This window comes from Bacterioplanoides pacificum (assembly GCF_042648445.1).
Taxonomy (GTDB): domain Bacteria; phylum Pseudomonadota; class Gammaproteobacteria; order Pseudomonadales; family Oceanobacteraceae; genus Bacterioplanoides; species Bacterioplanoides pacificum.
The window spans coordinates 115200-170473 of record NZ_JBHRYB010000025.1 but is presented as its reverse complement, the minus strand read 5'-3'; the positions used below and the strand labels follow the sequence as shown (position 1 = coordinate 170473).

Annotated in this window: 59 protein-coding genes and 1 riboswitch (2 of these 60 cut by a window edge); of the genes, 21 read left to right on the top strand and 38 right to left on the bottom strand. The window is 52.8% G+C overall.

What is annotated here, in order from left to right; translation table 11 throughout:
- On the top strand, positions 1-110 hold the 3' portion of the coding sequence (locus ACFOMG_RS17750; protein ID WP_376868689.1) for a Tex family protein. The gene continues 2269 nt to the left of window position 1, outside the view; only the last 110 of its 2379 coding nucleotides appear in the window; its start codon lies beyond the left edge, outside the window; its stop codon occupies positions 108-110.
- A gap of 168 nt (positions 111-278) precedes the next feature.
- Complete coding sequence (gene gshA / locus ACFOMG_RS17745) at positions 279-1871, top strand: glutamate--cysteine ligase (protein ID WP_376868686.1); 1593 nt, start codon at positions 279-281, stop codon at positions 1869-1871.
- A 32-nt stretch (positions 1872-1903) separates the two neighbouring features.
- Here gshA and ACFOMG_RS17740 read toward each other — a convergent pair whose 3' ends face one another.
- On the bottom strand, positions 1904-2320 hold the full coding sequence (locus ACFOMG_RS17740; protein WP_376868683.1) for a flagellar basal body-associated FliL family protein: 417 nt from the start codon (positions 2318-2320) through the stop codon (positions 1904-1906).
- A gap of 166 nt (positions 2321-2486) precedes the next feature.
- On the opposite strand from ACFOMG_RS17740, the gene ACFOMG_RS17735 reads away from it, so the two are divergent.
- The 3 genes from ACFOMG_RS17735 (at position 2487) to ACFOMG_RS17725 (ending at position 4777) form a co-directional block, all read left to right on the top strand.
- A complete protein-coding gene (locus ACFOMG_RS17735) occupies positions 2487-3041 on the top strand; it encodes a disulfide bond formation protein B (protein ID WP_376868680.1) in 555 nt (184 codons plus the stop codon).
- Positions 3042-3254: 213 nt separating this feature from the next.
- On the top strand, positions 3255-3734 hold the full coding sequence (rsd, locus tag ACFOMG_RS17730; RefSeq protein ID WP_376868677.1) for a sigma D regulator: 480 nt from the start codon (positions 3255-3257) through the stop codon (positions 3732-3734).
- Between the two features lie 86 nt (positions 3735-3820).
- Positions 3821-4777, top strand: a complete 957-nt coding sequence (locus tag ACFOMG_RS17725) for a WD40 repeat domain-containing protein (RefSeq protein ID WP_376868674.1) — start codon at positions 3821-3823, stop codon at positions 4775-4777.
- Positions 4778-4792: 15 nt separating this feature from the next.
- On the opposite strand, the gene ACFOMG_RS17720 is transcribed toward ACFOMG_RS17725, so the two are convergent.
- Positions 4793-5230: a DUF4124 domain-containing protein gene (locus tag ACFOMG_RS17720; protein ID WP_376868671.1), complete on the bottom strand. Its 438-nt coding sequence runs from the start codon at positions 5228-5230 to the stop codon at positions 4793-4795.
- A gap of 116 nt (positions 5231-5346) precedes the next feature.
- Between ACFOMG_RS17720 and ACFOMG_RS17715 the strand changes: the two genes are divergently transcribed.
- Together ACFOMG_RS17715 and ACFOMG_RS17710 are read left to right on the top strand one after the other, a co-directional pair.
- Entirely contained in the window at positions 5347-6099 is a 753-nt protein-coding gene (locus ACFOMG_RS17715; protein ID WP_376868670.1) for a nucleotide-binding protein, read from the top strand.
- A gap of 81 nt (positions 6100-6180) precedes the next feature.
- On the top strand, positions 6181-7317 hold the full coding sequence (locus ACFOMG_RS17710; protein ID WP_376868667.1) for a hypothetical protein: 1137 nt from the start codon (positions 6181-6183) through the stop codon (positions 7315-7317).
- 3 nt (positions 7318-7320) lie between these two features.
- Here the strand turns inward: ACFOMG_RS17710 and ACFOMG_RS17705 are convergent, their stop codons facing one another.
- Entirely contained in the window at positions 7321-7830 is a 510-nt protein-coding gene (locus ACFOMG_RS17705; RefSeq protein WP_376868665.1) for a TIGR02444 family protein, read from the bottom strand.
- Positions 7831-7870: 40 nt separating this feature from the next.
- On the opposite strand from ACFOMG_RS17705, the gene ACFOMG_RS17700 reads away from it, so the two are divergent.
- Together ACFOMG_RS17700 and ACFOMG_RS17695 are read left to right on the top strand one after the other, a co-directional pair.
- Entirely contained in the window at positions 7871-9778 is a 1908-nt protein-coding gene (locus tag ACFOMG_RS17700; RefSeq protein WP_376868662.1) for an ATP-binding cassette domain-containing protein, read from the top strand.
- Between the two features lie 4 nt (positions 9779-9782).
- Positions 9783-10199: a GNAT family N-acetyltransferase gene (locus ACFOMG_RS17695; protein ID WP_376868659.1), complete on the top strand. Its 417-nt coding sequence runs from the start codon at positions 9783-9785 to the stop codon at positions 10197-10199.
- Between the two features lie 289 nt (positions 10200-10488).
- Here the strand turns inward: ACFOMG_RS17695 and ACFOMG_RS17690 are convergent, their stop codons facing one another.
- The 3 genes from ACFOMG_RS17690 to ACFOMG_RS17680 all read right to left on the bottom strand — a co-directional run bounded on the left by ACFOMG_RS17690 (position 10489) and on the right by ACFOMG_RS17680 (position 14901).
- Positions 10489-14013: a hypothetical protein gene (locus ACFOMG_RS17690; RefSeq protein ID WP_376868656.1), complete on the bottom strand. Its 3525-nt coding sequence runs from the start codon at positions 14011-14013 to the stop codon at positions 10489-10491.
- A 122-nt stretch (positions 14014-14135) separates the two neighbouring features.
- The gene (locus ACFOMG_RS17685; protein ID WP_376868654.1) at positions 14136-14258 is read right to left on the bottom strand and encodes a hypothetical protein; all 123 of its coding nucleotides are present in this window, start codon (positions 14256-14258) and stop codon (positions 14136-14138) included.
- Complete coding sequence (locus ACFOMG_RS17680) at positions 14251-14901, bottom strand: biliverdin-producing heme oxygenase (protein WP_376868651.1); 651 nt, start codon at positions 14899-14901, stop codon at positions 14251-14253. The genes ACFOMG_RS17685 and ACFOMG_RS17680 overlap by 8 nt, the downstream gene beginning before the upstream one ends.
- 276 nt (positions 14902-15177) lie before the next feature.
- Between ACFOMG_RS17680 and ACFOMG_RS17675 the strand changes: the two genes are divergently transcribed.
- Positions 15178-15579: a YbaN family protein gene (locus ACFOMG_RS17675; RefSeq protein WP_376868649.1), complete on the top strand. Its 402-nt coding sequence runs from the start codon at positions 15178-15180 to the stop codon at positions 15577-15579.
- Here the strand turns inward: ACFOMG_RS17675 and ACFOMG_RS17670 are convergent.
- A complete protein-coding gene (locus ACFOMG_RS17670) occupies positions 15576-16898 on the bottom strand; it encodes a Na+/H+ antiporter NhaC family protein (RefSeq protein WP_376868646.1) in 1323 nt (440 codons plus the stop codon). The two genes, ACFOMG_RS17675 and ACFOMG_RS17670, sit on opposite strands and share 4 nt — an antisense overlap.
- Before the next feature lie 259 nt (positions 16899-17157).
- Between ACFOMG_RS17670 and ACFOMG_RS17665 the strand changes: the two genes are divergently transcribed.
- Positions 17158-17631 carry a Dps family protein gene (locus ACFOMG_RS17665; RefSeq protein ID WP_376868644.1) on the top strand — a complete coding sequence of 158 codons (474 nt, stop codon included), beginning with the start codon at positions 17158-17160 and terminating at the stop codon, positions 17629-17631.
- A 61-nt stretch (positions 17632-17692) separates the two neighbouring features.
- Here the strand turns inward: ACFOMG_RS17665 and ACFOMG_RS17660 are convergent, their stop codons facing one another.
- From ACFOMG_RS17660 to ACFOMG_RS17650, 3 genes are all read right to left on the bottom strand, one after another.
- Positions 17693-17986, bottom strand: coding sequence for a PA4642 family protein (locus ACFOMG_RS17660; RefSeq protein WP_376868641.1), 294 nt, complete (start codon positions 17984-17986; stop codon positions 17693-17695).
- A gap of 113 nt (positions 17987-18099) precedes the next feature.
- Positions 18100-18846, bottom strand: a complete 747-nt coding sequence (gene trmB, locus ACFOMG_RS17655) for a tRNA (guanosine(46)-N7)-methyltransferase TrmB (RefSeq protein ID WP_376868638.1) — start codon at positions 18844-18846, stop codon at positions 18100-18102.
- Positions 18847-18886: 40 nt separating this feature from the next.
- Positions 18887-19291: a DUF423 domain-containing protein gene (locus ACFOMG_RS17650; protein ID WP_376868636.1), complete on the bottom strand. Its 405-nt coding sequence runs from the start codon at positions 19289-19291 to the stop codon at positions 18887-18889.
- A 123-nt stretch (positions 19292-19414) separates the two neighbouring features.
- Between ACFOMG_RS17650 and ubiD the strand changes: the two genes are divergently transcribed.
- The 3 genes from ubiD to ACFOMG_RS17635 all read left to right on the top strand — a co-directional run bounded on the left by ubiD (position 19415) and on the right by ACFOMG_RS17635 (position 23465).
- Positions 19415-20878 (top strand): 4-hydroxy-3-polyprenylbenzoate decarboxylase, encoded by a 1464-nt coding sequence (gene ubiD / locus ACFOMG_RS17645; protein ID WP_376868633.1) that lies wholly within the window; start codon positions 19415-19417, stop codon positions 20876-20878.
- Entirely contained in the window at positions 20862-21926 is a 1065-nt protein-coding gene (locus ACFOMG_RS17640) for a 2Fe-2S iron-sulfur cluster-binding protein (RefSeq protein WP_376868630.1), read from the top strand. The genes ubiD and ACFOMG_RS17640 overlap by 17 nt, the downstream gene beginning before the upstream one ends.
- A 270-nt stretch (positions 21927-22196) precedes the next feature.
- A complete protein-coding gene (locus ACFOMG_RS17635; RefSeq protein WP_376868627.1) occupies positions 22197-23465 on the top strand; it encodes an ABC transporter substrate-binding protein in 1269 nt (422 codons plus the stop codon).
- A gap of 112 nt (positions 23466-23577) precedes the next feature.
- On the opposite strand, the gene ACFOMG_RS17630 is transcribed toward ACFOMG_RS17635, so the two are convergent.
- The 6 genes from ACFOMG_RS17630 to ACFOMG_RS17605 form a co-directional block, all read right to left on the bottom strand.
- Positions 23578-24759: a heme biosynthesis HemY N-terminal domain-containing protein gene (locus tag ACFOMG_RS17630; protein WP_376868625.1), complete on the bottom strand. Its 1182-nt coding sequence runs from the start codon at positions 24757-24759 to the stop codon at positions 23578-23580.
- Positions 24756-25895 carry a uroporphyrinogen-III C-methyltransferase gene (locus tag ACFOMG_RS17625; RefSeq protein ID WP_376868623.1) on the bottom strand — a complete coding sequence of 380 codons (1140 nt, stop codon included), beginning with the start codon at positions 25893-25895 and terminating at the stop codon, positions 24756-24758. The genes ACFOMG_RS17630 and ACFOMG_RS17625 overlap by 4 nt, the downstream gene beginning before the upstream one ends.
- A gap of 31 nt (positions 25896-25926) precedes the next feature.
- Entirely contained in the window at positions 25927-26685 is a 759-nt protein-coding gene (locus ACFOMG_RS17620) for a uroporphyrinogen-III synthase (protein WP_376868621.1), read from the bottom strand.
- A 4-nt stretch (positions 26686-26689) separates the two neighbouring features.
- Positions 26690-27652, bottom strand: a complete 963-nt coding sequence (gene hemC, locus ACFOMG_RS17615) for a hydroxymethylbilane synthase (RefSeq protein ID WP_376868619.1) — start codon at positions 27650-27652, stop codon at positions 26690-26692.
- Positions 27653-27802: 150 nt separating this feature from the next.
- Positions 27803-28444, bottom strand: a complete 642-nt coding sequence (locus ACFOMG_RS17610) for a hypothetical protein (protein WP_376868616.1) — start codon at positions 28442-28444, stop codon at positions 27803-27805.
- A 56-nt stretch (positions 28445-28500) separates the two neighbouring features.
- Positions 28501-29046 (bottom strand): outer membrane beta-barrel protein, encoded by a 546-nt coding sequence (locus ACFOMG_RS17605; protein WP_376868614.1) that lies wholly within the window; start codon positions 29044-29046, stop codon positions 28501-28503.
- Between the two features lie 260 nt (positions 29047-29306).
- Between ACFOMG_RS17605 and ACFOMG_RS17600 the strand changes: the two genes are divergently transcribed.
- Complete coding sequence (locus ACFOMG_RS17600; RefSeq protein ID WP_376868702.1) at positions 29307-29366, top strand: hypothetical protein; 60 nt, start codon at positions 29307-29309, stop codon at positions 29364-29366.
- Here ACFOMG_RS17600 and ACFOMG_RS17595 read toward each other — a convergent pair.
- From ACFOMG_RS17595 to ACFOMG_RS17560, 8 genes are all read right to left on the bottom strand, one after another.
- Positions 29341-30204: a lipase family protein gene (locus ACFOMG_RS17595; protein WP_376868611.1), complete on the bottom strand. Its 864-nt coding sequence runs from the start codon at positions 30202-30204 to the stop codon at positions 29341-29343. The two genes, ACFOMG_RS17600 and ACFOMG_RS17595, sit on opposite strands and share 26 nt — an antisense overlap.
- Positions 30204-32018, bottom strand: a complete 1815-nt coding sequence (glmS, locus tag ACFOMG_RS17590; protein WP_376868609.1) for a glutamine--fructose-6-phosphate transaminase (isomerizing) — start codon at positions 32016-32018, stop codon at positions 30204-30206. Before glmS ends, ACFOMG_RS17595 begins: the two co-directional genes overlap by 1 nt.
- Positions 32019-32034: 16 nt before the next feature.
- Positions 32035-32820 carry a DeoR/GlpR family DNA-binding transcription regulator gene (locus ACFOMG_RS17585; RefSeq protein ID WP_376868606.1) on the bottom strand — a complete coding sequence of 262 codons (786 nt, stop codon included), beginning with the start codon at positions 32818-32820 and terminating at the stop codon, positions 32035-32037.
- 136 nt (positions 32821-32956) lie between these two features.
- Positions 32957-34603: a GGDEF domain-containing protein gene (locus ACFOMG_RS17580; protein WP_376868604.1), complete on the bottom strand. Its 1647-nt coding sequence runs from the start codon at positions 34601-34603 to the stop codon at positions 32957-32959.
- Positions 34604-34680: 77 nt separating this feature from the next.
- Complete coding sequence (locus ACFOMG_RS17575) at positions 34681-35475, bottom strand: endonuclease/exonuclease/phosphatase family protein (RefSeq protein ID WP_376868601.1); 795 nt, start codon at positions 35473-35475, stop codon at positions 34681-34683.
- A 10-nt stretch (positions 35476-35485) separates the two neighbouring features.
- Entirely contained in the window at positions 35486-36130 is a 645-nt protein-coding gene (locus ACFOMG_RS17570) for a thiol:disulfide interchange protein DsbA/DsbL (RefSeq protein WP_376868599.1), read from the bottom strand.
- Positions 36131-36320: 190 nt separating this feature from the next.
- The gene (locus ACFOMG_RS17565; protein WP_376868597.1) at positions 36321-36920 is read right to left on the bottom strand and encodes a c-type cytochrome; all 600 of its coding nucleotides are present in this window, start codon (positions 36918-36920) and stop codon (positions 36321-36323) included.
- 30 nt (positions 36921-36950) lie between these two features.
- Positions 36951-37250, bottom strand: coding sequence for a c-type cytochrome (locus tag ACFOMG_RS17560; RefSeq protein ID WP_376868594.1), 300 nt, complete (start codon positions 37248-37250; stop codon positions 36951-36953).
- Positions 37251-37383: 133 nt separating this feature from the next.
- On the opposite strand from ACFOMG_RS17560, the gene yihA reads away from it, so the two are divergent.
- From yihA to ACFOMG_RS17545, 3 genes are all read left to right on the top strand, one after another.
- Positions 37384-38040 (top strand): ribosome biogenesis GTP-binding protein YihA/YsxC, encoded by a 657-nt coding sequence (gene yihA, locus ACFOMG_RS17555; protein WP_376868592.1) that lies wholly within the window; start codon positions 37384-37386, stop codon positions 38038-38040.
- A gap of 405 nt (positions 38041-38445) precedes the next feature.
- Positions 38446-40248 carry an acyl-CoA dehydrogenase gene (locus ACFOMG_RS17550; RefSeq protein WP_376868590.1) on the top strand — a complete coding sequence of 601 codons (1803 nt, stop codon included), beginning with the start codon at positions 38446-38448 and terminating at the stop codon, positions 40246-40248.
- Between the two features lie 11 nt (positions 40249-40259).
- Positions 40260-41048: a crotonase/enoyl-CoA hydratase family protein gene (locus ACFOMG_RS17545; RefSeq protein ID WP_376868588.1), complete on the top strand. Its 789-nt coding sequence runs from the start codon at positions 40260-40262 to the stop codon at positions 41046-41048.
- Positions 41049-41081: 33 nt separating this feature from the next.
- Here the strand turns inward: ACFOMG_RS17545 and moaE are convergent, their stop codons facing one another.
- From moaE to moaA, 6 genes are all read right to left on the bottom strand, one after another.
- Positions 41082-41546: a molybdopterin synthase catalytic subunit MoaE gene (gene moaE, locus ACFOMG_RS17540; protein WP_376868587.1), complete on the bottom strand. Its 465-nt coding sequence runs from the start codon at positions 41544-41546 to the stop codon at positions 41082-41084.
- Positions 41547-41549: 3 nt separating this feature from the next.
- On the bottom strand, positions 41550-41798 hold the full coding sequence (gene moaD / locus ACFOMG_RS17535) for a molybdopterin converting factor subunit 1 (RefSeq protein ID WP_376868586.1): 249 nt from the start codon (positions 41796-41798) through the stop codon (positions 41550-41552).
- A 16-nt stretch (positions 41799-41814) separates the two neighbouring features.
- On the bottom strand, positions 41815-42294 hold the full coding sequence (gene moaC, locus ACFOMG_RS17530) for a cyclic pyranopterin monophosphate synthase MoaC (RefSeq protein WP_376868585.1): 480 nt from the start codon (positions 42292-42294) through the stop codon (positions 41815-41817).
- Between the two features lie 33 nt (positions 42295-42327).
- Positions 42328-42873, bottom strand: coding sequence for a molybdenum cofactor biosynthesis protein B (gene moaB, locus ACFOMG_RS17525; RefSeq protein WP_376868583.1), 546 nt, complete (start codon positions 42871-42873; stop codon positions 42328-42330).
- A 238-nt stretch (positions 42874-43111) separates the two neighbouring features.
- Entirely contained in the window at positions 43112-43765 is a 654-nt protein-coding gene (mobA, locus tag ACFOMG_RS17520) for a molybdenum cofactor guanylyltransferase (RefSeq protein ID WP_376868581.1), read from the bottom strand.
- Between the two features lie 16 nt (positions 43766-43781).
- Entirely contained in the window at positions 43782-44870 is a 1089-nt protein-coding gene (gene moaA, locus ACFOMG_RS17515; RefSeq protein WP_376868580.1) for a GTP 3',8-cyclase MoaA, read from the bottom strand.
- Positions 44862-45039: riboswitch (molybdenum cofactor riboswitch) on the bottom strand. (Overlaps the previous gene by 9 nt.)
- Before the next feature lie 35 nt (positions 45040-45074).
- Between moaA and ACFOMG_RS17510 the strand changes: the two genes are divergently transcribed.
- Positions 45075-45305: a hypothetical protein gene (locus tag ACFOMG_RS17510; RefSeq protein ID WP_376868578.1), complete on the top strand. Its 231-nt coding sequence runs from the start codon at positions 45075-45077 to the stop codon at positions 45303-45305.
- Position 45306: 1 nt separating this feature from the next.
- On the opposite strand, the gene ACFOMG_RS17505 is transcribed toward ACFOMG_RS17510, so the two are convergent.
- The 6 genes from ACFOMG_RS17505 to ACFOMG_RS17480 form a co-directional block, all read right to left on the bottom strand.
- Positions 45307-45918 (bottom strand): arylesterase, encoded by a 612-nt coding sequence (locus ACFOMG_RS17505; RefSeq protein WP_376868576.1) that lies wholly within the window; start codon positions 45916-45918, stop codon positions 45307-45309.
- Between the two features lie 4 nt (positions 45919-45922).
- Positions 45923-47854, bottom strand: coding sequence for a M48 family metallopeptidase (locus ACFOMG_RS17500; protein ID WP_376868574.1), 1932 nt, complete (start codon positions 47852-47854; stop codon positions 45923-45925).
- Between the two features lie 85 nt (positions 47855-47939).
- The gene (locus ACFOMG_RS17495; protein ID WP_376868572.1) at positions 47940-48536 is read right to left on the bottom strand and encodes a LemA family protein; all 597 of its coding nucleotides are present in this window, start codon (positions 48534-48536) and stop codon (positions 47940-47942) included.
- A gap of 11 nt (positions 48537-48547) precedes the next feature.
- Positions 48548-48868 carry a YdbL family protein gene (locus ACFOMG_RS17490; RefSeq protein ID WP_376868571.1) on the bottom strand — a complete coding sequence of 107 codons (321 nt, stop codon included), beginning with the start codon at positions 48866-48868 and terminating at the stop codon, positions 48548-48550.
- A 21-nt stretch (positions 48869-48889) separates the two neighbouring features.
- Positions 48890-49078 carry a YnbE family lipoprotein gene (locus ACFOMG_RS17485; protein ID WP_376868569.1) on the bottom strand — a complete coding sequence of 63 codons (189 nt, stop codon included), beginning with the start codon at positions 49076-49078 and terminating at the stop codon, positions 48890-48892.
- A gap of 239 nt (positions 49079-49317) precedes the next feature.
- On the bottom strand, positions 49318-50430 hold the full coding sequence (locus ACFOMG_RS17480) for a transglycosylase SLT domain-containing protein (RefSeq protein WP_376868567.1): 1113 nt from the start codon (positions 50428-50430) through the stop codon (positions 49318-49320).
- A gap of 241 nt (positions 50431-50671) precedes the next feature.
- Between ACFOMG_RS17480 and ACFOMG_RS17475 the strand changes: the two genes are divergently transcribed.
- Positions 50672-51073, top strand: a complete 402-nt coding sequence (locus ACFOMG_RS17475; protein ID WP_376868566.1) for a c-type cytochrome — start codon at positions 50672-50674, stop codon at positions 51071-51073.
- Positions 51074-51155: 82 nt separating this feature from the next.
- Here the strand turns inward: ACFOMG_RS17475 and ACFOMG_RS17470 are convergent, their stop codons facing one another.
- Both ACFOMG_RS17470 and ACFOMG_RS17465 read right to left on the bottom strand, forming a co-directional pair.
- The gene (locus ACFOMG_RS17470) at positions 51156-52094 is read right to left on the bottom strand and encodes a homoserine kinase (protein ID WP_376868564.1); all 939 of its coding nucleotides are present in this window, start codon (positions 52092-52094) and stop codon (positions 51156-51158) included.
- A 65-nt stretch (positions 52095-52159) separates the two neighbouring features.
- Entirely contained in the window at positions 52160-52444 is a 285-nt protein-coding gene (locus ACFOMG_RS17465; protein WP_376868562.1) for a DUF2782 domain-containing protein, read from the bottom strand.
- 101 nt (positions 52445-52545) lie between these two features.
- Here ACFOMG_RS17465 and polA point away from each other — a divergent pair, with 101 nt between their 5' ends.
- Positions 52546-55274, top strand: the 5' portion of a protein-coding gene (gene polA / locus ACFOMG_RS17460; protein ID WP_376868560.1) for a DNA polymerase I. The gene runs 22 nt beyond the window's last position; the window shows 2729 of its 2751 coding nt (coding positions 1-2729); the start codon lies at positions 52546-52548; its stop codon lies beyond the right edge, outside the window.

Here is a 55274-nt window from a genome sequence, read left to right as displayed (position 1 = left end):
GACAATCGCAACAGCGTTCATTCGGTGGCAGCTCTGGTGGCAACGGCGCCGGCCAGAGTGCAATGGGTGGCGCGATGGCTGCAGCGTTTGCCAACGCTAAGAAGAAGTAACTCCCGGCTTGTATCGCGAACCGGGTTTGCTGCCACCAATGTGGGGCAGACCCGGTGGGCGATAAATCTGTTCCACTGAGCGCCATAAGCTATTCCTTTTGCGCCCTTACGCCATCCCGTTGCTTTATCCTATAATCCGGCCAAACCTGATGTGATACCGAGGCAACTTTGGCCAACACAACGAACGCAGCCACGCTGCAAGATGCACTGAACCTCCTCAGTCAACCTGAACATTTATCTCTGCTGGCCAATATCCAACGCGGTATCGAAAAGGAAGGCTTACGCTGTTCTTCCCAGGGTGTCATCAGCCAGAAACCTCATCCGAAAGGGCTGGGTTCGGCGCTGACTCACGACAGCATTACCACCGATTATTCCGAAGCCTTGCTGGAGTTTATTACCCCGGTATTTGGTTCTGCCCACGAAGCGCTGGCCTACCTGGAAATCGCCCATCGTTATACTTACAGCCAGCTGGATGGTGAAATGATCTGGCCCAGCTCAATGCCCTGTATCCTGCAGGGAGAAATGAGCATTCCGATCGCTCGCTACGGGGAGTCGAACGTCGGTCAGCTGAAACACGTTTATCGCCACGGGTTATGGCATCGTTATGGCCGTATGATGCAGTGTATCTCCGGTATTCATTACAACGTGTCGCTGCCGCAGGCGTTGTGGCCGCTGTTGTTTGAGCTGGAGCATCAGCATCAGCCGGATGAACAGCAGCTGCAGGATTTTATCTCGGCGCGTTATTTTGGCCTGATCCGTAATTTCCGCCGTTATTCCTGGCTGTTGTTTTACCTGTTTGGCGCATCGCCGGCACTGTGTGAAACCTTCCTGGATGGTCGCCAGCACAACCTCGAAAAACTGGGTAAACATACGCTCTATTCCCCTTATGCCACTTCATTACGTATGAGTGATCTGGGTTACCAGAACAGCGCTCAGTCGGACCTGACGGTGTGTTACAACCAGCTGGGCAGTTATGTCGATACTCTGGGTAAAGCGGTGACGGTACCGGTAAAAGCCTATGAGGATATAGGGCTGCAGGATGAGCAGGGCCAATACAAACAGATCAACACCAATCTGCTGCAGATCGAAAACGAATATTACAGCGATATCCGGCCCAAGCGGGTTGCACGTAATGGTGAGAAGCCGTTGGAAGCACTGGCACAACACGGCGTTGAATACGTCGAAATCCGCAGTACGGATCTCAATCCGTTTATGCCATTAGGGCTGGACGTACCACAACTGCAGTTTATGGATGTGTTCCTCAGCTGGTGTCTGTTGCAGCCCAGTGCGGATGTGGACGATGCGGAGTATCAGCGTATTGCCCGCAACCAGCATAAAGCCGTGATGGAAGGACGTAAGCCGGGTCTGTTGCTGGAACGCGGAGATGACGAAGTGGCACTGCAACAGTGGGGCCTGGAGCTGGTGGAAGACATGCGTCAGCTGGCTGCTTTAATGGATCAGGCGGCGGGCCATACTTTCCATAGCGATGCGCTGAAACAACAAAAACTGAAGCTGGCCGACAGCAACCTGACGCCTTCGGCTCAGGTATTAAATACCCTGCGTGAGCAAGGGCTGGAATTTGCGGAGCTGACCCGGCAACAGGCGCAGCAACACCGGAAAACCTTATCGGAGCCTCTGGCTGTGGATGTCATGGCCAGCTGGAAAGCGGCGGCGGAAGCATCTCTGCAGCAGCAGCTTGAGATTGAAGCGGCGGATGATTGTTCATTTGAAGAATATCTGGCGGAATATCTGAAGCGCTGAGTGTTCGTGATTGCCGGGTTCCCCGGCAATCATCAGTTCTGCACAACAAAATTATTAAAATACAGATCATCGATATAGGGCGAACCCTCAAGCTGGGTCATCACGGCCCGTACTTCATCCAGGCAGACTTTGCGCAACGACTCTCGCCCCACCGCACTGTTCATGGTTTCTGATTCCTGAGCCGACAACAACAACACCAGGTTGTTGCGGATATACGGCTTATGTTGTGTCACCAGAGCGGCGGCTTCGGTACTGTTAACCTTGAGTGATATCTCAGTGCGCAGGTATTTCATTCTCCCGCTACTGCCATAGTTCACCACAAACGCCGGCTCCAGATGCAGGTAGCGAGCTGTGGGAACAGCAGGGGCAGCGTCTTCTGCAGCGTCTTCCTCTGCAAAACTGAATCCTGCGAATAACAGCAGCAAAGTGGCAACCGTGATACGTAACATGATTTCTCCCTTAATCCGGAATGGGCTGACTCAGGTCATTCGTTTCTTGACGAATGCGCGGCTAACTTTACGTCGCTATTGAGTTTAGACCAGATAACCCGTTCCGGCGGCTGTGGTAGACTCAGCGGCAGCTTTTTATGACTCTGTGAGCGGATGGAGAACCTGAGTGACGTCTTTGCAAAACAATCAGCGGCCTGCACATTGGTTCAGCAACCCTCAATGGCTGCATTGGGGGTATCTGGCGGGTTTCCTGACCTGCGTTGGGCTGATGGCCGCGGCGTATTATTTTGAATATATGTTGTATCTCGATCCCTGTCCGCTGTGTATGGCCCAGCGACTGGGTACGGTGCTGATCGGGGTTGGCTTTTTACTGGCCTTTGTCAGCCGTAGTCGGCGCCTGCCACTGACGGCAGCGCTGGTCTTTACCCTGGCGGCGGCGATTTTCTCGTTCTGGCTGGCAGACCATCAGGTGTGGATGCAGAGTCTGCCACCGGAAGACGTACCGGCCTGTGGTCCGAGTGTCGATTATCTGATCGAAACATTGCCGCTGAGCGAGCTGATCAGTGTGATGCTGAATGGCGACGGTAACTGTGCTGAAGTCGTCTGGAGCCTGTGGGGATTAGGTATGGCGGAGTGGACCCGTATCTGTTTTGGCGGTTTTATTCTGGCTGCCGCATTTGCCTTGTTTCATGTGCTGCGGGCTTACCGTCGGGCCGACTGACGGAGTGATACGACAGGATTGCGACCAAAGGCTGACAATAAAAAATGCGCTTGTCAGCCTTTTTTTTCATATCCGCAGCAGAAGCACAGATAGCTGCGAATACAAGTCAAAAAACAGCAAAAAGCTGCTTGCCTGAGCCTTTTCGGCACGCATATAGTCTTGCCATACGATAAAAAAACGGCGCTTGCCGTTGGCGGATCAGGAGAATATCCGATGTTAGAAAATTGTAAAACTGCGCATGAGCGCTGGGGCGGCGTACACCAGCTGATCGATAACTGGCTGGCGGAACGGAAAAAACTGATTGTGCTCTACTGCAACCTGTCGGCCAGTAAGCCGCTGTCGGCGGAGCAATCGCTGGGTGAAAACGTTGGCTGCTTCTGTCAGGTGATGATGGACTATTGTTCTGCCGGCCACTTCGAGATCTACGAGCAGCTGATCAACGAAGCCCGTGAATACCAGGATGGTGGTGTTGAACTGGCTGAGAAGCTGGTGCCGCAACTGGATAAGCTGACCGGAGACTGCGTCGACTTTAACGACACCTATGACGCCGACTGCAGTTTTGAGCAACTGGCTAAGCTGCCGGCGGATCTGTCGCAAATCGGCGAAGTACTGGAAGACCGCTTTGCGCTGGAAGATCAGCTGATTGAGCAATTGCATAACGCCCATAAAGATTTGCTGGCGGAAGAAGCTTAACGTCAGCCAGACGGATAAAGCCTGATAGACGGTCTACACTTACAGTTGTATTTTCTGGCTTGTGCCGTTTATCAGGAACCTGCTTTATGTCTTGGCTGGCCCGCAGCGTCATTATTTTCTCTGTTTTTCTTCTTACCGCCTGCGACGACGCCAAAGCGCCGCAGTCGACAGAGGAACTGGCCCGCCAGGGCGTCTATTCGATGCGTTTTTCACCCTCCGCAAACCACATCATGGTGGGCAGCATTCATCATGGTGGCAGCTATTGGTCACTGGCACCGGCTGAACGTCGTTACGACTGGAACCACCAGGCTGAGGGGTACAGCAATATCCTCAACAGTGCCTTTTCGCCGGATGGTCAGTTTGTCGCCACCGCCGATCACCGTACCATTGTGTTATGGCAGCAGGACAGTGGTGAGGCGATCTGGTTCTGGAATGCACCGGGTGATATCGAAGACATCGCATTAACCGCCAATGGCGATCTGGCGTTATTGGCAATGCGCGATTACACCGCGACCTTATTCGATATTAAAAACGGGGGTATTCGTCAACGTCTGGCACACGACGGTGTGGTGTATGACGTCAGCCTGTCGGATGACGGTGTGATGGCGGCAACCGGCAGCGATGATTCTCTGGCACGCAGCTGGAATCTGAATAACGGCAAGTTATTACACACCTTCGAACACAATAATCAGGTACGCACCGCGCAGCTGTCTGCAGATGGCCGGCTGCTGTTTACTTCCGCCTATGGTGAAAGCGGTAAAATCTGGGATGCCCGCTCGGGCAAACTGTTAGGTAAAATCGCACAGGTTCGTGGCCACTACAGTGCCGCTCGTTTTATTAACGATGACAGTCAGTTATTAACCGGTAACAGCAGTGGCAAAGTCGAGTTGTGGGATGTCGCCTCCGGTGAACGTCGTCAGGCCTGGCGTGCTGAACCCCGTGATCGCTGGGGCAGTAATAACGTGCTGGTGGAAGATGTGGCGTACAACGGCGGGCGTTATCTGGCCGCTGCTGCCAACGGCCTGGTGTATCAGTTTAAATAAGGTTGCTGTAACTCTTCAGCGCACCTGCTCCAGTTGTTGTGTGTGCTGTTCCATCAGTTTTTCTACGTTCCGGGCATCGTCCATCATTTCCGATACCTTTTCCGGGCTGACGGTCAGTGGCACCGGCAACGACGGCGTTTGTTCTTTCGCTTTGGGGTTGTCTTTTTCCTGTGGCTGCCCGGCGGGTTTGACGCTGCGGATCACATTGGCGGCGGTATCCACCTTCACCTCTTCACCCTGAATGCCCTCCGGCATTTCATCACCAAAATGCCAGACACCGTTTTTATCCTGCCATTTCACATAGGTCTGGCGGGTCTGTTCGGTGGATAAAATATCCTGGCTGGCCTCATCTTCGGAGCGCAGCAGAGACTTGCCGTCGGGCCCTTTGAGGAAAAACGGAATAATCATCATCACAATCAATACGATTGCTAATACGGCTATTTTAAATTTCATGTTCCATCCTTGAGCGGTATTTCTCAGCGTTGCAGTATACCTTATGCTTTACTTAGGCGAGGAGCACCTGTAGCTGCAATCTGGCAGTGTTTAGTTAACCAGTGGCCGGTAATATTGTGAATAACGAAACATCCGTCAACCCTAATCCGTTCAGATCCCAGGCCCGTGTTGTTGGTATGACTGCACCGGTGCGTCTGATGGTGGCGAATGCCAAGGGCGGATGTGGCAAAACCACACTGGCGACCAACGTCGCCAGCCACTTTGCCGCTGGTGGTGAACTCACCGCATTAATCGACTACGATCCTCAGGGCTCAGGAATGGACTGGCTGGCCGCCCGTGATGTGCATCTGCCGACCATTACCGGCGTGGCGGCCTATCAGAAACATGCACCACAGACGTCCACCAAAAGCTGGGCGTTGCGGGTGCCGGCGAATACCAGCCGGGTAGTGATTGATACGCCGGCAGGGTTGTCGGGTAATATTCTGACCGATCTGATTCAGCAGGCGGATGTGATTCTGATTCCGGTAATCCCTTCTGCGATCGATATTCGTGCGGCTACCGGCTTTATCCGCGATGTGTTGTTATCGCGCTCCTACCGCATGAACCCCAAGCCCATTGCGGTGATCGCCAACCGGGTACGCAAAAATACCCTGATCTACGCCAAGCTGGAAAAATTTCTTAACAGCTTGCAGATACCCTTTATCACCGCATTACGTGATACCCAGTTTTATGTGCGCGCCAGCGAGCACGGTCTGGGCATTGTTGATTTTGATCAGCGCGATAAAAAAGATGTGGCCGAATGGGCCCCTCTGATCGACTGGCTGGATGCAACTATCAAAGAAATACAGCAATCCCGCCAGGCACAGTAATAAATTCAGCGGAAATGCATAGATGAATTCCAGTGAATTCGTATAATGCAGCCATTGTTTCTTTGTCTGAGGACTCTTCGTATGCCTGCCCGTAAAACGACTGCCAAAAAACCAGCCACTAAACGCACTGCTCTGACTCCGGTTCAGCAACTGGAAAAAGATCTGCTGGCGATTCAGGTGAAGCTTGAAAAAGCACGTACCAAAGAGTTAACCGATGCTGAAAAAGCGGTAACTAAAGCCACCACGCTGCAGACCCGTGCAACGGCCAAAGTCAGTAAAGCCACGGAAGCCAAAGCCAAAGTTGCTGCTAAGGTGAAAGCGAAGAAAACGCCGGCAGCGGTTCGTCAGCTGGAAGCCGCCAAAGCCAAACTGGAAGTGGCCAAAGAAGAAAAGGCAGCTGCTCGTGAAGCGCTGGTTGAAGCCAAAGAAGCATTAAAAGTGGTTAAAGCAGCGGACAAGCAGCGCAGCGCGCTGGACAAGCTGATTGCCAAGTTCGAGAAAGAGCAACAAAAAGAACAGGCGAAAGCAGCCAAAACCGCCGCTAAAAAAGCCCCGGCCAAAAAAGCCGCAGAGAAACCAGCAACCAAAACTGCCAGCAAAAAACCGGCTGTAACAGCCAAAGCGGCCACCAAAACTGCTGCTAAGAAAGCGCCTGCTAAAGCGGCAGAGAAAAAAGTAACCGCAAAGAAACCCGCAGCGAAGAAGGCTGTTGCTAAAAAAGCCCCGGCTAAAGCAGCTGAGAAAAAGGTAGCGGCTAAAAAGGCACCGGCCAAAGCGGCAGAGAAAAAGGTAGCGGCGAAAAAGACACCGGCCAAAGCGGCAGAGAAAAAGGTAGCGGCGAAAAAGACACCGGCCAAAGCGGCAGAGCCAAAGCCTGCGGTGAAAAAAGCGCCGGCCAAGAAAGCAGCAGCTAAGAAGCCGGGCGTGAAAAAGCCAGCGGCCAAACCCGCAGCGAAACAGCCTGAAGTAAAAGAAGCACCGGTTGCCAGCCCGATGGCCGCAGAACCGGCAGCCGAAGCTGCAAGCGCCGTGATTGAAACCCCGATCGCAGCAGAAGTCGTTAAAGTGGCAGAGCCTGCGGTTGCAGTTGCTGACGTTGCCGCGGTAGAAGCACCGGCAGCAGCGGATGCCTCTGCACCAGCAGTAACAGAAGCACCAGCCAGCGACAATAACGATGCCAAAGCAGAAGATTCTTCCAGCTTGTTTGGTAACTCGTAATCTTCAGAGCAGCTGTACTAACTGCTGAAAAAGAGGCCTCAGGGCCTCTTTTTTTATGTCTGCCCCGGGCTGTATTTGTGCCTGGGCAAACAGGTTATGCAACGCCTGATGCCGGAGTGTGTCTTTGTCTGTGATGCTGGCGGTTGCGGGTAGTAAAACAAACAACTGATGTAATGCCAGTTGCTCCGCCCGGATTTCATCCTGCTGAATCCGTTGTCTCAGACCCTGCTGTTCGTTGCTGGTCGTGCTTTTGTGGATGGCTTTGCGGGCCGCCCGTAACGGCCGGATAACCTGCTGATGCCAGTGCGTATAGGCTTGCAGCTGCCCGCCCGATAACGGCCAGCTGTGGCCGTTATCGGCCAGCCAGAGAGCCGCGAGCATCAGCAAGGTATCCTGTTGCTGGTCGTTCTGCAGTGTGAGCAGCAGTTGCTGCACCTGTGGCCTGGCATAAAACTGCAAAGCAAAGTTCCACAATGGGTTATCATCCACTTCTGTGGCACACTGCGTCGCCATCAATCCGCTCCTTTATCGTTATCTTAATCGTTGTGTTGTTATGATCGAATTTAATCAGGTTTCACTGCAACGCGGTACTCAACCGCTGTTAAAACAGGCGGAACTGCGCGTTCACGATGGCCAGAAACTGGCATTAATTGGCCCTAATGGTGCCGGTAAGTCCAGTTTGTTTGCTTTATTAAATGGTGAACTGCAGGTGGATGGTGGTGAACTGTATATTCCGTCGAAATGGCGCATTGCCCATATGCGCCAGGAAGTGGAAGCCAGTCAGCGCAGCGCGCTGGATTATGCCATGGACGGAGATGGTGAATATCGCCGTATCGAAGCCGGAATCAGCAACGCCAGCGATGATAACGAACTGGCCAACTGGCTCGATAAGATGGATCAGCATAAGGGTTATGAGGTACCGGTTAAGGCCGAACAGCTGTTACATGGCCTGGGATTTTCGCAGCAGGATATGCAGCGTCCGGTACAGGACTTCTCCGGCGGCTGGCGCATTCGTCTGAATCTGGCTCAGGCACTGATGATGCCATCGGACTTAATGTTGCTCGATGAACCCACCAACCACCTGGATCTGGAAGCGACCCTGTGGCTGGAACAATGGCTGAAAAACTACAGCGGTACTTTGCTGTTTATTTCCCACGACCGCGATTTTATCGACGGCGTTGCAGACCATATCGTACACCTGCACCAGCAACAGCTGGTGGTATACCCGGGTAACTATTCGGCTTACGAACGTATCCGGGCGGAAAAACTGGCGCAGCAGCAAACCGTGTACGAAAAACAGCAAACCCGGGTGAAAGAAATTGAAGCCTTTGTGACCCGCTTTAAAGCCAAAGCCAGTAAAGCCAAACAGGCACAAAGCCGGTTAAAAGAACTGCAGCGTATGGAGCTGATTGCCCCGGCGCATGTCGATTCACCGTTCCGTTTTGTTTTCCCCTGTTACGAAAAAATGTCGTCGCCGTTATTAGCGATTGATCATGCTGACCTGGGTTATCGCAGCGGCACAGATGCAATTACCATATTGCCGCAGGTAAAACTGTCGCTGGTGCCGGGCCATCGAATTGGTTTATTGGGCCCCAATGGCGCGGGTAAATCGACGCTGTTAAAAACTCTGTGTCACGAAATTGAAATGCTCAATGGCGAACGCAGCGAAGGTGAACACCTGCGGTTAGGCTACTTTGCCCAGCATCAGCTGGAATCTCTCGATGTAACCGCGTCGGGGGCACTGATTCTGCAACGCCTGAAACCTCAGGCATCGGAGCAGGAAATCCGCAACTTCCTTGGTGGTTTTGGCTTTCACGGTGATAAAGCGCTGGAAGTGATCGAGCCGTTTTCCGGCGGTGAAAAAGCCCGCTTAGCACTCGCCTGTGTTGCCTGGCAAAAACCGAACCTGCTGATTCTCGATGAGCCGACCAACCATCTGGATATCGAAATGCGCGAAGCGTTAACCGTCGCGCTGCAGAATTTCGAAGGTGCGATTTTAATCGTCAGTCACGATCGCCATTTATTAAAAGCCACGGTAGATGAGTATTGGCTGGTCGATCATGGCAAGGTGCAGGAATTTGATGGCGACCTGGACGACTATCATACGTATTTGCAGCAGCGCGATGAGCAAATCGCTGGAAGTGATTCTGCTGGCTCAGAAGAAGCAAAGCCTGCTGAAGTGAAAGTTGATCGCAAAGAACAGAAGCGTCTGGAAGCGGAGCGCCGTCAGCGCCTGGCGCCACTGCGTAAAAAGCAGCAAACTGCCGAAAAACAGATGGAAAAACTGCAGACACAGCTGGCAGGCATCGAAGAAAAAATGTCTGATACTGATTTGTACTCCGACGCGCGTAAAGATGAGCTACAGCAGCTGCTGACTCAGCAGGGTGATTTGAAATCTCAGCTGGAAGAAATTGAAATGGAGTGGATGGAACTGACCGAGCAGCTGGAAGAGGCGGAGTAACGGAGTGAATATCGAATACAAAGTTAATCAGCAGATCTCAGCCGACGAGTTTATTGATTTACTGAAGCGCTCGACGCTAGGAGAGCGCAGACCGATAGAAAATATAAAATGCATCAATGGTATGTTGAACAATAGCAATCTCATAATTACTGCTTGGGATGGCTCCAGACTTGTTGGTATTTCTCGCTCTATCACGGATTTCCACTATTGCTGCTATCTTTCAGATCTTGCTGTTGATGAAGAATACCAAAGGCTGGGTATAGGTAAGCAGTTACAAGTTCAAACCCAGGCTCAAATAGAACCTACATGTAAACTGTTGTTAATCGCCGCACCGGCAGCCAATGATTACTACGGCCAAATTGGCTACACCAAAAACGAGCGTTGTTGGGTACTGGAACGCGGTAGTGAGATTATCACATAACAAACCGCTCAAATACGTTCTGATCTCCCCACTTTAACGGACACTCAGCTTTTCCCTGGGCAGATATCGCGGACAGGGTCCGCTCCTACAGCCGGGAATATATCGCGGACAGGGTTCGCTCCTACAGCCGGGAATATATCGCGGACAGGGCCCGCTCCTACAGCCGGGAATATATCGCGGACAGGGTCCTCTCCTACAGCCGGGAATATATCGCGGACAGGGTCCGCTCCTACAAATCGGGTGCGAATTTGTAGGAGAGACGCTTGTCCACGAAGGGTGTTAACACCGGTTATTGCGGTAAATAACGCGCCACTATGTCGCGCACCGAACGGGATTTATCCTTAGCAAAATTCGCCATATAGGCGTGTGCCTGAGGCTGCTCCGCTAACATCTCCATCAGCCGGGCGCGATTTTCTGCGCGCAGGAATTTGGCGACCTTTTTTAACTGGTCGTCATTGACCAGCGCCAGCAGCCATTGCTGGCAAGCCAGCAGCTCAGGGTGTTTCACGCAGTACAGCAGGGTATGTTCATCGCATACGCCTAACCTGTGTAACCATTGCAGGAACTGCGCAGTAGCCATTTCCTGGTAGGCCTCGTCATCGTCATCCTGCTCAAGACGCTGCAGTAACGACATGCTGCCCTGACGCACCTGTTGGTCGAGCAGGTTGCTAATCAGATTACCTTCAAACATTTTAAAGCCGCGGTAATTGAGGTTGAGCAGTAATTTCGTCAGCCGATCACGGCGACTGTCGTCCAGCAGCCAGATCAGCGTATCCAGACCATTGAGGCGGTAATCGGGTGCCTGTACTTTCAGGTGTTCGCCCCCCAGGTATTGTTTGCACTGCGTCAGGGTCGTTTGATAATCGGCATCGCCCTGCAGATAACTCATTATCTGATCCCGCAGTTTCTGGCTGCAGAAATCACGATCGCTCAGCTCATAACAACGTTGTAGCAGTTGTTCGCTGTTAACGTCACTGTTAATCAGTAATACAAAACCACCGATTTGGTTAAGTGCTTTGTTGGGTTTTTCTGAACCACCGATAATTTCCCAGTGATCGCCACGGTCCTGTAGTAACCACAAGCTCTGCCAGTCTATATCCAGCGGCGACAGGTATTTCAGTGTACGGAACTGATCACTCACCTGATGCGGTTTCTGCGCCAGGCGCTCATCATTCAGCTCAACAAATTCGCTGTTAAACTCGTCCTTTAAGGTCGCTTCGAAGTCTTCCCAGGTCATGGTATTCAGGCTGAGCTGAATACTGCGCAGCAGCGCCTGGGGTAAATCGGTGTTCAGTTCCTGCTGATACAGCTCGCTGAAACGTGGGTACTTTAATAATAAACGGCGGTAGAATTCGGTTTTGCTGCTTTCGTTAATATAACGCAGGCCCTGATGTAAGGCTTCGGCATCACGGCGCTGCAGCGGACCAAATACCGATTGATCGTCACTGTCGATATGGGCGAATTTATCCAGCCATTGTTCATATTCTTCCGGGCCGTCGTAATTATTCAGACGACACAGGCTTACCTGAAAGGCCTGCAGATAAGCACGATCGATACCGGCATCCAGCATCCTGATGCGGTAATGTTCCAGCGCATCGGCGCCATCGTCAAATTCAACATGGTAGTCATTGGTGGAATAGGCCTGGGATACCAGGCGGGTTACCCGTACCGGTGCTAACGCCACCATCAGTTGCCAAATACGTTTGGCTTGTTGTTCAAAAGCACAGTCTTTGGGGACCTGCAGTAACCAGAAGCAAATTAATAAACAACGCTGATAATTGTCATCGTGGTCACTTAAAAAATGATAACCAATCTGTTGCTGGTTAAACTGGTTCATATAAAGGTTGCCGCGCCGTAATATTTCTTCGCGTTTGGCATACTGCTGAAATAACTCAATCACCTGCGGCTGGGTTAGTTGTGGTTCTGCGGCAGTGAAGTAGTCGGCCAGCTGCCCGAGCTGTTGTGGCGTCATCCCTTGTTTGTCAAAAATTCCCTCACCGAGAATATCGAGATTTTCACGCAGATAGTTGAACATCGCCTGCCAGGGTTTTTCTGTTGCAAACTCAGCGGCTAATTTTTTGCAGTTGGCAGTGATGGCTTTATTTTTATAGGCATCGTGTAACAATAACGCCATCAGGGCATATTGGCCGATGGCAAAGCTGCCGTCGCCTTTTCTCGGCCAGCTCGCCGGGTTGGCCAGCTGCGGATGTTCGCTGAATAACTCGCGTGCTTCCTCCAGATTCTCGTGGAACAGCAGCTCGTCCATGTCACAAAAGGTGTAGCCGATGTCGTTTAACAAGTGGGCGTTGATCTGTTTTTCCTGATCCGCGGCCGATATCTGGCTGTAACGACTGAGATAACCGCGAGAATCAAGCAGTTCATAATTATCGACCAGACGAGTGTGGAGGAACTCCCCCAGTTCACGCTGGCCTAAAATCCGGTAAAACACATCCAGCAGGCGCAATACCTGTTCGCCGCGTTGTTGCAGACTGGTAGACGGCATAATGTCGGCCAGCTGTTCGGCATCTTCGTCGTCACAATAGATTTCATCCAGCAGCTCGTACAACAATGGCCCGAGTTCCGGGGCAATATCTTCGTTATTCTGAGTACCGAGCAGATCATTACTGAGTTGCTGATAAAACGCCGGCGCTTGTCGTTGTGCCAGGTCACTCAGCAAGATTTCCGTTAACGCCTCAACGGCTGTCGGCTGGCTGCCATCAATTATATGTTGCCAAACCGTATCCCCCTGAGGTAACGCTAAAATCAGCGGTTTCACATTACGCAGATGCTGACCTGTTGTGCCGTTGTCCCAGTATTCTTCCTGATAAAAATTAGCCGTCGCGTAACACACCAGTGGTTTATCACTCTGTGCTTCGAGCTGCTGTTGCAAGTCGAATGCTTCGTCCTCCAGGCTGGCACTGATAAAGTGTTGCTGGCGGTGTTTTTCCTGGTCTTCTTCGTCGAACGGGTCACCGGTTTCGGGCAACAGGGTTAAATAAAAGTCGAGCACCGGGTCGGCATTGTCAAAATCGCTGCTTTCGCTGTACAGCATTTTCGGGCTGCTTTGCAGACGTTCGCCGAGGGCCTGTTTAAACCAGCGGTATTCTTCCGGATTGGCTTTTAAGTAGTCACCCAGTGGTTGATAGTGAGTGTCGCTCTCCCACTCATTGCCATACATCTGGTAACGCATGGCGCCGTTATCACACCAGATATAGGCGTTGATAACATCCCGGCTCCAGCCGTGCTGATGAACAAAATAAGCGAGGTAATCGCTGTAGCCTCCGGCGTGTTCGTCGTCCCAGTAGGGAATAAAAAACTGTGCCAGCAAGCTGAGGTATTGGCTGTTGTGGCAGGCTAACAAAAACAGTGCTTCGGTGCCGAACACGCGCATGTCGTCGGTCCACATGGCACTGGTGTCGTTGTATTTACGCGCATAAGCAACCATGGCTCTAGCGGTGTTCAGCAGCTCGCCGACCACGGATTCGTGTTGCAGGCTGATGGCAAACAGGATGGCTTCCGAAACATACAGTTCGTCGTCATCGCTGATGGTTTCATCGTCTTTAAAGGTCCAGGACTCCGGGCCTTGCTGATAAGCGATATAAGCCAGCTTTCGCCAGTGTTCGCTTTCGATATCCCGGAACTGCAGACGACGGGTCGAGCTCTCCTCCTGTACAACAAACTCTATATCGAACTGACCTTTGTTAAAGGCGGTTCCGGTCGCCAGATGTTGCTGATATTGCTGCAGTGCTGAACGCAGCGATTCTGGACGGTTGATGAAAACGGGGATCTGAATGGATTTCTGAAAATCGAGCATGAAAAATAATAACCGTTAACTGCTATATCACCCGAGCGGAATGCTAGTGATAACCTTGTCAGGTGATCATAACAGAGGATTCACTGCTGTATGGAGTAACAGGTCACTACCTGGTGTTTTAGTCATTGAATATAAAACTGAATCGGTAGCGCCAGCTGCAGTTGTTCATCAGCGACCGGCGCGGCCATTGTGTGCAGCGCCAGCGTTAATAACACAGCAGAAAACAGGTAAGACGGTTTATTCATCAGAAGACTCGGGTTGCGCTGCCAGTGGTGCAAGCAGCTGTTCGACGTTATTGCGGGCAAAGGTGAACGCCTGACGGGCACCTGTCAGAGCCGATTGACGTTGTTCTTCGGTTAACTGCAGGCCATCCAGTGCCGCTTTAAACTGGCGCCAGTGCAGACCCCGGCCATCTTTGTGGGCCGCCAGATGACGGGCGCCAAAGTCCTCACTCAGATCCAGTTGAGTGCGAGCGTATTTCAGCAGGAAAGCGGCACCCAGATTGGAACCTTCTACGGTATAGAGCCAGCCGATGGCAGCGTAAGGGTCGGATACCTGCATGGCTTCTGCAGCGTGTTGATCCTGGGCTAACTGCTCGTCAGAAATATCGAAATCACGGCAATCCTGCAGCACTGCATCGAGACGGTCGCGTTGTTTCAGCTGTGGCAGTTGTTGCTGCATCGATTCGTGCTGATACCAGTCAGATACCACCCGGTGTAACCGTGCCTGGGTGCGAACAAACTGAGCATAGCCCTGACGATCGGCAAACGGATTGAGCGCCATAATGCGCTTATCCAGGCTCTCGTGGGTGGTGGTGGTTTCTTGCTTCAGCCAGTTGGAGAAAGTCTGTGCTTCGTCGCTGGTGGTTTGGGAGGCAGTCTGAGTCATGAGTTATCCGGCAATTGTTAGCTTCGTTATGTAAGAGACGAACGAGCGCCGCTTTTCCTCACCTTTGCGGTAAAAAAAATTTCAGCCCGGCTTTTGGTCAGTCCGGTGCTTGATATTCCGGTGAATCCAGAACACACCACCAACAACAAAGAAGTGGCATCAATTACCTCGACAACCGTGCCGTAAGCAATTTTTTGTATGCCGGGGTGATGATTTCTGCCGGTTATTCGTCTTATCTGTATATACAGAGAAAATTCTGACGGTTGTTTACCTTTGATGAAATTTATCTATCTGGCCATCGCCTATCTGGCGTTAGCTGTCGCGTTTTTAGGGGTGGTTATCCCTGGCTTGCCGGCAACGGAGTTTTTTATGCTGGCGGCCTGGGCTGCCGCTAAAAGTTCGCCGCGATTACACCACTGGATGATGAGCCACCGTTTGATTGGCCCACCGCTACAGGATTGGCAAAACGGCGGTGTCATTCGTTTGCGGGTGAAGTTACTGGCATCGCTGTCGATGGCGCTGGTGGCAACGCTGCTGGTGTGGCAGGTGAATCATCTGCCGTCGGTGATTTTTTCGCTGGCGGGAATGTCGTGTGGTGCGTTATGGATCTGGAGCCGGCCATCGGCGCTCAAAGTCAACGCTGAACCCCGGGTTCAGCGTTGTTCCGAGCCGTCTTAACTGGCCAGTTTGGGCCAGCGGCTGATGATAGTGATTAACGCCATGGCGCCTAACGCCCAGCAATACACCACCGAATCCACCAGTTGCAGTGGCGATAAACCGGCGATGGAAGCCGCCAGTAACATCTGTGCTCCCCACGGAATCATGCCCTGAACCACACAGGAAACAATATCCATCAGGCTGGCGCTGCGGCGCGGATCGACCTGGTAGCGTCCGGCAATATCTTTCGCCAGGCTGCCGGAGATCAGAATCGCCACGGTATTGTTGGCGGTCGCCAGATTGGATAACGCCACGGACGCCGCAATACTGATCTCGCCGCGGCGCTGATGGTTGCTGCCCTCATTACCACGACTGAAGCGGTCGATCTGGTTGGCCAGCCAGGTTAAACCACCACCGGCTTTCATCAGTGCGCCCAGACCGGCAATCAGCAACGACAAAATCATAATTTCCTGCATGCTGCCGTAACCGCTGTAAATGTCTTTTGACCACTGGGCAACATCGTAATCAGCGACTGTGACCAGCCCGGCGATACCGGCCAGCAGGATGCCGGTTAACAGCACCGCCAGGACATTCAGCCCGGCGACCGCCAGTACCAGCACCAGCACATAAGGCAACATTTTTACCAGCTCATAGTCGCCTTCATGAACATGATTGATGTCACTGCCCTGAAAAAATAACCACACCAGGGTGATCGCCGCCGCCGGTAAGGCAATTTTTAAGTTAAGACGGAATTTATCGGCCATCGAACAGCCCTGGGTGCGGGTGGCTGCGATGGTGGTATCAGAGATGATCGACAGGTTATCACCAAACATGGCGCCGCCCATCACAGTGCCCACCGTCAGTGCCAGAGGCAACTCGGTGGCTTCCGTCAGGCCAACGGCAATCGGGGCAACCGCAGCGATGGTTCCCATCGAGGTGCCCATGGCGGTGGCCATAAAAGCCGTTACGACAAACAGGCCGGGTAACACCAGCGACGGCGGAATCACGCTCAGACCAAATGCCACAGTGGCATCGACGCCGCCAATGGCTTTGGCGACACTGGCAAAACCACCGGCGAGCAGGAAAATCAGCAGCATAGTGACCAGGGTCGGGTCGCTGCAGCCTTTAATGAATTGCTCAAAACGTTCATTGATACTGCCCTTGGCCAGCAGCAGAGCAAAAATAATGGCGGGCAGAATGGCAACCGGTGCGGAGATTTCGTAAAACGCAAACTCAACCCCGGCACTCTGGTAATACAGGCCACTGCCAATAAACAGCGCCAGAAATAGCAACATCGGCAACAGCGCCCAGGGTGAGGCTTTATGTGCAAGCTGAGTCATTGGCTTCTCCGTGGATAAAAGCGGCGTATTCTAAGCATTCCTGACCGCTTGGGTAATAATTTTTGGTTATGAAGTCATAGCCTGGCTGCATTCCGGGATTTTGATAATGCAATTGTCTGAAGCCATAACCCTGATAAACAAATTCTAATGGGCAACCCTGGCTGGCTTTGTTTATATGGATGTCAACCTGGTTGTAACCAGGCAGCACAACAGAACTGCCTGACCAGAGCCGATTTTCATCAACGACAGGAAGCAGATTATGAGTAACACCTTTATCGGACTGAAGCAGGAAGACACTCAGGCACTGGCCCAACAGCTGAATGAACTGCTGGCCAACTATCAGATTTTTTATATGAACGTGCGCGGTTTTCACTGGAACATCAAGGGCGAGCGCTTCTTCGAACTGCATGTGAAATTTGAAGAGCTGTATAACGACCTGTTGCTGAAAGTGGATGAGATCGCCGAGCGGGTACTGACTTTAGGGCATCAGCCAGAGCATGCTTTCAGCGACTATCTGGCGCTATCCACCATCAAAGAGGCGAAAAACATCAGTGATGGTCGTGAAGCGGTACAAAGCATTGTTGAAGGTATGACGTTGCTGGTTACCCGTCAGCGTACTGTGCTGGCGGCGGCAGCCGATGCCGATGATGAGGGTACCGCAGCGCTGATGAGTGATTACATTTCGCAGCAGGAAAAAGCGCTGTGGATGTATCGTAGTTATTTAGGCAGCTGAAGCCGATCTTTGCACAATAAAAAAGGGGCGACAGCCCCTTTTTTATTGCGCCTACGTCTGATTACGCTGCTCCGGCCGCTTTCAGAATCTCGGCATATTCAGCGCCCTGGGTGTGACCTGAGATGGTGGTCAGCAGACTTTCACCGTCCAGGTTAGCCGCGTTGACATTATGACCTTCAGCGACGAACAGCTTGATGTATTGCTCGAAGGTGGCGGGCACCATATGGCGATAAGCACGAATCACGGCGATGTAGTCCGGGTCGGTACCGTCGTGGCTTTCAACCTTGATAAACTCGCGCAGTTGCGCCTCGGTCCAGTCGCCACCGAATACTTTTTCTTTGTCTTTCTTCTGCATGTTTCTGCTCTGCTTTTTAAAACGTTTTGTACTTGTCCATCGCGGACAGGGTCCGCTCCCACATCATTTCCAGATCACCGACACATGGCTTCCAAAGTCATTGAACGGCGCTGTTATGTGATTTTTTTATACATAATATCCCAGACGCCGTGGCCTTTGTTTTCACCGCGCTTTTCAAACTTGGTGTAAGGGCGATGCTCCGGCCGGTCAACACACTGGCCTTTGCCGGCGATGTTTTCGTAGCCTTCGGCGGCGTCCATCACTTCCAGCATATGTTCGCTGTAGGGTTCCCAATCGGTGGCCATATGGAAGATACCGCCGGGCTTCAGTACCCTGCGCAGGGTCTGGGCAAATTCAGCATTCACAATACGGCGCTTGTGGTGCTTCTTTTTATGCCATGGATCAGGGAAAAATAATTGCACGGTATCAAGGCTGTTATCGGGAATCAGTTTTAACACCTCGATGGCGTCATCTTTATAGGTGCGCAGATTGGTGACACCGGCTTCTTCTGCATGGTGCAGCAGAGAACCGACACCGGGCAGATGAACCTCAACACCAATAAAGTCTTTTTCCGGTGCTGCCTGAGCCATCTGCACCAGCGATTGCCCCATGCCATAGCCGATTTCCAGCACCACGTGGCTGTCGCGGCCAAATACCTGTTGCGGATCGATGGGGCCGTCTTCCAGCTCCATGCCCATGGTTGGCCACTGGCGTTCGAGGGCACCTTCCTGACCTTTGGTTAACCGACCGGCGCGAATCACAAAACTCTTAATGCCGCGGCGGTACTGTTTCTTACCGTCGCTGGCCGGTGTGTCGTTGTCCTGTTGTGGCAGGTCGTTTGTCTGGTTGTCTTCAGTCACGGTAGTTCCCGGGTAAAAAGGTATCGAAGTTAAATCGTAATCAGTGTTCATTGTTGCCAGCCGGCCATTTTAGCGCAGCCAGCAGCATCAGTCCCCAGCCAATCAGCCAGCTGACACCGCCAATCGGGGTAATCATCCCCAGCGGGCGGATGCCCGTCAGTGCCATCAGATACAGGCTGCCGCTGAACAACAGCAGGCCGGCCAGCATCAGCCCGGCAGAACGGCGCAGCCAGATAGTGGTGGCGCTTTGCGGCAGCGTCATCAGAGCCACAGCCAATGCCAGCAACACCACGCTGTGCACCAGATGGTACTGCACTGCGGTGTGCCAGACGGTCATCATCTTCTCTGATAACAGGTTTTTTAGGCCGTGAGCGCCAAAAGCGCCCAGGGCAACGCCGCTAAAACCAGCGCTGGCGGCCGTTATCAGGGTCGCGCGTGCTTGCATAAACCAGCCTCAAACGGGAACACAGAAAGCCAGCGATTATACAGCAGTTATACAGCCGAACCAGCCGGAAGCTGTTAGAATCGCTGCCATTGTTATTCCCTCCGACCAACAAAAGAGGCTGGCGTGAAATACACAGACCTGCGTGACTTTATCAAGTCGCTGGAAAAACGTGGCGAGCTAAAACGCATTAAAACCCCGGTCGATCCTCATCTGGAAATGACCGAAATTGCCGATCGGGTGCTGCGCGCCAAAGGTCCGGCGCTGCTGTTCGAGAATCCGAAAGGCTATGACATGCCGGTGCTGGCCAATCTGTTTGGTACCCCTGAGCGGGTGGCGATGGGCATGGGCGAGGAGTCGGTCGAGGCGTTGCGCGAAGTGGGAAAACTGCTGGCGTTTCTGAAAGAGCCAGAGCCGCCTAAAGGCATGAAGGATGCCTGGTCGAAGCTGCCGATTTTCAAGAAGGTCCTGAGTATGGGGCCGAAAGAAGTGAAAAAAGCGCCCTGTCAGCAGGTGGTGCTGGAAGGTGAAGATGTCGATCTGAGCAAAATCCCGGTGCAGCATTGCTGGCCGGGCGATGGCGGGCCACTGATTACCTGGCCGCTGGTGATTACCAAAGGGCCACATAAAGAGCGCCATAACCTGGGGATTTATCGCCAGCAGGTAATTGGTAAAAACCGGGTGATCATGCGTTGGTTAAGCCATCGCGGTGGTGCGCTGGATTTTCAGGAGTGGCAGCAGGCCCATCCCGGCGAGCCTTTCCCGGTGACCGTGGCGCTCGGTGCTGACCCGGCGACCATTCTGGGGGCAGTGACACCGGTGCCCGATACCCTGAGTGAATATGCCTTTGCCGGTTTATTGCGCGACAGCCGTACCGAACTGGTGAAAAGTATCGGTAACGATCTGCTGGTGCCGGCCTCGGCCGAAATTGTGCTGGAAGGGGTGATTCACCCCGATGATATGGCACCGGAAGGACCGTTTGGCGATCACACCGGTTATTACAACGAAGTGGATCATTTCCCGGTTTTCACCGTGGAGCGTATTACTCATCGTAAAGACCCGATTTACCACAGTACCTATACCGGCCGGCCGCCGGATGAGCCGGCGATTCTCGGGGTGGCACTGAATGAGGTGTTTGTACCGATCCTGCAGAAGCAGTTCCCGGAAATTGTCGATTTTTATCTGCCGCCGGAAGGCTGCTCCTATCGTATGGCGGTGGTGAGCATGAAGAAGCAGTACCCGGGTCACGCCAAGCGCGTGATGATGGGGGTCTGGTCATTCCTGCGCCAGTTTATGTACACCAAGTTTGTGATTGTGGTGGATGAGGATGTTGATACCCGTAACTGGGAAGATGTGATCTGGGCCATCACCACCCGCATGGACCCGGCACGGGATACCACGCTGGTAGAAAACACTCCGATTGATTACCTCGATTTTGCGTCACCGGTTTCCGGTCTGGGCTCGAAAATGGGGATGGACGCCACCAATAAGTGGCCAGGCGAAACCGACCGCGAGTGGGGCACACCGATTGTGATGGATCAGGCGGTAAAAGAGCGGGTGGATGCCATGTGGGATGAGTTGGGTTTATGACCAGAACATGATGAAACATCACAAAATTACCTTTCAGCCAAACGGCGTCACGATAGATTGCCGTGAAGACGAAGCCATCGCCGACGCAGCACTGCGCCAGGGTGTGATTGTGCCGGTCAGTTGTGAAAACGGCGTGTGCCAGATCTGTCAGGGGGAGCGTATTTCCGGCGAACTGGATTTCCGCAATTCCCTGGCAGAGTCCATACTTGAGCAGGATAATCAGGTATTATGCTGCGTCGCCCAACCCAGGACAGATGTCGAGATTGTTATGAATGATGTGTATGCGCCGAATCACAAAACGGAAGTGACCCTGGCTTGTCAGATCCCGTCCGTGAGCCTGATGGCGGATAACATTTATCGTGTTGAGCTGATGGCGCCGGCCGGCAAAAAATTCGATTACTGGCCGGGTCAGTACTTACTGCTGCACGTTGAAGACGAGCACGGTGAGACACAACAACTCCCTTATTCCATCGCCTCGGCCCCCGGTGACCTGACCGGTGCTGACAGCCGTCGTCTGGAATTACACATCGCCGCCAACAGCCCAACGGCGGAAGCTGTGGTTACGTTTTTACAGCAGGCCGTGGTGGTGCGTGCCACTTTGCCCGCGGGTGATTGCCTGTTACACCGGACTTTCCTCGACGGCATTAACGGTCAGCCATTGTTGATGGTGGCGGCGGGCAGCGGTTTCTCTCAGATGAAAGCCCTGATCGAAGGGGCGCTGGCGATTAACCCACAGCAGGAAATTCACCTGTATTGGTCGAATCGTGCGGCGGTCGGGTTTTATCTCAGTGACCTGCCACAGCAGTGGCTCCGGGATTATCCGAACTTTCATTATCACCCCATCATTGAACAACACGCCGATGACTGGCATGGCCGCGCCGGCTGGATTTATGAAGTGATTCATGAAGATTTCACCGACCTGAGCCAGGTTCAGATGTTTGCCTGTGGATCGCCCAATATGGTGTACGGCACGCTGGATCAGCTGGCGAAGCTGGGGCTGAGTCAGGACAATATGCACTCCGACGTCTTTGCCTACGCACCGCGCTGAGCTGTTCTACAGCTGGTATCGCATCCTGAGCCACGGCAGCCCTGCCGTGGCTTTTTTGTATCTGATGGCACAACAGCTATTCACGGCTGTTTAGCGCTTTATGAGCCATTTGGCCGCGTTTGCGACTAAAGGCTTAAAGTCATTCTGTCGCCGGATACGCCAGTATTAGCGGTTCGCCCCGGCTGATCGGATGCCAGCGGGCGCTTATCCACAATAAGGCCAGGCTTCCTCATCTGAAGCTGCGGCAATAACAAACAACCGGAGTGTGCAATGCGCGGATTAGCGGGCTGGCGTTATGTTGGCCAGGGAATCATCTTGACTCTGTTACTGGCAACACCGTTGCTGCAGGCTGCAGAAACAATCAAACTGGGACTGAACTACCCGTCTACCGGGCGTTATAAAGAGCAGGGCATTATGCAGGCTCGTGGGGCGCTACTAGCGATCGAAGAAATCAATGCCGCTGGTGGTTTGCAGGGAAAGCCACTGGAACTATTAACCGCCAATACCGCCTCAAAGCCGGATAAAGCGGTCGCCAATGTTGCTAAGCTGGCCGACCAGGGAGCGGCTATGTTGTTTGGCGGGGCTTCCAGTGCGGTGGCCATCGCAGCGGGAAAAGCCGCCGCGAAACGCGATCTGCTGTACTTTGGCACCCTCACCTACGCCAACGGCACCACCGGTGTCGAAGGGCACAAACATATGTTCCGCGAAAGCTATAACGCCTGGATGGCTTCTAAAGCGTTAGGGCGTTATCTCAGCGACCAGCTGCAGGGCAAAAAGCTGTTTTATATCACCGCCGATTACAGCTGGGGCTGGAGCACCGAAGAATCCTTACGACGCTTTACCGGATCAATGGATAACAGCGAACATCCGGGGATGAAGGTGACCTTTCCGCGGCCGCGCGAGTCGGATTTCAGTGCCGCCCTGGAGGCGGCAAAAGCTTCCGGGGCTGAGGTGCTGATGCTGGTTCAGTTTGGTGACGATATGGCGCTGGCCTTACGGCTGGCGCAACGGATGGAGCTGCAGAAACAGATGCAGATTATTGTTCCCAGTCTGACGCTGGGGATGGCGAAGATTGCCGGCGCCGGCATTATGGAAGGGGTGATTGGTGCGGTGCCGTGGAGCTGGCAGGTGCCGTATCAATACGACTATCCGCGTGGCAAAGCCTTTGTTGAAGCCTTTCTGGATAAATATCAGGTGCATCCATCCAGTTCAGCGGCGTCGGCGTATAACATCGTTTATCAGTTTAAAGATGCCGTGGAGCGCAGTGGTTCGCTGAAAACCGCGACGCTGATTAAAGCGCTGGAAGGGCATCGTTATAGCGGTGTGAAAGATGAGCAGCAGTGGCGTGCATTTGATCATCAGAGCGTACAGAGCGTGTATGTGGTGCGCTCCAGACCACGTAATGAGATTCTGACCAGCCATCTGCGTGAAGACTTTTTTGAGGTGTTAATGAAGTTGCCGGCCGCAGAGGCGGCGCGCAGCCATAAAGAATGGCTGGCCGTGCGCCAGGCGGCGGGTAAGCCAGCAGTGTTGCAATAACCTCGGTGCAATAAACCGGTGTTTAACACGCTGTAATAAACCGCTGCAGAAGGCCAGACACGGTCGGGGAGTGCCCCGGCCGTGTCAGTTAAGCTGAGTCAGCGGCTCAGGCTCAGCGTCCCAGAGCCAGCTGGAAGTGTTCACAGGCCAGTGATTCTTCACCTTCCGCCAGCAGTAACCGTCCCATCTCGGCATGCAGTTCTGCCATACCATTGATGCGTAAGCCGGTTTGTAAAAACTCGCGCGCTTTTTCCAGGTCATTATTGCGTAACGCCAGGCGGCCAGCGCTCAGTAACAATACCGGATCGTTCGGGCGTTCGGTCAGCTGCCGTTGCACAAACAACAACTGCTGGTTGGTATCACCACGCAGCTTGCCATACTGGCAGATCAGGTCGTCGTGCCAGACGCTGGGTAAGGCATTGCGTAATTCCTGCTCGGCCAGTTTTTCTTCTCCCTGTTCCATCAGCAGTTCGATGTAACGTTTTACGATGGCGTAACTGAGGCGCACAGCGCGGGGCATTTCCTGATAGGTGTCTTTCAGTTCCTGTACCGTGCGGATGCCATGGCCACGTACGGCACGCTCCAGCAATTGCAGCTGTACCTTCTGTTCCAGCTTATCCAGCTCCTGCTGCGGAATGCGGGCGGCCTTTTTAACCACTGGTAATAACTCGTTCAGGGCGACCCAGTCTTCCAGCTCCTGGTAGGTTTTCACCAGCAGTTTCAGTACGTATGCGTGTTTCGGATGCTGGCTGCGCAGTCGTAATAACACGGCCAGCGCCTGCTCATACTGGCCGCGGGACTGCAGCAGTTGTACCTGAGTGATTCCTACTGCCAGCTCTGAGCCTTTGGTGCTCTGACTGGCGGCTTTTAATAATTCGTCGGTGGCGTCACTTTTACCCTGCTCGTAGGTCGCCCGGGCGGCGGCCAGATAGTTAATTAACGGTGTGTCTGAATCTTCCGCTGACGAGCGCAGCTGACGTTCCGCCCGGCGCCACTGGCCCTGAGCCAGGCTGAGAAAACCACGGGTGGTCATACGGCGGGCACGGACCCGGCGGCGCTGACGGCGCCACTCATTAAAGCGCCAGTCGCTGCCGAGTAACAACAGGCTGATACGAATCACCAGGTACAGCAGCAGACTGCTGACTGCTAGCATCAGCAGGAAAAACCAGAAGCTGGTTTCCAGTGTGTGCACATCCCAGCTGATTAACACATAGCCGGAATCGATATTGATCAGGGTGCCGAGGCCCAGTCCCAGTACCAGGGTGGTCAGCAGAAACAGCAGCAGAATTCTCATGACGCCGGCTCCTTATCGGCGTTATCCACTGGCTGGTCAGCGCCGGATACAGTGCCACGACGTTGCTGCTCCACCAGTTTTTGCAGCCTCAGTAATGAGTTGCTGATATCCGGTAATGCCGGGCTGACATCCCAGCCCTGCAGCTCTGTCAGTGCGCTGCGAGCCGCCTGAGTACGCTGATCATCAACGATCAGGTAGTCATCCAGCCAGTCGCTGACCCGGGTCAGGCTGTGGCGGTACAGCTCAGCCTGTTCACGTAATAACGCCACTTGTGCTTGTTCCAGCATCAGGTGCATATTCTGTTGCAGATAATATTGCTGATCCGGCGTCAGTGGTGCGGCAATCGGCTCATCCCGGGTACGGATCCGCACCATGCCAGTGACGCTGCTTTTCAGGCTGTTCCATAACTGCCAGTACCAGGCTTGTTGTTCCAGTGTGGCTACCGGTTGTGGTGTGTTGTCCGCCTCAGCGAGCATTTTCTCCGGCATCCAGGGCAGCTCAGTAACCTGTTGCTGCAACGCCTGCAGACGGTGAATGGCACCAACCCGATCGACGGCAGGTGCAGCCCGTAAGGCCAGTAATTCCCGGGCAATGTCAGCACGCACCGGATTAATACGTGGGTTGCGGGTTTCCAGTAATACGTTGTCGGCAGCGGTTAACATGCTGACCGCGCCGTCCCAGTCGCGCTCCAGTTGCAGGCGCTGGTTTGCCAGGCGCAGCAGATATTCGGCTTCGGCTAATAACCAGTCCTGGCGTTCAGCACCGGGCAATTTACCCAGCCGGTCGGTATTGTGAGCGACCTGTTGTTGCAGGCTGTTGGCTGACTCAGTCAGCTCGGCTGCCTGTTGCAGCATATCCTGTTCACGTTGTCGCAGCGCGTCGGTGCTGGCCTGTGCCTGAGCCAGGCGATCGCGCAGTACCGCTACCTCACCACTGGTTTGTTGTTGTTGCTGCCAGCCGAGAAAACCGGCGTATCCGGCAACGGCAAACAAACCCAGCATCAGTACCAGATTCACCCACGACAGCGGATGGGGCCCGCGGCGTACCGCTGCAGGTTGTTCAGCAGCTTTGGTTTTGGCCGCTTTGCCTTCATCTGCCGGCGGTTGTTTAGGCTCGGTATGAGTTTCGTTGCTCACGCTGATTTTCCTTTAAACAAATCGTTAGTCTTCAGTTCTGCAGTTGTGCCAGCACATCCTGATCTCGGGCGCTGGCGGCCACTAATACCTGCTGATAGCCTTGATGTGCGGCGCGTTCTGCCACCCGCTGGCTGGGCACCTGAATGGCGCCAACCCGTTGTGCCAGGTCGGGCACCTGTTGTTCGACAATATCCAGTGCCTGGCCACTGCTCAACAGCAGCAGAGTATCGTTATCCAGCAGCTTGTGCCATTGGGCGCTGCTGTAGGGAATCTCCCGGCGCTCGTACAGTTCGGCATAATCCACCGTCGCACCGCGACGGCGCAGCTCCGCGGCCAGCGTTTCGCGGCCACCGTTGCCGCGCCAGATTAACACTTTTTCGCCGGCAACCCCGGCCAGTGGCGGCAGTGCCAGCATGCCTTCGCTGTCGTAACGGTCGGCGGGCATGTAGAGCGGCTCTACTTCGCCGGCTAACGCCTCGGCGGTCGCCGGGCCAACCGTAATCCAGTGAATATCGAGCGGTGGCTGGGGCCAGTATTTGTCCAGCCAGGCCAGCCCGTGTTCAGCGGCATTTTTGCTGACCACCACGACGGCGTAATAGTGGTCGATATTCAGCATACGCTGGCGCAGTTGTGCCTGGCTCTGATCATCGGCGAACGGCACGATGTTAATCAGTGGCTGATGTACCACCTCTGGCTGGCTATCGAACGCCCGGATAGCGGCCAGCAGATCGTCGGCCTGGCCATCGGGCCGGGTGACGATGATGCGTTTAAAACGGTCGCTCAGTGCCACGTTGTTATTTCACCTCGTGACCGTAAACCTGCTCCAGGATTTTACCGGCACCCTGTTGCAGCAGGTGTTCGGCAGCGCGGATACCAATCGCTTCGGCATCATCGCGATGGCCGCTCTGGTCGGTGGTTAACATCTGCTGGCCGTCGACACTGCCAACCAGACCACGCAGATTCAGCTGTTCACCATCCAGTGTGGCGTAGGCGGCAATCGGCACCTGGCAACCACCCTGTAAGCGGCGGTTTAACGCCCGCTCTGCTGTGACACAGGCGGCGGTATCTGCGTCGGCCAGCGGTTTTATCAGATTGTGAACGGCTTCGTCATTGGCCCGCCATTCGATGCCCAGGGCACCCTGGCCACCTGCGGGTAATGATTGTTCCGCTGGTATAAAGCTGGCGATACGGTCGTCCATTTCCATCCGTAATAAACCGGCGGCGGCGAGGATGATGGCGTCGAATTCGCCGTTATCAAGTTTACCCAGGCGGGTCTGTACGTTGCCGCGCAGGCTTTTTACTTCCAGGTCCGGACGTAACTGCTGCGCCTGACACTGGCGGCGCAGACTGGAGGTGCCTAACACCGCGCCCTGTGGCAGCTCATCCAGCGACTGGTACTGGTTTGAGACAAAGGCATCAAACGGGTTTTCCCGTTCACAGATAACGCCCAGCTCCAGTCCTTCAGGAAATTCCATCGGTACGTCTTTCATTGAGTGTACGGCGATATCGGCGTCGCCGTTGAGCATGGCGGTTTCCAGTTCTTTAACAAACAGGCCTTTGCCACCGATTTTGGCCAGTGGCGTATCGAGGATTTTGTCGCCTTTAGTGGTGAAGGTGACCAGCTCAATCTGCAGCCCGTTATGCAGGGCTTCCAGCCGGGCCTTGATATGTTCTGCCTGCCACATCGCCAGCGGGCTTTTGCGGGTGGCGATACGCAGGGTTTTGACGGTATTGGTTGGCGTGGTCACGGTAGACATACGGTTCCTTAACTCGGTAAGCAAAAGCGGCGCACAGGACGGATGCCCTGTGTTGCAAAAACAGCGGCCATGATACCAGTGCCGGGCGTAGGGCAGAAATGATACGGGTCGTTTTTTGACCGCGTTTATGCGCAGTGGATGACTGCTGGATTAATCCGGAGTGCTCTGAAAATCAAACCAATCGGTGTCGATGGCCTTTGGATAGCCATTGGCATCAACGCCTTTCAGACGATTATCCATAAATAGCTTACCGCCCTGATTACGCACCAGGCGAAAATGTTGTCGGTCTTGCAAATCGAATAACGGGAAACAGCTATGCCAGTCAGAAACGTCAATTTTTTTACCTGTTTCCCAGTCATCGCGGTCGCAGGTGCGGTTCGTATTACGAAGCTCGACCTCAGCTGGAGAATGGGGAGTCGAAGTGGAGCGAACATAGATCACTTCCAAAGGAAATACTTCATTTTTGTCTATAAATATAGAGGACGGCTCAAGCTGATACTGACCAGTAAAAGTATTCACTGCACTCAAATCAGTACAGCCTTTGTCGCGGTAGTCCCAGACTGTTAACTCAATGTCCCGTTGATCCAACCTAACTCGTTGTTTTTTAGCCAGATTGCCTTCGATTTCAGAGCAATCCTGGTACCAAATGCCACGGATGTTTTCCAGATTATTGGTGCTACCGAATCCTTCAGGGATGGTCGGCACAGTTGGAGCAGTATTGTCATCATCGCTACCGCAGCCTGATAACAGCACTGCCAGCAGCAGTATTAAAACGTTATTTTTATTTATCATTGTGTCAGATCCGGTAAGAACGGAAAGCAGCCCCGTCAACGCGGGGCTGGCAGCCATCAGAAACGGAAGTTTACGTTGGCATTCAGGCTGGTGATATCGCTGGCATAGGAGGTATAACCAACACCGGCACTCATTTTTTCGTTCAGTTTCAGCTCGCCACCAAAACCCCACAGCAATTTGATTTCGCTATCGTCAGCGGAAGAAGAAAAGTTGCCAAACTGAGTGTTAACGTCGTATTCAACTTCTACCGTAACGTAGTTAAGACCGGCCTTGGCGTATAGTGAGGCTTTGTCGTTCAGGGCAAAGTTCATTTTACCGGCGCCATAAATGGAGCTGCCGGACGCAGTCCAGTTATTTTTGGATGATTCGCCAAAATAAACATAGCCACCTTCAACGCCAAATTTGATCTTTGGGTTGCTGGTATTCAGGCCGGTCAGTGGTGCACCAATACCCACATTAAAACCGACAGAGTCGTCCAGCACACTGACGTCGTAGTCAGTCAGTTGCAGGCCGGCAGTGATATAAGCTTCATCTTTAGCCAGCTCTAAGGCAGATGCCTGAGCAGACGCGATCATAGCGATGGCAAACAGTGTTTTTTTCACAGTTTAGTTCCTTAAATGTGAACTCCAGAAGAAAAGCCGGAGCCGAGCCCCGGCAGGCGAAGACACATTACCAGTTGCGGGTTGATTTTCAATAGCCGGTAAACGAGCTGGTTTGTCTTCTACACTGCAATAACAACTCGCCTTAACTCAGCAATCTGTGGATACGCATTATCCTGACTGCGGTAATTGAAAACCGTCCTGAGTATCTGCAGATCCGTTATCTCGGAGAAAAATGGCACGGCAGCGGTTATCCGCGTGGTTTGAGTGGCACCGACATTCCGCTGGAAGGGCGTATCACAGCGACAGCCCGAACAGATTAATTTCCATCTTATATGGCACCTCAAGCGGAGAGGATTGCAGCGTCTGAATACGGCTTTGGTAAGTATCCATTTTATGTGCTTCCAGATTCTTTGCGTCCGGCAGGGCATTCATCATTTTGCTGGCGCGCAACATGCTTTTTACGCCTGAAGTTCGTGAAAAGCGGCTTTCACCCAGCAGAATAATTTCTTCACCCATATGCCAGTAAATATCCAGATCTTTAATCTGCAGCGGACTGATGGGGGGGACCAGTGGCACGATATCTTTGCCAGTGACTACTCGTGTCAGCGGAATACCTGCGAACACGTCTGCCCCGGTCAGGTTAGTGACCTTAGGTTGGCCAAACGTAATGACCTGAGTAACTGCAACGGCGCTGTCCTGCTGTAAATACATCGCCAGCACCACCGCGATGGCACCGCCCAGACTATGGCCGGTAATCTGCAGCGGTTTACCGCTAATCAGTCGTGGTCTGACATCGTTAAAGACAGCCTCTGCGGCGCTGCGAAAACCGTTATGCAGGGTAATACCGAGGCGTTTATCCGGCTGAAACTCAATATCCAGATCGACCAGTACATTCGCCAGATTGGCCGTGCCACGGATCGCAATGGTCTGCACGCCATGGCCCTGACTGAGAAAATAACTGACCTGAGAATCCGCCAGGGTCGCCTGATGAATCAATGTCTGATTCTGCTGCTGCAGCTGGGCTTCAAGGGTGTCTGCTGGCAGATAGGTATCTGCCGCCAGCTGCGCGTAATTATGGAGAGTGGCGAAGTTGACGTCTGCCAGTGCGGCCTGCACTGACAGAGTCAATAACGCGATGGTGCTCAGAATGCGGCGCATTACTCCACCGTCACACTCTTCGCCAGGTTACGCGGCTGGTCGACGTCGGTGCCTTTGATCACCGCGACGTGATAACTCAGCAGCTGCAACGGTAAGGTGTACAGAATCGGCGCGACGATATCATCGCAGTGTGGCACGGCCATCACCTGCATATTACTTTCCGGGCGAATATCGGCGGCTTCGTCGGCGAATACGTACAGTTCACCACCGCGGGCGCGGACTTCTTCGATATTGGATTTCAGTTTTTCCACCAGATCGTTGTGGGGAGCCACCACGACAATCGGCATTTCTGCATCAATTAACGCCAGCGGACCGTGTTTCAGTTCACCCGCGGCATAGGCTTCGGCGTGGATATAGGAAATTTCTTTCAGCTTCAGCGCACCTTCCATCGCGATCGGATACTGATCGCCACGACCGAGGAATAAGGCGTGATGTTTTTCGGCAAACTGTTCTGCCAGTTTTTCGATATCCGCGTTCATGTGTAACGCTTTATCGATCAGCCCCGGTAAATGGGTGAGGGCATCGGCAATGCGTTTTTCAGTGGCGCTGTCGAGTGCCCGGCCACGGCCGAGAGCTGCGGTTAATAACAGCAGACCAACCAGCTGAGTGGTAAAGGCTTTGGTCGAGGCAACGCCAATTTCGGCGCCGGCGCGGGTCATCAGCGCCATGTCTGATTCGCGCACCAGCGATGAGCCGGGCACGTTGCAGATGGTCAGGGTTTTGGCAAAGCCCTGTTCTTTGGCTAAGCGCAGGGCTGCCAGGGTGTCGGCGGTTTCACCACTCTGAGAGATAGTCACCAGCAGAGAATTTGGCCGCACCACGGACTGGCGATAACGGAATTCAGAGGCAATTTCGACGTTACAGGCAACACCGGCCAGTTGTTCGATCCAGTAACGGGCGGTCATGCCAGCGTGATACGAGGTGCCGCAGGCGATGATCTGCACCTGTTCGATATCGCTTAAATCGCCCAGCGCATCCAGGTTCAGCTGGTCTGCGACTAAGCGACCTTCAAGCGTATTGGCGATGGCTTGTGGCTGCTCGTAAATTTCTTTCAGCATGTAGTGGCGGAATTCACCTTTGTCGCCGGCGTCGTGTTCTACCGTGCTTTCTTTGGCTTCGCGCTCTACCGGCTGGTTGTTGCTGTCGAATACCTGTACGGCGTCACGGCTGATTTCGGCGACGTCGCCTTCTTCCAGGAAGGCAAATTTACGGGTAACCGGCAACAGCGCCAGCTGGTCGGATGCAACAAAATGTTCGCCAATGCCATAACCCACGACCAGAGGTGAGCCGGAGCGGGCAACAATCATGCGGTTATTGTCGTTGCGGTCGATCACCACCATGCCGTAAGCACCTTCCAACAGCGAACGTGTGGCCATTACTGCAGCCAGCAGGGTGTCGTGGTTTTTCAGTTCTCGTTCCACCAGGTGGGCGATGACTTCGGTATCGGTTTGAGAGGTGAACACATAGCCCTGGGCTTTCAGTTCATCGCGCAGGGTTTCGTGATTTTCGATGATGCCGTTGTGTACCACGGCGATATCACCGGATACGTGTGGATGGGCGTTGGCTTCTGATGGCTCACCATGGGTGGCCCAGCGGGTATGAGCAATGCCGGTGCCACCGGGTAATGGCTGTTCGGCAACGGCATCCGCCAGCGCCTGAACTTTACCCAGACGACGCAGACGGCCCAGTTCACCGGCGGGATTGATAACGGCCACACCGGCGGAATCGTAACCCCGGTATTCCAGTCGTTTCAGGCCTTCTAATAAAATCTGTACCACATCCCGTTGCGCAACTGCGCCTACAATGCCACACATGTTAACTGCTCCGTTTTTAATCTGCTGATGTGCGTATTACCCGCACACCCTGTTGTTCTATTTGTTGTTGATGTTCGTTACTGAGGCGTTCATCGGTGATTAGAATATCCACCTGCTGCCAGGGTAATTCGAGGTTGGGAATGCGGCGGTCGACCTTGTCGGCCTCGGCCAGCACGATGACTTCCCGGGCGGCCCCGGCCATTACCCGGCTGAGGCCTAATAATTCGTTAAAGGTGGTGGTGCCGCGTTGCAGATCAATGCCGTCGCAGCCGATAAACAGCTGGTCGAAGTCGTAAGACTGCAATACCTGTTCGGCAATCTGACCCTGAAACGATTCCGAATGTGGGTCCCAGGTGCCGCCACTCATCAGTAACGTGGGTTCATTTTCCAGTTCCCGCACGGCATTGGCGACAATCAGTGAATTGGTCATCACTACCAGTCCCTGTTTGCGGTTCAGCCGGGGAATCAATGCGGCTGTGGTGCTGCCAAAATCGATGATGATGCGGTTATGGTCGCGCACGCAGTCAGCCGCCGCCCGGGCGATGGCCTGTTTGCGTAACGACAGTTCGGCTTTGCCGCCGGCATCGGCACTCTGTTCCGGCAGCAGCTCGCGCGGCAGCGGTACGGCTCCACCATAACGGCGTAACAGCATGCCACTTTTTTCCAGCGTTGCCAGATCCTTTCGGATCGTAACCTCAGAGGTTTCGAACTGCCGCGCCAGGGCCTCAACCTGTACTTCGCCTTGTTGCTGCAGGCATTGCAATATGCCCTGACGGCGCTGAACGGTATTTCTTTTTGGCATAATTGGGCGGCTTAAATAACTAAAGTTTCGTTTCGAAAGTTTTGGATGGCGACTTTAACAAAACGAAAGAAGAAGGCAAGCAGATAGGTGGCAAAGCGGGCTGCTGATTGGGTAACTTTCAGCAGCGGCAGGCCGGTCAGTTGACGATGCAGCGATTGCGACCTTCTGCCTTAGCCTGGTACAAGGCTTTATCCGCTCGTTCAAACACGGTTTCTCCGTCCTCCAGCGGCCTGAATTCACTGATGCCAAACGACATGGTGATCAGCACCCGCTCTTTGCGGAAATTAAACGGACTGGATTCCACCTTGGCGCGCAGTTTTTCGGTGGCTGCCAGTGCTTCCTGGGCATTGGTTTCCGGCATCAGAATGACAAACTCTTCGCCGCCGTAACGACCGATAAAATCAACATCGCGTAACGACTTACGCATCGCTTTGGATAACAGCTGCAGCACCTTGTCACCGGCCAGGTGACCATAATTATCGTTGATGCGCTTAAAGTGGTCGACGTCTGCCACCACCAGAGTCAGTGGCCCGCCATAGCGGGTTTTACGGGTCAGCTCTTCCTGCAGTTTCAGTTGGTAGGCGTCGCGGTTGGGCAGGCCGGTCAGGCCATCGTGAGTGGCGCGGCGTTTGTGTTCTTCAATAATACGGCGCGCCTGGCCGGCTTCTTTTTCCATTTCGTTCAGGCGTGCCTGTAACATCTCCAGTTTTTCCGATAACCGTTGTTCGCGGGCGCGCTCGTCCTCCTGATATTTTTCCATTGCCCGCACAATCAGGGTCAGATGTTCGCGTACGCTGGAACCCAGTTCGCCCAGGTCGCCGGAACCTGTGACCACGGAACGAATGTCTGAGATTTGTTCGCGCACCAGGTTATCGAGATCTTTACGTGCCTGTTCGCGTTCCGCCTGGCCGTTGCTGGCATCGCTGACCAGCGTCTGGATCGCCTGCAGGCGATCATCCAGGGTTTGCAGAAAACGTTCAAATTCCTGCTGGCCACTCCCGAGACAATCGATCAGAAATTCTGCTGTGTCTTCCAGCAGTGGTACCAGCTCATACCAGTTCAGGCCTTTACCCAGCCGGGTTTGCAGATTACTGGCGGTGTTTTCCAGCCGGTCGGGAATCACCAGCTGCGATAACAGGTTAATCAGGGTGTCGGAGACCTCCTGAGCGATATGAGAAAAGCCGGGCTCTTTGCCATTGTCGGGGTCATCGTGCAGCTGAACGTCCGCTTCGTTGTCACTGAATTCTTCAGCCTGTTCATCGCGTTTAAACCAGCGCTGCCACCATTTGCTGGGTTGTTCGTCATAACCATCGAGTTGTGAAATTTCACTCATGATGCTGACCCAGGATTGCAACTGGCTGATATAGCCAGACCAGCTGGCCAGTTCTGCGCCGGCTTGTTTGCGTACCTGTTTAATACGTTTCAGCAGTGGCCGGGGCAGCGGACACAATAACAACCGGCTGGCAGCATCGTTCAGTTCGCCCAGTAATACTTCAGCACGGGCGGAGTTTTGTGATTCGAACTGGCGGACGGCACGTTCCAGCTCGTCCATGGCTTTTTCCATGCCGGTGGCGCCGGGTTTCAGTGCCTCCCGCAGGGTTGTAAGGGGGGAATCAACGGCCGGTGACTGGCCTTCAGCCAATAAGGACACCATGACCAGACCACGGCGGTAGCTATCCAGATTTTCTTCACTGCTGTGCTTCAGCTTTTCGTGATCTTCAATCAGGTTCAGATATTTCTCGCGCCAGCGCCGGGCGGAATCTGAACCACCTCCCTGAGTCATACAAGGTCCTCGTCAATCTCTTAGCATCTGCGCCAAGTATAGAAGAGTGCGGTTGAATTGCCTGAAAGGCGGGGAGGTTAATGCGGCCCTGGCAGGAATATTTCTGCAGCCACGGGTAAGTGGTCGGAGCAGGGGTGGTTAATCACGGCTACCCGGTTCAGGACCAGGCTGTCACTCACCAGGATATGATCCAGTCCGCGTTGTGGCTGCCAGCTGGGATAGGTCTGTAAGCCGGCGTCGACCGGATGCAGATTAAGGCGTTTCAGCGGACTCTGATTGAGCAGAATTTCGGCTTCCTGATTAAGGTCACCCATGATGATCAGATGTTTATAGTCGGCGACCGCTTCAACCAGATAATCCAGCTGACTGAACTGGGTTTTTTTACCCAGCGCCAGATGGGTCACAGCAACGATAACCGCCTCCGGGCCGTGGCCATATTTAAGAATCATCAGCCCGCGTCCGGGCAATAGTCCGGGCAGGTTATGGCGTTCGATATGTTGTGCCGGTAAGCGGGATAACACGCCGTTGCTGTGTTGCGCCAGCTTGCCCAGGTTACGGTTGATCTGTTGATACCAGTGCGGGAAGTCGGCTTGTTGTGCCAGGTTTTGTACCTGATTCAGGTGTTGGCTGCGCCAGCTGCCGCCGTCGGCTTCCTGTAACGCCACGATATCAAACGGGGAAACGATGTTAGCAATATGACTGAGTGCGGTTTGCCGTTGTTTGCTGGGTAGCAGATGCTGCCAGCTGCGTAGCAGGTAGTGGTGGTAACCGCCGGTCTGGATACCGACCTGCATATTGAAAGATAACAACCGCAGGCTGTTGGCGGCTCTGGGAGCCGCCACAAAATCCTGCAGAGTGGAATAAACGCTCATTCCGGCCGGATCAGTTCGCCTTTAATGCCTGGCGTTCTTTCTCGATTAGGTAATCGACCACGTCCAGCATCGCTTCCTGGCCGCCGGCGGTGCTGGCTGAAACCACGTATTTACCCTGTACGATCAGCGCCGGTACACCGTTAATTTTGAAAGCACGGATACGCTGGTCACCCTGCTTCATGCGGCTTTTAACCGTGAAAGACTGGTACGCTTTATCGAAATCTTCAGCGCTGATGCCGGCTTTTTCGATCAGGAAATCACGCTGATCGTCTTTGTCCAGCAGGCGTTTACGCTCAACATGAATGGCGCGGAAAATCGGCTCGTGCACCTGTGGCAGAATGCCCAGTACGTCGGCCACATGGTACAGCTGAGCGTGTACTACCCAGGCACGGCCGAACATGGCCGGTACACCGGTGAACTGGACATCGTCCGGCAGTTGTTTTTTCCACGGTTCCAGCACACTTTCCAGGTGGAAACAGTGTGGACAGCCATACCAGAAGGCTTCTTCCACATGGACTTTACCGTCGGCCAATACCGGTACCGGCTCATCCAGCACTGTGTATTGTTTACCGGCTTCATAGGCCGCTGCCTGAGTTAAAGAGGCACCCAGCAGCATCGTTGCGGCCAGCATCCATTTCTTCACCTGAGAAAACATGTGTTACTCCAGTTATTCTGGTTATTGATCGGGAAAGGTTCGTCTGACCGCATTTTTGCATAAAAGTTACAGCAGCGCCCACCGGCGGCTGTGAAAAGCTCTGTAAAGCGTGTCAGAACTTTTGCGCTGCTATACATGAGTCTGCGGGCATAAAAAAAGCGGCCGAAGCCGCTTTTGATCAGAGCTGCGCTTAACGCAGACCCTGAATGTAAGAAGCAACGGCTTCAATTTCGGTGGCGTGCATACGTTTTGCGATATCACGCATCATGCGGCCGCCGTCGTTGGCGCGTTGTTCCATGCTGAACTTGTTCAGCTGAGTTTCGGTGTAGGTCGCGTGTTGACCAGCCAGGTGTGGGAAACCCGCTGCGTCGATACCGGCACCGGTTGGGCCATGGCATGCCAGACAAGCCGGGATACCTTTGTCTTCAACACCGGCGCGGTAAATGCGTTCACCCAGTTGCGCCAGTTTTTCATCGGCACCGCCGGTAGTGGGCGCTTGTGCAGCGAAGTACGCCGCCAGATCGGCAATGTCTTCATCGCTCAGGCCAGTTACAAACGGCGTCATTTCCGGAACCTGACGATTACCGTCGCGGATGTCAGTGATTTGTTTGATCAGATAACGTTCGCCCTGACCTGCAATTTTCGGGAAAGTTGGTGCAAGGCTGTTGCCATCAGCACCGTGGCACGCTGCGCAGGTAGCAGATTTTGCTTTACCGGCTTCAGCGTCTCCAGCATGGGCGACAGACATCAGTCCGGCAGAAACGATCAGGCTAATCAACAGGTTTTTCATCATCAGGTCCAGGTTGTAAGTGAATTCGTTTTATTGCTTCGGCGCGGCCATGTAGTTAATCAGTTGTTTGTACTGATCAGGGGTACAGTCCATGCACAGGCCACGGGGTGGCATCGCACCTTTACCGTTAGTTACGCTGGCAACCAGAGCATCCATCCCCAGAGCCAGGCGTGGCTCCCAGGCAGCTTTATCGAATGCTTTCGGGGCACCGGCAACGGCCATTGCATGACAGGCAGCACAGGCCTGTTTGTACTTGGCGTCTACGTCGAATGCGTTTACGTTTGCGCTCATTGCCGCTACTGCGGCAGCCATCACAGCCAGTTTTTTCATAGTGTGAGTCTCTCTCTTTGCTTGTTTTGAGAAGCTTAGCCTCGAACTCATCGCCCTGTGATAGAATGAGAGCGTCATCCAAAGGCGATGCATTATATAACATTAATTTCCGGACGGTCATTACGTTTACCCCATGTTAGAGCAAGAATCATTGACCTATACCAATACCCACTTCGTTAAAAGTGCGGCAAAGCTCAGCCAGTGTCCGACGGATATACTGCGTGAGGTGGCGTTTGCCGGCCGTTCGAATGCGGGAAAATCCAGCGCCCTGAATACCCTGACGGGCAATAAAAAACTTGCCCGAACCAGTAAAACACCGGGCCGGACGCAGCTGATTAACTACTTTCAGGTCGGCGAAGTGCCGCTCTGCCTGGTTGATTTACCCGGCTACGGCTTTGCCAAGGTGCCGGTTGCCAAGAAAAACGAATGGCAGAAAGAACTGGGCAACTACCTGGAAAAGCGCGATGTGCTGGTCGGCCTGGTTCTGCTGATGGACATTCGCCACCCGCTGAAGGAGTTTGATAACTCCATGCTCGACTGGGCACGGGAGAAAGGCATGCCGGTGCATATTCTGCTGACCAAGGCCGATAAGCTGAAACGCGGCCCGGCGCAGAATACGATGCTGCAGGTGAAAAAGGCGGTGAAGGATATGGGTGATCTGGTCACTATTCAGACCTTTTCCTCCCATAACGGTGAGGGGCTGAAAATCCTGAAACAACGCCTGAATCGCTGGTTAGTACCACCTGACCTTGCAGCACAGGAAGATCTGACGGTGGGTATTCCTGAATAACGGTTGCTCAGGCAGCAGACTTAGATGAAATCATCAGAAAAAGGGTCAATCTCGTGATTGGCCCTTTTTTATAGTTGCTGGCTATTGGCGCTATTTTCATTATTGCAAAATACAATCAAATTTCTTTCTGTAGCGGTCCGGCGCCGCTGAGAGCAGCTATAGTGAAATCATTCCTCCGGGAACAGAGTGGTGGGATGCCATTCATTTCTCCATAGGTAGTTCTTTTTCTTCGGTACTTCCCCAATATCCGAAGTTGACCCGGTAGTTCGCCCCCAATGACTACCGGGTCTTTTTTTGTTTCGGGTTTCTGGTTGGCACTTTTTGCTTCAAATAAGGCGTTAATGCCAATTCTTATTCCCGTCTGTGCGTCTGATACTGAATAAAATGATTCAAACGGAGCGGCGCATGTCGAAACTGGTAACCCCGAAAGATCTAGAGTTTCTGTTGTATCAGGTACTGGATGCCGAACAGCTGACCCGGCTGGATAACTACCGGGATCATGATCGCACCACCTTTGATGCCATCCTGAAGACCTCCGAGCGTATCGCCGAAGACTTCTTTCTGCCGCATAACGCTAAAGCAGATCAGCATGAACCACAGTTTGATGGTGATAAAGTCACCACCATTCCTGAGGTAAAACAAGCCTGGCAACATTTTGCCGAATCCGGTTTGTTATCCGCCCGGCATCGTTATGAAGATGGTGGCATGCAGCTGCCATCACTGATTCATATGGCCTGTAATGCCTATTTTATGGCGGCTAATCCGTCGACTGCCGGTTATCCGTTTTTAACCACCGCCGCAGCCAATGTGATTCATGCGTTTGGCAGTGATGAACAAAAAAACACGTTTTTAGCACCGATGTTTGCCGGTCGCTTCTCCGGCACTATGGCGCTGACCGAACCGGATGTGGGTTCCTCGCTGGGCGACCTGACCACCAAAGCCACTCTTCAGGACGATGGCAGCTATCGCATTAAAGGCCAGAAGATGTACATCTCCGGTGGTGATCAGGACATTACCGAAAACATTGTGCATCTGGTGCTGGCCCGTATCGAAGGCGCCCCTGTCGGCGTTAAAGGCATTTCGTTATTTATTGTGCCGAAGTTTCTGACTCACACCGATGGCACTCTGGGGGAACGCAACGACGTTAAACTCGCCGGCTTATTGCACAAAATGGGTTATCGCGGCACTACCTCCACCGTGCTGAACTTTGGCGAAGACGATAACTGCCAGGGCTACCTGATCGGCGAAGCCAATAAAGGCCTGTCGTATATGTTCAAAATGATGAACGAAGCGCGTATTGGTGTGGGTTTGGGGGGCGCGATGATTGGTTATCGCGGTTATCTGGAATCGCTCGATTATGCCCGTAACCGGCCACAGGGACGCAGCGTCAGCAACCGTGACCCACTCAGCAAACCAATCAACATCGTTGAGCACACTGACGTAAAACGTATGTTGCTGGCGCAGAAATCTTACGTTGAAGGCTCGCTGGCATTGTGTTTATACGCCGCCCGCCTGGTTGATGTGCAGGAAAGCAGCCAGGACAAACAACAGGCCGAAGATGCCGCTGTGTTACTCGATTTATTAACGCCGGTTGTGAAATCGTTTCCGTCGTATTATGGCCCGCGTGCTAATGATCTGGCGATTCAGGTATTGGCAGGTGCCGGTTATACCCGCGAATATCCGGTCGAACAATGTTATCGCGATAACCGTTTAAATCCGATCCATGAAGGTACTCATGGAATTCAGTCGCTGGATTTGTTGGGCCGGAAAATGTGGCAGCATAATGGTAAAGGTCAGCAGTTACTGATGGCCAGAGTCCAGGCGACATTAAACTCTGCGTTGCAACGGGAGGAGTTAAAGCCGTTAGCGCAACAATACCAGAAACATCTGACTACTTTTATGCAAACCGTGATGGCTCTGGGGCAAAAACTGCAGCAGGGTGAAGCCCAGCTGGCCCTGGCTAATTCTGCTGTGTTTCTCGACATGATGGGGAAGATGGTGATTGGCTGGCTGTGGCTGGAAATGGCAGACAAAGCGATACAACAATTCAGTGATTCTCAGAGTGATGAAGATCAGACGTTTTTAGCCGGTAAATTACAGGCGGCACAATACTTTATCCGTTGGGAAGTGGGTGAAATTCATCATCAGGCCCAGCTGCTGACGTCGTTTGATGAAACCTGTTTGTCAATGAAAGCGGAATGGTTTTAAAGGAAATAATAATGTCTGTAGAAAATAAACTTTTGGTTGAAACCGATAATCATATTCTGACTATTACCTTTAATCGGCCGGAAAAACTCAATGCGCTTGACCCTGAGTCGTATCATTTATTAGCACAGGCTTTGTATCGGCTGCAGTATGATGATGAATTACGGGTGGCAGTGATACGGGCGAACGGTAAACATTTTACCGCGGGCCTGGAGCTGGACAAGTGGGCTCCGATATTTGCAAAAGGTGAAACGCCCTCACTTGATGAAGGTGAAATTGATCCTTATGGCTTGCAGGGCGAGCGCTTAACCAAGCCGGTTATCATTGCCGTACAGGGCATCTGTTATACCTCCGGGCTGGAGTTGTTATTAAATAGCGATATTCGTATCGCCAGTCATGACGCCCGTTTTGCTCAGCTGGAAGTGCAGCGTGGTATTTATCCCTGCGGTGGCGGCACCATTCGTTTGCCGGAAGAAATCGGTTGGGCGAATGCCCAGCGTTATTTATTAACCGGCGACGAGTTCAGCGCCGACCAGGCCTTGCACTGGGGCATGGTGCAGGAAGTGGTCGCCAGCGACCAGTTGCATCAGCGTGCGGCTGAAATGGCAGAAAAAGTTGCCAAAGCAGCACCGCTGGGTGTGCGTGCGGCTCTGAAATCATCCAAACTGGCGCGTTATCAGGACCAGCAAACAGCCATTGCTAAGGTGTTTGATGATATGCCAGCGGTGATGACCAGCGATGATGCCCATGAGGGTGTGATGTCATTTATGCAGCGTCGGGAAGCGGTATTTAAAGGGCGATGAAGCGGTTACTGTGACAATGCTCTGAAAAATAACTTACCACTTTTTCAGAGCGTCCTGATCTTTCTGTAGAGCTTCTACCCAGCGATCGCCCTGGTCTGTCGTTTCCTTTTTCCAGAATGGCGCACGGTTTTTCAGAAAGTCCATTATAAAATGGCAGGCTTCAAACGCCGCTTCACGGTGGCTGCTGCTGACGGCGACAAATACAATCTGGTCGGCAATATGCAATTGTCCGATACGATGAATTAAGCGGATACGATTTAATGCCGGCCAGCGTTCACGGGCTTGCTTAATAATGCTCTGTAACGATTTTTCCGTCATCGCCGGATAGTGCTCCAGGTACAACCCGGTAACTTCGGAGCCCTGGTTCATTTCCCGCACCTGACCGACAAAAAATACAATGGCGCCGTCTGCACGATTATCTTGGCGCATCGCCTGGTATTCGGTATTAATATCGAAGTCGGTTTGCTGTACGCGAATATAGTCCATAGTGTTGCTCATGGTTCAGCCGCCGGTCACCGGAGGAAAAAATGCTACTTCATCCCCTGTGGTGATGGTCGCACTTTCGTTGTTAATTAATTCCTGATTGATGGCAACCAGCGCTTTGCCATCTTTTAACAGATCAGCATGATCCGGGAACTGAGCAATCAACGTTTCACGTACATTGCTAACTAACGTTGGCAATTCGATATCCAGTTCTGCGCTGTCGCAGTTTAACCGTTCACGCAACTGGGCAAAAAATAACACCTTCATAATTTTTAAACTCCCGTTAGTTGTCAGCCTGCCAGTGACCGGTTTTTCCGCCTTGCTTTTCCAGTACCCGGATACCGGATATCTCCATCCCCGGGTCTACCGCTTTACACATGTCGAACAGGGTTAATGCAGTCACCGAAACGGCGGTCAGTGCCTCCATTTCAACGCCGGTCTGGCCGGTTAATTTGCACAGGGATTCGATGCGAACGCGGTTGTGTTCGGGTTGTGGCTGAAACTCCACCGCCACCTTGGATAACATCAGCGGATGACACAGTGGAATCAGGTTGCTGGTTTGTTTGGCTGCCTGAATACCAGCGATACGCGCAACAGAGAATACATCGCCTTTGTGATGATCACCGGCGAGAATTTTCGCCAGAGTTTCTGCACTCATATTCACATAACCTTCAGCACGGGCGACACGCACGCTGGCTTGTTTGTCACTGACGTCGACCATATTGGCTTCGCCGTTGGAATTGACATGGGAAAATTCAGACATGGTATTTCACTGCTTTTGGTTTCAGTTAGCCGCTTAACCGCGGGTTTTGCAAGGTGCCAGTTCTGCTTGTTTCAGTTGCGGCACAAAGTTACAGGGGCGATGGGTGCTGCACAGCTGGCTTTCGATAATTTCGTCCCAGGCGGTACGGCAGGCATTAGTTGAACCCGGCATACAAAAGATTACCGTGCCGTTCGATAGTCCGGCAATAGCCCGGCTTTGAATCGTGGAGGTACCTATTTGTTGGTAGGAAATCTGGCGGAATAACTCACCGAAGCCATCAATAGTTTTATCAAACAAAGGAGTGACAGCCTCCGGTGTTGAATCCCGGCCAGTAAAACCGGTACCGCCGGTAACCAGAATTGCCTGAGTGATGTCATCGGCAATCCAGTGCGCGACTTGCGCACGGATTTTATAGACGTCGTCGATCACGATTTGTTTGTCACTCAGGTGGTGGCCTTGTTTGGTTAACTCGGCAACCAGCAGCTGACCGCTGCTATCGGTTTCTTCTGTACGGCTATCGGATACGGTCAGGACGGCAATGTTCAGTGGAATAAATTCGTCGGTAAATGTTTTGGCCATGATTATTGTTCCCATTCATGTCACGTAGGAAATTAAAGGGTATTGCTTTTCTGAACAGCGACGGGATGTCGCGGTAGGATCGCCAGCACATGGATGTGCTGTCCGATCCGGTGGTGAAAAGTAATACCCTTTGATTTCGATATTGTTTAAGTAAAGAAAACAAGCAGAATACATCTTTAGCCGCCGCGCCGAAGGTACATCCCTGTACCTACCGCGCTACCGCCACATCCTGTGGCTGCTATAAAGATATATTTTGCTTATTTTCCTCGGTTAATAACTTCTGAATTGCATGCCACTGTTCGGGCGTGTTGGCATTGGTCAGAAACTTTTCATCTTCGTTATAAGTTATTACCTGGCTACCCAGTTCAGTTAATAGTCTCCGCACGCTCAGGTTGCCTTGTGCATCATTCAGCTGGATTTCCAGGTAGTGAATCAGTCGATCAGAAAGCGGTAAAAATAATGGTAAAAAGTTCCCCTGATAGTAGCAGGCAGACTGATTTCTTAAACCGTGGTCAATCAGATTGCTCAGGTTTTCTATCTGAATAAATGGCAAGTCAACAGGCAATAACAGTAAATAATCACACTGATTATTTAACTTTTTAGCCAGAGAATAGATCGCCCCCAGCGGACCTTTTTGTTCAACCTGGTCGGGAATAAATTCGCAGCCCAGCAGCTGTTGCTCAGCAGGGTTTAATGCCCGGCTAACAACCATCTTCCGAATCACATCATTATCAATTAACGGTCGGACTACAGAACAGGTACGTTGCAGCTGGCTGCGCTGCTGGTTATCCTGCAACAAAGCTTTATCCGTGCCCATACGACGGGATAAGCCGCCAGCCAGAACCGCAGCGACTATTCTTGGGTTGGCCGATCTGAGATTATCCGATTGCATACATCAACCGCACCTGTTAACCGCCAATTTGAGCAAAGTGCTGAATGGCACCGGTATTGCCATCGTGCAGGAAATGACTCGCTTTTTTATCCTGTAATAAGTGCCGGATAGCGCTTTCCAGTTCGGTTTGTTTATTTTCCTTCATTAAATGTCGCAGGTCATAACCTTGTTCACCAAACAAACATAAATGCAGCTTGCCTAATGCTGAAATTCGCAGCCGGTTGCAGCTGGAACAGAAGTCGTTGCTGTACGGCATGATCAGGCCAATGCTGCCCTGATAATCCGGATGATCAAATTCCTGCGCCGGTCCGGCGTCTTTGCTGCGGATTTTCTGCTGCCAGCCATTTGCCAATAACTGTTGCTTAATGGATTCGCCACTGAGGTGATTCTTGGCGAAATAATCCGGGTTTTGTCCGGTTTCCATCAATTCAATAAAGCGCAGCGTGATTGGAGTGGTTTTTACCCAGTCGAGGAAGCGATTGAGCTGATCGCCATTATGGCCCTTCAGTAATACGGCATTGACCTTAACGCGGCTTAAACCCAGCTCCAGTGCCCGATCCAGACCCGTGAGAATCTCGTGCAAACGGTTATGGCCGGTAATGGTTTGGAATACTTGTGGGTCTAAACTGTCAATGCTGACATTCAGCTGATCCAGACCGGCGGCTTTCCAGTTATCGATGTGCTGGTTGATTTTATAGCCGTTGGTGGTTAGCGCGACGGTTTCAATGCCGGGCGTTTGCTTCAGGGTGGCGATGATCTCTGGCAGGTCCTGGCGCAATACCGGCTCACCGCCAGTAATACGAATCTTGCGGGTGCCGTGGGCGGCAAAGGTTTTAGCCAGTTGACGGATTTCTTCCAGCGTTAATGGCTCGGTTTTATCCGAACACTGGTAACCATCGGGCAGGCAGTAGTTACAGCGGAAGTTGCAGACATCGGTGATCGACAGGCGCAAATAGCTGAAACGCCGGCCGTGCGTGTCTTTAAATTGTGTGTCCCGGGCCCGGGGAACATCGGCAGCGCTCGGCAGCCTTGCCTGTTGGGGCCCGGAAGATTTTGGCTCGCGCGCGTCCAGCTGCGTGAGCGGAATCCGGGTCATTGAATTCATCTCTTTACACCTTTCCAAATGCGGGAGGCCCGGTGGTTTCCCACAGAACCCTGGCGATGCAACGACCAGACCGTATGTCTGAGCGCCATCACGGCTGACACGTCGTATTCAGGTTCACACAGTGTGTAAGCCAAACTTAGACGGGACAGCTTCGGCGTTATCAGCATTCTATGTGAGAACGTCGGACAAATAAAAGGTTCAACCGTGTCATCGGCCGGTCAGAGTGAGCACCTGGTACAGCAGGCACTGGATGAATTAATGAAAGATCGCACCACGCTGATTATTGCTCACCGGCTGGCAACGGTGCGTCACGTCGATCGCATTGCGGTGTTTGATCAGGGGCAACTGGTTGCCGTTGGCAATCATGAGCAACTGTTGCAGACCTCACCACTGTATCAGCGGCTGGCTGAGCTGCAGTTTAATCCGGCGGCCTGAGCTACAGTGCACCGGTTTGTTGTAACAGTTGCTGCAGACCTTCCGCCAGTTGACGGTAACCCTGCTGATTAAAATGTACCAGGTCGGATTTTAACGATCGGTCGAGCATCATGTCGCTGATCAGATCGGGTGCATAAACCAGCGAATAGTGTTCTGCCAGCTGTTGATAAAACGGTGCGGTTCCGGCGAACAGTTTTTTCTCCGGCACTCCGACCAGCACCAGCGGGATGGAGCGGGCCTGTACCAGTTCGATCATTGCACTCAGATTCTGCTGGATCTGTGGGTAAGGGCGGCCGCGTAAAATATCGTTGCCGCCTTCCATCAGAATCACCAGTTGTGGCTGATGCCGGTCGAGCAGCCCGGGCAGGCGCTGCAGTCCGGCATCGGTTTCTTCGCCGGATACACCGGCATTGATGACTTCCAGCCCTGTTAATGACTGCAGTACAGCGGGGTAGCTGTTATCCTTACTGGTGCCAACACCGGCGGTCAGGCTGTCACCAAAGGCGAGGATACGGCTATCTGCCGGCAGTGGTGATAACTCCACTGAGTTACAGCCAGCGAGCAGCAGTACACAGCTCAGATTCAGCAGTATCCTGCGACAACGCTGCAACATACGTTTATTCCTCATCAAATAAACCGGGTACCGGGCTTTCCAGAATCGCGGCCATGGTGCGGACCAGATCCAGCTCCACGACGCGCAGCTGGCCGTCGGCTTTAACGCAGGCCGCCATCGCTTTAATAATGCGGCCTTTGACGTGTGGGTAAGCTTCGGTAATTTTGGTCAGCGCCTGATTCAGCGGTTTCAGTGTACCGATATCCAGAGTTTGCAGCTGAATACTGTTGCCGTCAAAGTCGGCAGCGGTTACTCCGGCGTTAAATGATTGCTCGGCCGCTTCCTGATTATCATGACCATAATGAGCCAGGTAAGACAGTACAACGGCAATATCGTCACTCAGCTGTTCCGGCTTTTTATATTTCGCTTTAACCGGTTTGACCTCACTGAAGGTCGGTTCCAGGTAACGTACTACCAGACGGTATAAACACCATTCAAAAATATCGATATCGCCATCGGCCTTGGCCAGCTGGCCAATGGTGTTGCGGAAATCCTGATACTGATTTTCTGATAATTGCTTCAGTGCCGGGAAGGATTTTTCTACCAGCGGTAAACGTTCTTTGGCGGGTAAACGTTCGGCCAGAGTAATCAGGCGTGACACCAGGTTGTACAGATCGTTGCCCTGGCTGGCACGGATCAGGTCCATCTGATGCAGATGGGTCATGCTGGATTTTGGTGCCAGTAACAATACAAAAATCAGCGCCCGGGCACTGTAGGTTTCGTGTGCCAGCTCACTGAGCTGATCAACAATCATGTCGATATCGGCCAGGGTTGAGCTGGATAACGACGCTGCCATACCGGTCGTCATGGAAACAGCGGTGGCCAGCTCGGCCACACGGCTGGCCGGGGCACTGGTGGCGGCGATGTCGGGTGCTTCGGCTTCGGCATCTGTACGCTTTTGTGGCGCAATAAACTGGCCGTCCCAGTTACGGTCAACGCGTTTAATACGTTCTTCCAGGGGCGGGTGGGTTTTAAACCAGCCAAATTTAAACGGCAGTGCCTGGCCAAAAAACAGGTGAGCCGTTTCATTACGTTCCGGCGAAGAAATTTCGCTGCCGGCACCATGGCCGATCACCTTTAATGCTCCGGCAATACTGTCGGGGTTGCGGGTAAACTGCACCGCGGAGGCATCGGCCAGAAACTCACGCTGACGCGATACCGCGGCTTTAATTAAATTGCCAAAAAATACGCCGCCATAACCAATGACCAGTAGGCCCAGGCCAACCGCCACCAGCGGGGCCGGATTATTTTTATTATCGCTGGAGCTGGAGCTGGAGCGGCGACGACCGCTGTTTAATGCGGCTTCCAGTAATATCCGGCCCAATAAACCAATAAATAAAATTCCGAATAATATCGCCATCAGACGGATATTGAGGCGCATGTCACCATTCAGGATGTGGCTGAATTCATGTGCGATCACTCCTTGCAGCTGATCGCGGCTGAGCTGTTCCATACAGCCTCGGGTTACACCAATGACAGCGTCAGAAGGCTGGTAACCGGCGGCAAAAGCATTAATGCTGGTGTCTTCCAGCAGATACACAGGTGGCACCGGCATACCTGCAGCCAGGGCCATTTCTTCGACGATGTTTAATACCCGCTTTTCGTAGAAATCATTGGTTTCCGGCGTTAACTGCTGACCACCGAGGGATTCCGCCACGGTTTTGCCGCCGCCACTTAACATCGACCACTTCACCAGACTGGCGCCGCCGACGACCACTAATACCCCGAGGCTGACCAGCAATGCCTGTTCGGCCGGAATCGAGCGAATGATATAACCCAGGTCTGCCGGGTTAAAAGAGCCATACCGGTCAAACCAGAAAAACCCGGCAACCAGTATATTCAGCAGAAAAATCAGGGTTAAAACCGCCAGAACAAATAATATAACCAGTTGGCCGGTACGCTTCCGTGCCTGGTCCTGATGGCTGAAAAAATCCATGGTTCGGATACCTTAATGTGTTCGGTCTAGGGAGGGGAAAATACCGCCGACAAACCGGTTGTCAGCGGCGTAACAGGTGAGGGATTCAGAAAGAAACTTTTGGTGCACTCTGAATCTGGGCACTGTCTTCAAACTGCAGCAGTTCCGCATCGGTTGCATGACCAAACAGGCCGGCAAACAGGACAGGCGGGAATGACTGGCGGTAGCTGTTATAAGCGGTCACTGCATCGTTAAACGCCTGGCGGGCAAACGCTACCTTGTTTTCGCTGCTGCTCAGCTCTTCGGATACCTGCATCATATTCTGATTGGCTTTCAGATCCGGGTAGGCTTCCATGGTGACGTTCAGGCGGCCCAGCGCCCCGGCCAGAGCACCTTCGGCACCGGCCAGTTGTTGCATGGCGCCAGCCGCGCCGGGATGTTCGGCAGCGGCTTTCAGGCCGGCGGCGGCTTCGTTACGGGCCGTCACCACGGCTTCCAGCGTTTCACTTTCGTGTTTCATATAGGCTTTAGCGGTTTCCACCAGGTTCGGGATCAGATCGTAGCGGCGCTTCAGCTGGACTTCGATCTGGGCAAAACCGTTTTCATAACGGTTTTTTAAAGCCACCAGTTTGTTGTAAATGCCAATGATCATAATAATCGCCAGAGCGACTACGACCAGTACCACGATGGTTGTTATATCCATTCAGATTCTCCTTATTGAACCCAGTTACCCGAAGCATCCTGATAAGCCTGACCGGCCGCTTTGGCTTTAGCAGTCAGTTTTTCACCGGCGATGGTTTCGATATTTTTCAGTTGAGTGTTTTGTTTGTTGGCGATGCTCTGATATTTCGCCCGGCGTTTGCGGTTGATATCACTGATCAGGGCAGCGGCCTCAGTATTGCTGCTGACGATCAGGCCGAGGTAGCCGTTATTCTTTTCGCCCACCAGTTTCTGGCTTTTGGCACTGTCCAGATCCAGTGCCCAGCTGCTGAGTGAAAACAGCAGTGCGGTGAAAAATACAGTCAGTTGTTTCATGCTTGTTTCCTTATGCTGTTATCAGAACAGGTCGTCTTCTGCTTCAAACAGGTTTTCCAGGTCCTTCTCAACCTTCACCCGAACTTCATGTTCGATTTTGACATTCAGGTTAATGGTGATGGGCTTTTCCGGTGCCGCGACTTTCAGAGTACAGGCGCCCAGTGGCGCCAGCAGTAGCACCAGCCACAGGCTTTTGATGAATGCTTTCATAGGCATTTCCTTGTCAATAACAGCTTTACTCTAACTATCCACAACTGCAATGCAAGCTACACTTGAGGATGGCGGAGTTTACTGGCTCAGAGATGAATAGTTTGTGAACTGGTTAGAGCTTAAGATAAATCGACTACTGATTTATTTATTACTTGTATCCGGAGCTCAGATTCAGGCTGCGGCCGTTATCAGTAGGTTATTGACCGTTTCCCAGGCTGTGAGCCGCAGCTGGAACCGCGTTAGGCCTGATACGCCGGCATCGCCTGAGTCACCTTATAAATATAATTGCGCGCTTCCTGGTATTTCAGGTGCTGACGCAGGTGGGCGTACACCTGTTTAGATGACATACGATTAATTTTTTTCGCCGCGTTATTTACTGAGGTGGTGCCGGAAAACGCCCGGGCAACGTTGCCGGCGCCGGTGTTGTAGGCGGCAATGGTACAATACAGACGGCTTTGTGGATCTTTGATGGCTTTCAGGTAGCGGCTGTTGAGCAGGTTCAGATAGGCGCAGCCCAGCTCGATATTCGTGGCCGGGTTAAACAGTTCCTTGCCGGATAACAAACGCTCCTTGCCATAGGCGTGTTTACTGGCATCACGACCGGCGCTGCCGGGTACAATCTGCATCAGACCAAAGGCGGGGATATGACTGCGCGCCATCGGGTTAAAGGACGATTCGGTTTGCATAATGGCGAGTACCAGTGCAACCGGCACCTGCCATTTGTGCGCTGCTTGCTTGACCACCGGCAGATAGCCGCGGGCCCGTTGTGGCAGGGCATCACTGTTGAGCGGGATGGTCACCGTAACGACCTCACCTTTGGCCGTTGTTTGCCGTTGTTGTTTGGCCTGTTGCAGCAGTTGGTTAATGCCGTTGGGGTCGATCTGGCTGACAGCCTGATGGCTGCCCGGGAGTTGCTGGCCGGTCGCCTGGTTCAGCACCGGGTCGCCATGGTAAGCCTGATCAATGGTGGCGGCGACGACCTTTTCAAATTCGGCACGAATGCGGGCATCGGTCAGCGCTGCGGCATCACTGGCGACAAAAGATAGCTGCACCTGATTGTTGCCGAAATCGACCACCCGGCGGGTTTTCAGATCGTTACTGTACTCTACCCAGTGGGTTTTATCCGACAGTTGAGGCTTGCTCCACACCCGGCTGAGCTGACGGCGATAGTTGCGGTAGGCGGCCAGGTAATTTTTGCGATAGCGCTGCCACTGCTGGCGCAGTTGTTGTACGCCCTGTTGTTGCTGGCGCTGATAGCGTTCAAATTCGGTTTCAGCGCGACTGCTCAGGCTGGTGACGCTGAGAAAAAGAGCCGATAACGGCAGATATTGCAGCAACTGACGGCGTTTCATGCGGTATTTCCCTGAAGGTGAGTCAACGGAGTGTAGCCTGCCAAGCTTAACCAGAGCTGTGTTCTGTCTCCAGTCATGGCGCTGAAATGACTGAAAATTTCCCCTCTCTTGAGTTCGATCAGGGGAAAACTCAGCGATCAGATTTTAAACCCCTACAAAATGCCGTTATAATCCCCCGCGATTTTAACCTTGTGATTAAAAAAATGGGTAAGTCGACATCGGCTTATAAGAGGACACTTCCGTGAAACAACTGAAAGCTCTGATTCTGGCAGCAGCTGCTCTGGTAGCGGCACAATCCTTCGCTAACACCGACGCACAGAACGATAAGATTCGTGACCGCATCAAGCCAGTTGGCGAAGTGTGTGTGGGTTCTGACTGTGGTGGTGCTCCGGTAGCCGCAGCCGGTCCACGCTCTGGTGAAGACGTTTACAATACCGCCTGTACTGCTTGTCATGGTGCCGGCATTCTGGGTGCGCCAAAAAATGGTGATGCTGCGGCGTGGGATGACCGTTTAGCCAAAGGTATGGACCAGACGCTTGCGAACGCGATTAACGGTATTAATGCAATGCCACCGAAAGGTAACTGCATGGATTGTTCTGACGACGAAATCCTGGCAGCGATCAAATTTATGTCTGGCCGTTAATAACGGACGGATAGTAAAAAAAACCGCTGTGGGCCTGGCTCACAGCGGTTTTTTTGTGGCTGACGGATGACCCGGCGCGGGATTACACCGGCTGCCGGTGTTTCTCCAGCTTGGTTTGATATTCCCCCGGGTCTTTGCTTAAGCCAGCTCCGAGACGCTGTTGTTTACGGCGAATCAGTAGCCGGCCAACCCACCAGCGCAGGGCAGCGGCACGTAATGCCTGGTTCCAGCAATCCCGTTCGGCCGGCGTCAGTGGCCGTACTGAGTTGTAACCGTCTAACAGTGCCTGTTGTTTGTCGCCCAGCCAGTTGCCGTGTTTGTCGCAACACCAGTCGTTGGCAACGATGGCGACATCAATCAGCAGCGTGCTGCTGCAGGCATGGTAGAGATCAAGAATGGCACCCACTTCCGCGTTGCCTGCAACAAACAGCGCGTTGTCATGGAACAAATCGCCATGAATCCAGCCGCTCGGCAGCGCCTGCCACTGATTCTGGTGGTCGCGTTGCCACTGAATTTCGTCCTGTAACAGGGTTTTTTCCACGCTGGATAAATCCCCGCCCAGATCCTGAAGGGTGGCCTCGGCCCAGTCCAGGCCATGGTCGTCCGGGCGTTGCTGGGCCAGTGTCTGCGCGGCCTGATGCAATTCTGCCAGAGCGGCACCAATGGCGTAGCAGTGAGCCTCGGTGGGCGTTTCAATGTGTTCACCCGGCAGTCGCCGGCATAGAATGGCGGGTTTGCCTTCCAGTGTGTGTAACCACTCACCCTGATTATCTTCCAGGGGTGCCGGCACCTGCAGTCCGGCTTTGCCCAGATGATGGGCCAGCAACACCAGCTCATGAACTTCCGGGTGGCGATGTTGTTCAAAGATGGTCAGTACAAACTCACCCTGGGAGGTGGTGACAAAAAAGTTGGTATTTTCCACACCGGCTTCAATGCCGCGGTAATTCAGCAGTTCGCCAAACGGGAAAGCCGCCACAAAGGTTTCCACCTGAGGCTGGCTGAGCGGGGTATAAACGGACATAAATTTCGCTTCGTCGTTAATCAGGCCCTTGTCCGGGGCAATTGGGTATCGCCGTTAGTGAGTGATTACCAGCGGAATATCACCCAGCTCGGCACCCGCATCTCCGGGTTATCTTTGCGCATAAAGTCGCCGTCTTCGCCGTGGGTCGGAATCAGGTAATAGGGTTTGCCGACTTTGGGCACCACTTTGATTTCACTGATTTTGCCGTTGCGGCGGAATTCGTAATAGGTGTTATCACCGTCGTTACGGATGGTCACTGTTTCGCCGGCCGGTTCAGCGGCCAGCGCAGGCAGAGAGCAGAAGGCAGCGGTGGAAATCAGGGCCAGAGCCAGTGTTTTTCTGATCGTCATGGTAGACTACTCGCATTCGTTTAATGCCAGTGTATCACGACCGCTTTCGTGCGTGTCACCGGCCCTCAGTCATACGCTCAGCCAAGGATTTGATTAATATCATGTCTCAGCCCGTTATTCTTGTTGATGGTTCTTCTTACCTGTTCCGAGCCTTTCACGCCATTCCTTTGCTGACCAATTCCCAAGGGTTGCATACCAACGCCATTAAAGGTGTGATCAGCATGATTAAACGACTGCAAAAAGATTACCCGCAGTCACAGCTGGTGGTGGTGTTTGATGCCAAAGGCAAAACCTTCCGCAACGATATGTACGCCGATTACAAAGCACACCGGCCACCGATGCCGGAAGAGCTGCGTGAACAGATTGAACCGATTCATAATATTATCCGCGCCATGGGATTGCCGCTGCTGATCATCGAAGGTGTGGAAGCAGATGATGTGATTGGCACGCTGGCGGCTCAGGCGACTGAACATCAACGCGATGTGATTATTTCCACCGGCGACAAAGATATGGCGCAGCTGGTAAACGAACATGTGTCGCTGATTAATACCATGACCGATACCTTTATGGATGTGGATGGTGTTACCGAAAAATTTGGTATTGGCCCGCAGTTAATTATCGATTATCTGGCTTTGATGGGAGACAAGGTCGATAACATTCCCGGTGTACCTAAAGTCGGTGAAAAAACTGCCGTGGGTTTGCTAGCCGGGCTGGGGAATCTGGAAACCATTTATGACAACCTGGATCAGGTTAAAACCCTCAGTTTCCGGGGCGCCAAAACCTTAGCGCCGCGCCTGGAAGAACATAAAGAACAGGCATTTTTATCCAAGCAGCTGGCAACCATTAAATGTGATGTTGAGTTGCAGCAGCATATTATTGATATCCAGTCTCAACCTGCCGATCAGGCACAATTACTGGAATATTTTAAGCAGCTGGAGTTTAAAGCCTGGATTGCCGAACTATCCGGTTCCGGGTCCGCCTCCTCAGCCAGCAGCGCTGCCGCCGTTGTGGCTGAAGACGATGACGAGTTACCGGAAAAACTGCAAGGTGACTATGAGGTTATTCTGGAACAGGCGCAATTAGAAAGCTGGCTGGAAAAATTAAAAGCCGCCGAGTTATTCGCCTTTGATACCGAAACGACGTCACTGAATTATAAAGACGCAAGCATTGTTGGTGTTTCTTTTGCGGTGGAGGCCGGTAAAGCCGCGTACCTGCCGTTAGCGCATGACTATGACGGTGCGCCAGCGCAGCTGGAGCGTGATGCCTGCCTGGCGTTATTAAAACCTTTGCTGGAAGATGAGCAGCAGAAAAAAGTTGGCCAGCATATGAAATACGATATGCACGTACTGGCCAATCACGGCATTCAGCTCAGAGGGGTAGCGTTTGATACTCAGCTGGAATCCTATGTGCTGAATTCGGTTGCAACGCGTCATGATATGGATAGCCTGGCACTGAAATACCTGGGCCATAAATGCATCAGTTTTGAAGAAGTTGCCGGCAAAGGTGCGAAGCAAAAAACCTTTAATCAGGTTGAGCTGGAGGTGGCAGCACCGTACGCGGCGGAGGATGCCGATATCACCCTGCGGTTGCACCAGGTGTTATGGAAAAAACTGCAGAAGTTTGATTCATTAACCGCGGTATTTCGCGATATTGAAATGGCAGCTATGCCGGTGTTATGCGCCATGGAAGAGTTTGGTGCATTAATTGATGCGGATTTATTGCATCAGCAAAGTGGCGAAATTGAACAGAAACTGCAACAGCTGGAACAGCAGGCCCATGATGTTGCGGGTGAAGTGTTTAACCTGGGATCACCCAAGCAGCTGGGCACTATCCTGTTCGAAAAACTGGAGTTGCCGGTACGCAAGAAAACCCCCAAAGGTGCGCCATCAACGGCCGAGGAGGTACTGGTTGAACTGGCCGAAGAGTTTGAGCTGCCACGGATTATTATTGAGCATCGCGGGCTGTCGAAACTAAAAAGTACCTATACCGACAAACTGCCACTGATGGTGAATAAAACATCTGGTCGGGTACATACTTCTTATCATCAGGCAGTGGCGGCGACCGGGCGGTTATCGTCAACTGATCCTAACTTACAGAATATTCCGATCCGCAGTGAAGAAGGGCGTCGTATTCGTCAGGCATTTATTGCGCCGCCGGGTTATAAACTGGTGGCGGCGGATTACAGCCAGGTGGAATTACGTATTATGGCGCACCTGTCGGATGATGAGGGATTATTAAAAGCTTTTAAAGAAGGACGTGATGTTCACCGGGCCACCGCCGCGGAAGTATTTTCCGTCAGCGAAGAGGAGGTCACGGATAATCAGCGCCGCAGTGCCAAAGCCATTAACTTTGGTCTGATTTATGGTATGTCCGCTTTTGGTCTGGCGAAACAGCTGGGTATTGGCCGCAGTGAAGCACAGGACTACGTTAACCTGTATTTCCAGCGTTATCCGGGGGTGCAGGAATATATGGATAACACCCGCGAAAGTGCCAAAGAAAAAGGCTATGTCGAAACCATTTTTGGTCGCCGTTTATACCTGCCGGATATTCGCGCCAAAAATGCACCGCGACGTCAGCATGCAGAACGTACTGCGATTAATGCTCCGATGCAGGGCAGTGCCGCCGATATTATTAAACGCGCTATGATTCAGGTGGCTGACTGGTTGCCGGGCTCCGGCTTTGATGCACGGATGTTAATGCAGGTACACGATGAATTAATTCTTGAAGTACGTGAAGACCAGGCCGAAGCCTTTGCGGTGGAGTTGCAACAAAAAATGCAAAATGCTGCCGAGCTCAAAGTCCCATTGTTAGTGGAAGCCGGGATTGGTGA

What these genes read in the sequence shown, in the direction of transcription:
- ACFOMG_RS17595 (WP_376868611.1), bottom strand. Translation starts at nt 30,204, where the DNA reads ATGCGCCGCATTCTGAGCACCATCGCGTTATTGACTCTGTCAGTGCAG.
- ACFOMG_RS17480 (WP_376868567.1), bottom strand. Translation starts at nt 50,430, where the DNA reads ATGAAACGCCGTCAGTTGCTGCAATATCTGCCGTTATCGGCTCTTTTT.
- moaB (WP_376868583.1), bottom strand. Translation starts at nt 42,873, where the DNA reads ATGGCCAAAACATTTACCGACGAATTTATTCCACTGAACATTGCCGTC.
- ACFOMG_RS17670 (WP_376868646.1), bottom strand. Translation starts at nt 16,898, where the DNA reads ATGACTCAGCTTGCACATAAAGCCTCACCCTGGGCGCTGTTGCCGATG.
- ACFOMG_RS17575 (WP_376868601.1), bottom strand. Translation starts at nt 35,475, where the DNA reads ATGAGCGTTTATTCCACTCTGCAGGATTTTGTGGCGGCTCCCAGAGCC.
- moaC (WP_376868585.1), bottom strand. Translation starts at nt 42,294, where the DNA reads ATGTCTGAATTTTCCCATGTCAATTCCAACGGCGAAGCCAATATGGTC.
- hemC (WP_376868619.1), bottom strand. Translation starts at nt 27,652, where the DNA reads ATGTCTACCGTGACCACGCCAACCAATACCGTCAAAACCCTGCGTATC.
- ACFOMG_RS17545 (WP_376868588.1), top strand. Translation starts at nt 40,260, where the DNA reads ATGTCTGTAGAAAATAAACTTTTGGTTGAAACCGATAATCATATTCTG.
- ACFOMG_RS17550 (WP_376868590.1), top strand. Translation starts at nt 38,446, where the DNA reads ATGTCGAAACTGGTAACCCCGAAAGATCTAGAGTTTCTGTTGTATCAG.
- ACFOMG_RS17585 (WP_376868606.1), bottom strand. Translation starts at nt 32,820, where the DNA reads ATGCCAAAAAGAAATACCGTTCAGCGCCGTCAGGGCATATTGCAATGC.
- ACFOMG_RS17685 (WP_376868654.1), bottom strand. Translation starts at nt 14,258, where the DNA reads ATGAATAAACCGTCTTACCTGTTTTCTGCTGTGTTATTAACGCTGGCG.
- ACFOMG_RS17500 (WP_376868574.1), bottom strand. Translation starts at nt 47,854, where the DNA reads ATGGATTTTTTCAGCCATCAGGACCAGGCACGGAAGCGTACCGGCCAA.
- ACFOMG_RS17660 (WP_376868641.1), bottom strand. Translation starts at nt 17,986, where the DNA reads ATGCAGAAGAAAGACAAAGAAAAAGTATTCGGTGGCGACTGGACCGAG.
- ACFOMG_RS17470 (WP_376868564.1), bottom strand. Translation starts at nt 52,094, where the DNA reads ATGTCCGTTTATACCCCGCTCAGCCAGCCTCAGGTGGAAACCTTTGTG.
- ACFOMG_RS17720 (WP_376868671.1), bottom strand. Translation starts at nt 5,230, where the DNA reads ATGAAATTTAAAATAGCCGTATTAGCAATCGTATTGATTGTGATGATG.
- yihA (WP_376868592.1), top strand. Translation starts at nt 37,384, where the DNA reads ATGTTAGAGCAAGAATCATTGACCTATACCAATACCCACTTCGTTAAA.
- ACFOMG_RS17700 (WP_376868662.1), top strand. Translation starts at nt 7,871, where the DNA reads ATGATCGAATTTAATCAGGTTTCACTGCAACGCGGTACTCAACCGCTG.
- ACFOMG_RS17505 (WP_376868576.1), bottom strand. Translation starts at nt 45,918, where the DNA reads ATGTTGCAGCGTTGTCGCAGGATACTGCTGAATCTGAGCTGTGTACTG.
- ACFOMG_RS17640 (WP_376868630.1), top strand. Translation starts at nt 20,862, where the DNA reads ATGAGTTGGGTTTATGACCAGAACATGATGAAACATCACAAAATTACC.
- ACFOMG_RS17485 (WP_376868569.1), bottom strand. Translation starts at nt 49,078, where the DNA reads ATGAAAGCATTCATCAAAAGCCTGTGGCTGGTGCTACTGCTGGCGCCA.
- rsd (WP_376868677.1), top strand. Translation starts at nt 3,255, where the DNA reads ATGTTAGAAAATTGTAAAACTGCGCATGAGCGCTGGGGCGGCGTACAC.
- ACFOMG_RS17570 (WP_376868599.1), bottom strand. Translation starts at nt 36,130, where the DNA reads ATGTTTTCTCAGGTGAAGAAATGGATGCTGGCCGCAACGATGCTGCTG.
- ACFOMG_RS17650 (WP_376868636.1), bottom strand. Translation starts at nt 19,291, where the DNA reads ATGCAAGCACGCGCGACCCTGATAACGGCCGCCAGCGCTGGTTTTAGC.
- glmS (WP_376868609.1), bottom strand. Translation starts at nt 32,018, where the DNA reads ATGTGTGGCATTGTAGGCGCAGTTGCGCAACGGGATGTGGTACAGATT.
- ACFOMG_RS17725 (WP_376868674.1), top strand. Translation starts at nt 3,821, where the DNA reads ATGTCTTGGCTGGCCCGCAGCGTCATTATTTTCTCTGTTTTTCTTCTT.
- moaA (WP_376868580.1), bottom strand. Translation starts at nt 44,870, where the DNA reads ATGAATTCAATGACCCGGATTCCGCTCACGCAGCTGGACGCGCGCGAG.
- ACFOMG_RS17680 (WP_376868651.1), bottom strand. Translation starts at nt 14,901, where the DNA reads ATGACTCAGACTGCCTCCCAAACCACCAGCGACGAAGCACAGACTTTC.
- ACFOMG_RS17740 (WP_376868683.1), bottom strand. Translation starts at nt 2,320, where the DNA reads ATGTTACGTATCACGGTTGCCACTTTGCTGCTGTTATTCGCAGGATTC.
- ACFOMG_RS17495 (WP_376868572.1), bottom strand. Translation starts at nt 48,536, where the DNA reads ATGGATATAACAACCATCGTGGTACTGGTCGTAGTCGCTCTGGCGATT.
- ACFOMG_RS17690 (WP_376868656.1), bottom strand. Translation starts at nt 14,013, where the DNA reads ATGCTCGATTTTCAGAAATCCATTCAGATCCCCGTTTTCATCAACCGT.
- ACFOMG_RS17610 (WP_376868616.1), bottom strand. Translation starts at nt 28,444, where the DNA reads ATGATAAATAAAAATAACGTTTTAATACTGCTGCTGGCAGTGCTGTTA.
- moaE (WP_376868587.1), bottom strand. Translation starts at nt 41,546, where the DNA reads ATGAGCAACACTATGGACTATATTCGCGTACAGCAAACCGACTTCGAT.
- ACFOMG_RS17675 (WP_376868649.1), top strand. Translation starts at nt 15,178, where the DNA reads ATGAAATTTATCTATCTGGCCATCGCCTATCTGGCGTTAGCTGTCGCG.
- moaD (WP_376868586.1), bottom strand. Translation starts at nt 41,798, where the DNA reads ATGAAGGTGTTATTTTTTGCCCAGTTGCGTGAACGGTTAAACTGCGAC.
- ACFOMG_RS17630 (WP_376868625.1), bottom strand. Translation starts at nt 24,759, where the DNA reads ATGAGAATTCTGCTGCTGTTTCTGCTGACCACCCTGGTACTGGGACTG.
- ACFOMG_RS17490 (WP_376868571.1), bottom strand. Translation starts at nt 48,868, where the DNA reads ATGAAACAACTGACTGTATTTTTCACCGCACTGCTGTTTTCACTCAGC.
- ACFOMG_RS17560 (WP_376868594.1), bottom strand. Translation starts at nt 37,250, where the DNA reads ATGAAAAAACTGGCTGTGATGGCTGCCGCAGTAGCGGCAATGAGCGCA.
- ACFOMG_RS17635 (WP_376868627.1), top strand. Translation starts at nt 22,197, where the DNA reads ATGCGCGGATTAGCGGGCTGGCGTTATGTTGGCCAGGGAATCATCTTG.
- mobA (WP_376868581.1), bottom strand. Translation starts at nt 43,765, where the DNA reads ATGCAATCGGATAATCTCAGATCGGCCAACCCAAGAATAGTCGCTGCG.
- ACFOMG_RS17710 (WP_376868667.1), top strand. Translation starts at nt 6,181, where the DNA reads ATGCCTGCCCGTAAAACGACTGCCAAAAAACCAGCCACTAAACGCACT.
- ACFOMG_RS17705 (WP_376868665.1), bottom strand. Translation starts at nt 7,830, where the DNA reads ATGGCGACGCAGTGTGCCACAGAAGTGGATGATAACCCATTGTGGAAC.
- ACFOMG_RS17465 (WP_376868562.1), bottom strand. Translation starts at nt 52,444, where the DNA reads ATGACGATCAGAAAAACACTGGCTCTGGCCCTGATTTCCACCGCTGCC.
- ACFOMG_RS17580 (WP_376868604.1), bottom strand. Translation starts at nt 34,603, where the DNA reads ATGACTCAGGGAGGTGGTTCAGATTCCGCCCGGCGCTGGCGCGAGAAA.
- ACFOMG_RS17665 (WP_376868644.1), top strand. Translation starts at nt 17,158, where the DNA reads ATGAGTAACACCTTTATCGGACTGAAGCAGGAAGACACTCAGGCACTG.
- ACFOMG_RS17565 (WP_376868597.1), bottom strand. Translation starts at nt 36,920, where the DNA reads ATGAAAAACCTGTTGATTAGCCTGATCGTTTCTGCCGGACTGATGTCT.